The sequence below is a fragment of the Paenibacillus amylolyticus genome (assembly GCF_036894225.1).
Classification (GTDB): Bacteria; Bacillota; Bacilli; order Paenibacillales; family Paenibacillaceae; genus Paenibacillus; species Paenibacillus amylolyticus.
On record NZ_CP145892.1, the window covers coordinates 3,114,256 to 3,171,926 of the forward strand.

Consider the following 57,671-nt stretch of genomic DNA (forward strand, 5'->3'; position numbering starts at 1 on the left):
TTAACGTGGAAGACCCTGAAGTAAATGCTTATTATGTAACGGTTCAGGATGGGGCTACGATTTGGAATCGTGGATTCTCAGACTCCAACCAGCATTGTGCCATGTCCATCAAGCAGGGTGAATCATATGACTTTACCGTATGGGCAAAAGCAGAATTGGCAGGAACGATCACTGTTCAATTGCAGTATGGAAGTGACACTTCCATCAGTGATTCGGTAACACTGCATGTTGAAGGCGGGAACACATGGAAGAAATACGGTTTGTCTCTGATCGGAACGGAGACTGTACTTGGTCAACTGGCACTTACGTTTGCAGGTGACATCTCCATCGATATGGTGTCCCTAGTCCCTCAGAATGTATGGGGAGCTGATCCGACAGAAGAGGGAATATCGGCTACGGCACATGCTAACTACACAGGTAACCCGAACTATCGATTGAGAAAAGATCTAATCCAGGCACTCGCAGATCTGCATCCGAAGTTCCTGCGTTTTCCGGGAGGATGTATCTCGGAGGGATCTTTTATCTGGGATAACGTATATGACTGGAAGGATTCTGTGGGTCCGGTTGAGCTCCGCAAAGAGAATTATAATGTCTGGGGTTACATGATGACGATGGGGCTTGGTTATATGGAGTACTTCCAACTGGCGGAAGATCTGAATGCCGCTCCAGTTCCAGTCATGGCTTGCGGTGTGTTGTGTCAGGCACGCTCGGACTATGCTCACCCTGCGGGTGGCGCTTTAAGAGATTATTATATCCGCAACTTTACAGATCTGATTGACTTTGCGCTCAGTACAGACTTTGAACACAACGAATGGGCAGCGGTACGAAGCGAGATGGGACATCCTGAACCGTTTGATCTTCGTTATCTGGGCGTAGGAAATGAGAACTGGGGCACTGAATTTTTTGCCAACTTCGAAGTATTCAAACGTTCGATAGATGAGTACATGAAACAGAACTATCCTGATCATGAGCTGCACATTATCTCGACGGTTGGAGCTCAGGCGGATGATGATGCGTACCAAGAAGGATGGAAATTCCTCAGTGGGAACCTCACCGGGTCAGCTCAGGTTGCTTTTGCAGATGGTGCTGAGGTGATTGAGGAGACGGTAACCTGGTATGAGAATCAGGACAATTACATGGACACTATTGCAGATGAGCACTACTACCGATCCAATGAATATTTGCTGAATAACGTAGATCGCTACAACTACTATGACCGGGCTTATCTTGAAGACGGAAGTATCGATTGGAAAGAAACATCCAAAGTATTTGTGGGAGAATATGCTTCCACGGACAAAAACACGCTGGCAGGTGCGGTCGCAGAAGCTGCGATCATGACAGGATTTGAAAATAATGCAGACGTTGTTCGTTTGGCTGCCTATGCGCCATTGTTCAACAAAGTACTAACGGACGGTACTTACCGCTGGACGCCAGACTGCATCTGGTTTGATGATGAAACCGTGTGGTATACACCGAATTACTATGTACAGCAACTTTTTGCAAAATATGTAGGGGATCAGGTGCTTGAGACTTCATTCTCCACCTATAGCAAAGGCAAACCGTTGAATCTCATTCCTCGTGGAGGTATCGAGATTGCAACGGGTCATGCAGACATCGTGGTGAAACGAGTTACAGTGACGTCCAATGTGGATAGCAGTTTGATGTTTGATGAAGATTTCAGGGAACGTACAGAGCCTAGTGAGGCATGGAGACAGATTCCCGGATCGGAAGGATATGCGTTAACCGCAGGAAAAGGACTCATTTTGAAGGCACAATCAAGTGGATTGAATGGATTGTATCTGCTGAATGACGAATGGACCAACTACCAAGTTCACGTTGAGGCTGAAAGAATTTCAGGTGAGGATGGTTTTTACATCGGCGTGGGACTGACGGATATCTCGCCCGAGAACAAGGATGTCATTGAGTACGCAATCAGTTACGGGGGGAACGCAACAGGCGTGAAGGTGTACAAACAAGGGATTGAGGGTTATACACTGGGAGACTATTCATCCAGTTCGGCAGCAGGTAACCTGAGAGCGGCCAACTATGAACTACTCGAGAATGGAACCGATTATACAATTACGGTTAACTATGGTGGAGATACAGGAAAAAATCTGGTTTGCTCCTATACAGACGGACGTAATACCAGCAAGGTTCTGGATTACAAGCTGGAAGCATACAACCGGGAAGTATTCCACTCTGTTACGAAGGACGCAGGGCATGTGTATGTGAAACTGGTGAATGCAGATGGTGTAGATAAATCAACCCGGATTTGCCTTCAGGATCTGAAGGTGGATGCTTCAGCCAGACTGATCACACTTACTGGAGAGGATCATTTGGTGCATATTCCGAATGTGAATCAGAAGAATGATGAGAAAGTGGTTCCCCAAGAACAGGAGATTACACTGTCGGATACATCGGTGGTCGTTAACTTAACAGCTCATTCAGTGAATGTATTGGTGATGGATATTCTGAATTAAATTCATATCGTGAACAAGAGACCGCGTATATCGCGGTTTTTTGGCGTTCGAAATCTGTCCATTGATGATCAAAGAACGAAAAAATGGTGCTCTCCTAAAGGAAGGCACCATTTCTTTGGGTCTGATTATCTGCGTTTTAATAACAGAACGCCACTGATTGCTGACGTTTTATGGCGGTAGACCACTTTGAATCCAATATCATTGTCCAGCAAACAGTTCAGTGCATTGATTAGCCGTGCACCGGGAACCAGTGTGAATGTACATGGAGACGTATTGCCAATCACACGTACACTTTGGATTCTGCGCGCAGAACCAGGGACGAGGGGATTTCTTGACCAATAGATTAATACCAGATCCGGTTGCGGAACAGCATTGACACGAGCCATACTAATCATCTCTTTTCTATTAGATTCTTTATAGTAAATGACAATGTGATGTAGAAGGTGCTAGACAAAAGACGTCATGAGCAATAAATGGGGTTAACACCTTCCATTTATATCTAGTGCCTGTGGAATTCACAACAATTCATAGGTATAACAGATACTCATAAATGCATTTTCAATCCCATACATATATTCTGGAGGTGATTGGGATGAGCAAGGAACCTATGGATGAGAATAAAAAGATTGAGCAAAGAAACACCTTTCTTCGGGACAATAACGGGAAAGAGATGTCTTCCAACGAAGGGGTTAAAATATCAGATGACAGCAACTCGCTAAAAGCGGGGGATCGCGGACCCACGCTGCTTGAAGATTTTCTGATGCGTGAGAAATTGTCTCACTTTGACCGGGAACGCATTCCGGAGAGAGTTGTGCATGCTCGCGGATATGGAGCTTACGGTGAATTTGAGTTATATGAATCACTTGAAGAGTTAACGATGGCTCATTTTCTTCAGAATCCAGGAGTGAAAACACCGCTGTTTGTGCGTTTTTCCGAAGTTGCTGGTTCCAAAGGGGTTAACGAGACGAATCGGGATGTACGTGGGTTCGCCGTGAAGTTTTATACTGAGGAAGGCAATTTTGACTTGGTTGGCAACAATATACCTGTTTTTTTCATTCAGGACGGAGTTAAGTTCCCGGATTTGATTCATGCGGTAAAGCCGGAACCTAACAATGAAATTCCACAGGGCTCTACTGCACACGACACCTTCTGGGATTTCATTGCGAATAACCAGGAGTCGGCTGCTATGGTCATGTGGATTATGTCGGATCGCACGATACCACGGAGTTTTCGAATGATGCAGGGATTTGGAGTACATACCTTCCGACTGGTGAACAATGAAGGCAAATCCAGATTCGTGAAATTCCATTGGAGGCCCGTACTTGGCATGCATTCTTTTGTGTGGGATGAAGCTCAAAAGCTAGGAGGTGCTGATCCGGACTTTCATCGCAGGGATCTTTGGGAGAACATCAATGCGGGCAATTTTGCCGAGTTTGAACTCGGAATACAAGTTTTGGAGGAAGCGGATGAATTCAAGTTTGATTTTGATATTTTGGATGCAACGAAATTATGGCCTGAAGAAGACATTCCGGTGCGAATCATTGGCAAAATGACGATTAACCGCAATGTCGAAAATGTATTTGCTGAAACGGAACAAGTTGCTTTCCATCCAGGGAACATCGTACGTGGCATTGATTTTAGCAATGATCCGTTGCTTCAAGGGCGACTGTTTTCGTACACGGATACTCAATTGGCGAGGGTTGGCACAAATTATCAGGAACTGCCGATCAATCGTCCGATATGCCCTGTACATAACAACCAGAGAGATGGAGCCTCTCGCTATACCATTGATCAGGGGAGAGTCGCCTATCATGACAATTCGCTTGCCAATAACTCACCTTATACTGTGCCGGGAACAAAAGGGGGATTTGTGACATATCCTTCCCCAGTGCAAGGTCTTAAAGAACGGAAAACGGCACCCAGCTTCCTGGATCATTTCTCGCAAGCACGTCTATTCTGGAATAGCATGACAGGCTTGGAGAGAAGCCATATTATTCAAGCACTCACGTTTGAACTTGGGAAGGTAAAGGATGTTTCCATTCGTCAGCAGGTTGTCAATATGTTAGGTCATATCAGCACGGAGCTGGCGACTATTCTGGCCGTGGAACTCGGAGTCAATGTACCTAACGACCCTGAATCTCCAGTGACGAAGTCGTCACCTGCGCTCAGCATGGAAAATACGGTGTTTTCTCCCAAGACATTGCGTGTCGGAGTGATTGTTGGGGAAGGGTTCGATGGCCCGAGCACACAATACATTTTGGAAGAGCTTAAGGGAGCGGGACTTCAACCGGTCATTGTACATGAAAGACAGGGTGTGGTACGTGGAACAGGGAATGTGGAGCTCAAGGTGGACGACAGCTTTTTGACCGGCTCACCCTTGGTATATGATGGTCTGTTCATTGTTGGAGGACAGCAGGAAAACGATTATGTTCAGAAATACACCCGATCCTATGCGATCGAAACGTACAATCATTTCAAACCGATCGGTGCTACACCGACGGGTGCAGCGGTGATCCAGCCGGTCGGCATTATAGGCAAACCTGGCGTCATTGTGGAACAGCAGCCTGCGGCGTTTGCAGAGCAATTCATTCAAGCGATGACCCAGCAGCGCTTTTGGGATCGGACATAGCCACGTGGGATAAACTGGACATGGGAAGTTCATGCGTCTAAACTAGATAGACCAGACACACTAAGAAGGGATGCGCCGATCCAAACCATGTTGCAGAAATTCGGGTTTACACAATATGAAAGTCAGGTATACGAGGCTATATTTGCCCAGGATGAACCGCTTGATGCCACATCGATTGTAAATTACTCCAACGTTCCCAAAGCCAAAATCTATGAAGTGCTCAATCGCCTGATCGACAAGGGAACGGTGCTGACAACGATGGATGGGAAGAAAAAACTATATATGGCTGTGGATCTTCAGTCCATTATTCATAAGATTAAAGCTGATTTTGAGAAAGATATTGAGGAATTGAAGAGTTACAAAATCAAACGTACATTCACCGATGAACATATCTGGACGTTAAAAGATGAGTCTTCCATCGCATCGAATATCGAACAGCTTATCGAGGAAGCAGATTCATCGATTCTTTTTCTGGCCTGGAATGAGCGAATGGAGAAATATCGTGAACTGCTGGAGCAGAAGGAAAAGCAGGGCGTGTACGTTGAAGTGCTTGCCGTTGGGGGAATGGAGACATCCTTAAACCGGATATACTCGTTGATTCCATTGCTTGATGCGCCAGAACCTTCACAGCTGCTTATTGTGGATCATGCGTATTTGCTGTTTGCCGGTGTGGAGCACGATTCATGGCGAGCGATCAAGACGATGTCCAAACCGATTGTCAAAGCGATGACTGATTATTTCTACCATGATGTTGCCCTTACTCAGATTACCAAAAAATACGGTGACCAACTGTTACAGGATGCTGAAATCGAGAAACTGCTCACCAGGTTGATCTATTAAAACTATTCTCTCGGAGGATAGTTTTTTTGTTATATCTTTGTTTGAAAACAATCATGAAAATAACTATTGAAACTTTCATTCTTATGGGTTACTATCGTAGTTGTAACTTTTTGAGGAGGATTCAAAAATGAATAAGAAAGTATATGTGCTCGCTATCGCAGCATTTGTGGTCGGAACCGTTGAACTGATCTTGGGCGGAATTCTGGACCTGATTGCTACGGATCTTCATCTTTCCCTGGCCAAAGCGGGGTATTTAATCTCTATTTTCTCACTTGTCTATGCGTTGTCTGCACCGATTTTATTAAATATGACGGCCAGATTCGAGCGTAAAAAGGTATATATGTGTACGCTGTTTGTTTTTCTGATCAGTAATCTGATCTCTGCATTTAGTTCCAGTTTTTATATGCTGATGGCGGGCAGAGCGCTCGGAGCCGCCACGGGCTCACTTATTTTTGTGCTCTCCCTGACCCTTGCAGCTCGCATTGTGGAACCACAGTATAAAGGACGCGCCGTCGGCATCATTACCATGGGAGGTAGTGCATCACTTATCCTGGGTGTACCTCTTGGAATCTTTGTAGGTAACTTGGCAGGCTGGCGTGAGGTGTTTATGTTGATCGCTATTCTCACAGCAGTGGTTATGGTGGCCATCTGGATTGCGATGGATCGTGTGCAGCCTATTCCTGCTGTATCCCTGAAGAAACAGCTTACGGCTCTGTGGAATCCAAAAATGTTGGCAATCCATGCTACAACTTTGCTTGTGCTTGCGGGTCATTTGACTTTATATGCGTATTTCACGCCATTCTTGCAAGAAACGCTGGGTGCCAGTGCGACGATGGTCACCTTTATCTATATGATGTTTGGAATCGCCGCTGTTGCAGGTGGAGGCATCGGTGGCATGTTATCCGATCGTCTGCATCCTGCTAAAGCCATTATCATTGTGCTGATTCCCTTTATCGTGAGTATGGCTGTCATTCCGTTCAGTGTGGGATTGCCTTTGATCGCCTTCTTGTTATTGTTAAGCATCTGGAGTGCACTGAGCTGGACCGTTACGCCTGTGCAGAATAGTCTCATTATCAAAACTTCGCCGGAAACAGCCGAAACGCTAATCAGCACCAACTCAGGTATTGCCCATGCAGGTATTGCACTGGGTACCTATATCGGCGGCATGGTGATCGATCACTCATCGATTCTAAATACTGGATGGGTTGGTTCTGTTCTGATACTGCTTGGTTTGGTGTCTGCCATCTATGCCATTAGCGTTAAGGAAAAAACCGTTCAGGCGGTTGCTTAGAATAAAGAAATTGGACAAAAGCTTGAACCTCTGCATTCCCATAGTCTAATGGGTGTAGAGGTTTTTTTATTGTTGATACGCTAGGGTATGCGTCAGTGAAATTAACCATTTTCATATCGAGCAAAACTTGCTTTATTCATACTAATCTATATAATTAAAAGAGTTTTTAAAAGTATTACTTAATGTTTAATTACATGATGTGTATTGAGGGAGCGGTGATCATGACTACGAAGACGGAAAAACAAAAAATGCTGGATGGCGAGCTGTACATGGCTTCGGATCTTCAATTGTCTGAGGACAGAGAGTATGCAAGGAAAATGACGCGGACGTTCAATCAAACGACGGAAAAGGACGGTGAGCTTCGCACCAAGTTATTGAAAGAACTGTTGGGATCTACAGGTGAACACCTGGGCATGGAACCTAATATTCATGTGGATTATGGATATAACATTCATGTAGGCAATCATTTTTATAGCAATTTTAACTGTACGATATTAGATGTGTGTGAAGTGCGTATTGGAGACCATTGCTTAATGGGACCAGATGTACATATCTATACGGCTACTCATCCACTCCATCCGCATGAGCGCAATACGGGTGCAGAATATGGCAAGCCAGTCACGATTGGCAATAATGTATGGATTGGTGGCAGAGCCGTTATTAATCCGGGGGTTACCATTGGAGATAATGTGGTCATTGCTTCCGGGTCTGTGGTTACAAAGGATGTTCCGGATAATATGATTGTGGGCGGTAATCCTGCTAGAATTATTAGAGAGATTGAGCTTTAACTTATTTTAGATAGAAGATGGGAAGTGCTTACGAAATGATGACTGAAAAAGAGAAATCTCAATTAGGGCTCTTGTATAACGCCAATTATGATCAAGAGTTAATTGAAGAGCGTTTACATGCCAAAGGACTTTGTTACGATTATAACCAGCTTCATCCAGCCAAGATCAATGAAAGAGAAGCGTTAATCAAGAAACTGCTGGGGAAAACGACGGATCGTTTCCTGATTGAACAGCCATTTGTATGTGATTACGGCTATAATATTGAAATTGGTGAGAACTTCTATAGCAATCATAATATTGTCATGCTGGATGGAGGCAAAATCAGTTTTGGAGATAACGTTTTTGTTGCTCCCAATTGCGGATTTTATACAGCAGGTCACCCTTATGATGTTGAGCAGCGCAATGAAGGTCTGGAGATCGTTGGACCCATCACGGTGGGCAATAATGTGTGGATCGGTGGCGGTGTGACAGTTCTTGCCGGTGTGACGATTGGAGATAATACGATCATCGGCGCAGGGAGCGTAGTGACCAAAAGTATACCTTCTGGTGTGATTGCTGCGGGTAATCCTTGCAGGGTCCTTCGCAAGATAACGGAAGAAGACAAAACAAAGTACAGCAGGGACCTAGTGAATAACATCTAGTGAAGAATAAATAGTGAACAACGTGATAGTCGCTATTGAGAATGCCCGATGTGTATCATCGGGTGTTTCTTTTTTAAAAAAAATCCCAGACAGAAAACATGTCAAGGTATCGTATAACCGACACTTTTTCATGTGATATGTCTGGGGGATAGAAGAATGTATCTGTTACATTTGCTTAAAAAACCTTAACGCTGCAAACTTTTCCCGTTACTGCTGATCACTTCTTTGTACCAATGGAAGGATTTCTTGCGATAACGTTCGAGTGTTCCTGATCCATCGTCATGACGATCCACATAGATATAGCCATAACGTTTTTTCAACTGGGCAGAAGACGCACTGACAACATCAATACAACCCCATGATGTATAACCCATAACTTCAACGCCATCTTCAATAGCTTCACCAACCTGAACCAGATGATCATTCAGATACTGGATGCGGTAGTCATCTTCAACTGTTTTCTCGCCGTCCGCACCCGTGATCAATTCATCAACAGCACCAAGACCATTTTCTACAATAAACAGTGGTTTTTGATAACGGTCATAGAACATGTTAAGCACATAACGCAATCCTTGCGGGTCAATCTGCCATCCCCATTCACTTGCTGGCAGATAAGGGTTAGGTACACCCCCAAGCAGGTTACCTTCACCTGCGATTTGTTTCTCCGGGTCTGCTGTCTGACAGATACTCATGTAATAACTGAAAGAGATAAAGTCTACTGTATTCAGTAACATTTCTTCGTCGCCAGCTTCCATCTGAATCTCGATTCCATTTTCACGGAAGTAACGTTTCATATAACCAGGGTAGCGACCTCTTACGTGTACATCGCCGAAGAAATAGTTGCTATGTTCGAATTCCATGACTTTAATCATATCGTCTGGATTTGGTGTCAGCGGGTAGGTCGGCATACTGAGCATCATACAACCAATCTGTGCCGTAGGAATGATCTCATGACAGAGCTTCACAGCGGAAGCACTGGCTACAAACTCATGATGGATCGCTTGATACAGATCTTGCTTGCTAAGCTTCTCCTTAGGCGTGTAGATACCACCGCTCATGAAGGGTGCTTCAAGAATCGAATTGATTTCGTTAAAGGTAAGCCAGTATTTCACTTTATTCTTATAACGTTTAAATACGGCAGTTACATAACGCTCATAGAATCCAACCATTTTTCGGTTAACCCAGCCGTCGTATTCTTTGGACAAGTGAAGAGGTGTCTCATAGTGGGATAGCGTAACGAGTGGTTCGATCCCGTATTTGTGACACTCGTCAAACAGATCATCGTAGAATTGAAGACCTTCTTCATTTGGTTCCAGCTCGTCCCCTTTTGGGAAAATCCGGGACCAGGCGATGGAAGTACGGAATACCTTGAAGCCCATCTCGGCAAACAGTTTCACATCTTCCTTGTAGCGATGATACAGATCGATACCGATCAGTTTCATGTTATCTTCAGTGGGTTCTTCCGTGATTGGACCCATGATGCCTTTGGGAGCTACATCCTGAGTAGATAATCCTTTGCCGCCTTGATTGTATGCACCTTCAGCCTGGTTGGCTGCAATTGCGCCACCCCACAGGAAATTTTCCGGGAATTGATAAGTATGATTACTCATGTGTATCGCTCCATTCATCAAATTGATATTAAGATGATTCATGTATGACATAAAAAAAGCTTAAACGTTGTAACGGGTTACACGTCAAGTTTTACTTTTGACCCAGATTTGATGCATACTATTATTCTATAGTTCGTTAGCAAGAAGGGAGTCTCCGATGTCCAAGTTTGATGAAATTATGAAGCGGTCCGGTTACTCAAAAGCGACGGTGTCACGCGTGATTAATCATTCTCCGCATGTTAGTGATGAAGCAAGACAGATCATAACGGATATTATGAAACAGTTGAATTATATTCCCAACCGGAATGCGATATCGTTATCTACAGGGCAAACAAAGCAGATTGGAATTGTGACCTCTACCACAGGTGAGATCATTCTTACATTCATGAATCAATTCATTGATACAGCCATGGATTTTGGGTTTCAGACGATTATCTATACATCCCGTGGAGATCCGGAGATTGAATTGCAGGCTTTCGAAGATCTGCGCAGTAAACGAGTCGATGGGCTAGTTATTATTGCTTGTGTTAATGATCCTCGGAAATTAAAGGCGTATTTGGAATACGGTCCGATTGTCTCCTGGCAGCGAATGGGGAATGACGAGATTCCGTCTGTTGCTATGGATCAGGCAGAAGGGTATAAGTTAGCTCTGGAGCATCTGGTTTCGAGAGGATACACCCGAATTGCAAATGCATTTGGCAGGGCTGAAAGTTTGAATACCCAGAGCCGCCGTGAAGCCTATGAATCTTTCATGAAGAGCAGAGGGTTGCATGTGTGGACTGAAGCATATCAATATTCCGTATTTAGCTCCTCCGATGGCGAAGAAGCAATGCGAAGAATGGCTGAGGGGCCAGAACTTCCACAGGCCGTATTATGTTCAAATGATTATGCAGCCATCGGCATTCTTAGTGAAGCACGCAGACGGAATATTCAGGTACCGGAACAACTCGCCATTGTGGGGTTTGATGATATCGAGCTTTCCCGTGTTCTTGGAATCACGACCATACACAATCCGATTGCGGAGCAAGCTACCCAGGCTTTCCATCAATTGTGGGCCGTATTGGGTAAAATGGAGTTGCAGACCGAACAGCTGACATACCAGCTGATTGAGCGTGAGACGACTTGAATCCATAAGACTGATGTTGGAATCTGATTTTATGGATTCAATAATTATTCAAATTTGAAGCATCTTCAAATCGGAGTCATACGTTATACTGAATATGAGCTTCAGAACGACATATTTGTACAGAGATGTGGCGTGAGGTTTTTGTATCATGTTACAAGTTACATATTTCACAAACGATTAGCGGGAAAGGTGAGAATGGACTTTATGAAGACAGTGACAGGCCGATTCAGAATTGCGGGCATATGGGAGGGCGTATCCTTACTTCTGTTGATTTTTATTGCTATGCCTCTGAAATATTTTGCAGATATCTCTTCCGCTGTAGCCGTAATGGGCATGATTCATGGTATTTTATTTCCTTTGTATCTTATTGCACTAGTGCATTTGTCTCTGGTCAAAAAGTGGAAGATAACACGCTGGCTGATGGGTGGACTCGCCGGTCTACTGCCGTTTGGAACTTTTGTATTCGAATCTTATCTTCGGAAGAGAGATTGGAAATAAAAATCAATAAGAATAAATGAAAGCAGGCGACTAATTCAGATGTTATCCGAATTGTCGCCTATTACTTTCTGTACAAGTTCTACTTTACTGTACCTTGCTGACGATCGGACAATAAGCTGACTCCAATATCGCCTGAGGCATTCGACACAGGTGTATACGCCGAGAAGGAAGTAACAACAACCAGGGTAGTGAACAGAAATAAGAATGATTTTTTCATACCATAACCTCTTTCATATGGGGATATATTCCATTTGATTCTAACGCATATAGGCTATACTTGAAAAGAAAAAGTTTAAATGAGCAAGCTATTGAATGATCGAAAGGGTTGAGTTTCTATGAAAGATATTCATGAGTTAACATCCATAGAAATGGTTGAAGAAGTTATTCAACAACATGAATTGGTTTTTTTGTATGTATCTCGTCCAGAGTGCAGTGTATGTCACGCTTTACTCCCCAAGATTAGGGCGTTGCTTGAACCTTATCCATCGGTATACCTGGGTCACATTAATGCTAATGAAGTGGAAGAGGTTGCGTCCAAGTTTCTTATTTTTACCGTTCCAACAATGATCATGCTTGTGGAGCAGAAGGAATATATTCGAGCGGATCGTTTTGTTCGCTTGGAACGTCTGGAAGAGCAGCTGCAACAGATTTACTCCATGTATATCCAGGATGAGTAATAAGAAAGCTAAAGCTTCACGAACGGCGGCTCATACATGAGCCGTTTTTTGCGCCAGCAGTGGCGTATAGCTATGAATAAAGTGCATCATGCCTGAACTTACAAATTAAAGTGTTGCCATGAAAACGGTTTTATGATAATTTAAACATTATAAAAACGTTTTTATAGTAAAGGAACAAAACTTATGGCTAAGATAACGATTAAAGATGTAGCAAGGGAAGCGGGCGTATCCATATCTACTGTCTCCAACGCCTTGAATGGTGTGGATGTCTTGAACCCGGAGACAAAATCACATGTTCTTAAGGTGGCAGAGCGTTTAAATTATGTGCCCAATCTGAATGGCAAGCTGTTGAAGTCCGGTCAAACCAAAATGCTCGGTTTTTTCACCACAAGTGTATCAGGTCCGTATTTCTATAAGCTGGTCGAGTCGATGTCTCGCGAATGTGATCGTCTTGGGTACGGGCTGAATGTATTTGTGACCAAGGATAAACACGTTATTATGAGTAATATTCTGGGTCGGCGGGTGGATGGTGTCATTATCTACGAAGAGCTTCGGATCGATGAGCAAGATATTATCGCCATGGAGAAAGACAAGATCAAGGCGGTTTTTCTGGATCGGGTCTATCAGAGTGATACGATGGGAAGTGTCATTTTTGACTCGTATGTGGCTGCTTATGAAGCAACCAAGTATTTAATTGGGCTGGGGCACAAGAAAATTGCTTATATTTCGGGTGTGGACACGATGTTTGACAGTGTGCAGCGTAGAGACGGCTATTTGGCTGCCTTGCATGAATACCAGCTTCCAATCGATGAAGATTACATTATACAAGGGTATTTTGAGGAGGAGAGCACGTATAGTGCGATAAAATCTTTTCTTCATTTGCACCCCGGCAAGCGGCCTGATGCATTTCTTGCAGGGAATGACTTGAGTGCAATTGGCTGTATGCATGCGTTGAAGTCTGAGGGCTTTGAAGTGCCTCAAGATGTTAGTGTCGTGGGTTTTGACGATATTGATATCGCACAGTATTTTTCTCCACCGCTTACAACGGTAAGAAATCAAATTGCAAGACAGGGTATCCTGGCAATCAATCAACTGGTGGGTATGATTAAGGAGAAAGAACAAGGGGCTGCGCAAAAATTGGCGGGTGAGCTGGTGGTTAGAGGTTCAAGCCATGTGAAGATCGACCGGAAAGACTACCGTACATAAGTTGACTCAGCTTCTTCTCCGGTCTTTTTTTACATAAATATAAACAAAGGGGTTTTTTATGTCGAAAAATAAAAACGTTTTTATAAACATGTATGCATGATGGAGGGGAGTAAAAAAACGTGGATAAATTAGCCGTAGAGACTTCAACCGGTAAAAATGCGATCAGTCCCAATGGGAAGAAACCCATCGGACAACGGATTAAAGAATTCATAGTGGAATATCGAAGACAATGGGAGATTCAGTCGATGATTATCCCGGGCATTATTTTTATGATTATTTTCTGTTATATCCCAATCTACGGGTTGACGATTGCCTTCAAAAATTACACGGTCATTGATACGCTGGCTACCGCTCCTTGGGTAGGGCTGGATAATTTCAGAATCATTTTGTCAGACAAATACTTCTGGGATGCGGTCGTGAATACGCTGGGGATCAGTTTTTTGAAATTAGGTATCGGGTTTGTCATTCCCATCATTCTCGCAATCATGATCTACGAGTTAAACAGCGGACGCTTCAAGAAGTTTGTGCAAACGGTTTCATATTTACCTCACTTTTTGTCTTGGATCGTACTTGGGGGAATGCTGATCACCTGGTTTTCGACAACGGGCTTATTTAATCAGTTGTTACTTAGCCTGGGAGTGATCTCGCAACCGCAGAACATCTTGCTGGATGCAGGAAAGTATTGGTGGATTGCAACGTTATCGGATATTTGGAAAGAAGCAGGTTGGGGAACGATTCTGTATCTGGCGATCATGGCAAAGATTGATCCTACGTATTATGAAGCGGCCAAAATTGATGGTGCAAGCCGTCTTAGACAGATCTGGAATATCACATTGCCTAATATGAAATCAATCATAAGCTTAAATCTGATTTTAACTGTAAGCGGTTTATTAGGGTCGAATCTGGATCAGACCCTGGTTCTCATGAACTCCCAGAACCGCGACAAAGCGGAAGTCATCAATTCGTACGTCTATCGTATGGGGATGTCTCAGGGTGACTTTTCATATGCAACGGCCGTTGGCTTGGGTGTGTCCATCATCTCTGTCATTCTGCTCGTCACGGCAAACAAAATCACAAGCAAATTAAACGATAATCAATCTGTGTTGTAGAAGGAGGCATCCCGCGTGAATGGAAAGGTGGCAAAAGAAGATCTCGATAGTCGGATCTTTGATACCTTAAATATGATTTTGTTAATCATCTGTACGATCGTTATTCTGGTTCCGCTCTGGAATGTCATCATCTCTTCCTTTAGCTCAGGCAAAGCGTTGGCGGAAGGTGGGTTCATCTTCTGGTCACCGGAATTCTCGCTGGAGAATTACAGAGCTGTATTCAATGATCAGGGCATCTGGCAGGCCTTCTTCATATCGGTGTCCAAAACAACGATCGGCGTTGTTACACATGTGTTCTTCTGTGCCATGGTTGGTTACGGTCTGAGCAAAAAGTACATAAGAGGCCGTAAATTATACGTTGCCATGGGTGTTATTACAATGTTCTTCTCAGGCGGTATGATCCCGACGTATCTGTTAATCAAATCACTTGGCCTGCTTAACAGCTTCTGGGTGTACATTATCCCGGCGTTATTCAGCTTCTATGATGTCGTGATTCTGATGAATTTCTTCCGGAATGTCCCGGATTCTCTGGAAGAATCGGCCAAGATTGACGGCGCAGGCGATTGGCATATTTTCCTGAAAATCTTCATTCCACTCTCCATGCCTGCCATGGCTACGATTGCGCTATTTAATGGGGTGGGGCAATGGAACGACTTCATGACAACCAAGTTATACATTACCGATCAGTCACTGTATCCACTTCAGATGATGTTGTATGAGATTATAGTTCAGTCCCAGACACAATCCATGCAAAATGTCGGGGGTTCGGCTGTGATAGAAACAACGACCAAAGGCGTGCAGCTAGCCACCATTGTCATTACGACACTACCTATCGTGCTGATCTATCCCATCGTTCAGAGATACTTTATCTCGGGAATGATGCTCGGAGCAGTCAAGGAATAGGAGCAACAAATACCCCATTTTGAGGAGGAACAAAAATATGTTGAAATTGAATAAGGCATCAGGCAAAAAAGGGATTAAATTGCTCGCAACACTGCTCACAGCCGTACTTATGATTACAGGTTGCAGTGGTGGATCGGGGGGCTCCAGTGAAGGGAACTGGGTATCCATTGAAGATCGGTATACGGTTGACCCGGAAAAGCCGGCATGGCAGTTGGATAAAAAGGAAGAGCCTACAGACCTGACGTGGTACGTCAATGCTGACTGGTGGAACACTGATTTTGGCAAGGACATTGTTACCAAAAAAATCAAAGAGGATCTGAACATCAATATTAAATTCATCACGGGTGATGATACCAAGTTAAATACCTTTTTCGCAGGTGGAGATATGCCTGACTTGCTGACCGTATTTGACTCCAATTCTCCTGTGGTACAAAAAGCTGCAACCTGGGCTATGCCGCTGAATGATCTGGCCGAGAAATATGATCCTTACTTCAATAAAGTTGCTGCTGCCGATACGTTGAACTGGTTCCAATTGGCGGATGGTAAAACCTATGGATACCCGAACTATTCCAATACGCAAGAGGATTATGATAGTGGTAACATTCCAGCCAAAACCGCATTTATCATTCGTAAAGATGTGTACGAAGCTTTGGGTAGTCCGATCATTGGAACGCCAGAAGAATTCCAGAGTGTGATGAAACAGATCAAGGAGAAGTTCCCTGCGCTGATTCCATTCGGCTTTAATGCCGTAGGTGAAGGAACGGGTTCACTCGGAGATACGTTGCAAGACTTCATTGGTGTTCCGCTTGAGAACGAGAATGGAGAATTCTATGATCGTAATCTGGATGAAGATTACCTCACGTGGTTGAAAACATTGAACACCGTGTACAGAGACGGCAATATCAGTGATGACAGTTTTGCCGATGATGGAACCGCTTTTGAGGAAAAAGTGAAGTCCGGTAAATATGCGACCATGCTGCTTGACGGTACACCTCAACAAGGAGGAAATCTGCAAATCTACATGAGTGCCAATCCAGGCAAAGAATATGTTGCTATCGATGGACCGCAGAGTACCAAAGGTAATGCACCAACATTGAATCAATCCGGAATAACCGGGTGGATGATCAATTTCATTTCCAAGGACTGTAAAGATCCGGCCAAGGCCATTCAGATATTCACATATTTGCTGAGTGAAGAAGGACAGACGCTTATGAATTACGGGATCGAGGGGGAAACCTACCAAACCAAAGCCGACGGTAGTGTAGAACTGCTACCAGCAGTGAAAGACATGCAACTGAATAATGCGGATCAATTCAAAAAGGATTATCGGATGGGTGAATTTATGTTCTTTGGTCATGACCGTCACAAAGCACTCAGTGCAGATGCTTTTCCAGAAGCGATTAAACAGATGCAGGAGTGGGGCAAAGGCAAGCTAAAACCACACTTCATTCTGGAGAATATTAGCCCGGATCAAGGTACACCTGAAGCTCGTGCGTTGTCAGCAATTAATACGAAGTGGAATACAACGCTGGTCAGTATGGTACGTTCCAAGGATGATGCCTCGTATGACAATGCACTGGCTTCTTACAAGTCATTTTTAGGTGAGAACCGTTGGGAAGAGATTGTGAAGGTACGCAGTGAAAAGATGAAATTGAACAAAGAGAAATTAGGAATTCAATAATAGAAATACAAAGGAGAATCCTATGACTACATTTAAAATGTACAAATCCACGGGTGAAGAAGAGTTGTTCGTATCTCTATCCCAGGAGCAATTGAAACCACTGGATGCTGATAAGGAGACAACGACCATCCATCTGGATGATCAGTTAACGTATCAGGAGATGGACGGATTTGGTGCTTCTTTTACCGATTCTTCCGCCTATCTGATTAATCAAATCTTGAATGAGGAACAGCGTGATGAGGTCATGACCCGGCTGTTCCATTCAGAGAAAGGGATTGGGCTGTCAGTCATCCGTAATCCAATGGGGGCTTCGGACTATGCGAGAACGGTATATAGTTATAACGATATGCCCGAACAGCAGACGGACCCGGAATTAACCCAATTTAGTATTGCACATGATGAAGGGGACGTTATTCCTTTAACGCAAAAGGCGTTGGCATTGAACCCTGAACTGAAGCTATTTGCTTCACCATGGAGTGCACCGGGATGGATGAAAACGAGCGGATCCATGATCACCGGACAGCTGAAGGCTGAATGGTATCCCGTTTATGCTGAATATTTCGTGAAATACATTCAAGCGTATGGCAAGCATGGATTACCGATCCATGCCATCACACCACAGAATGAGGCGCTCTATGAACCCGGGCACTATCCCGGAATGTTGATGCCAGCCGAGGCCCAAGCAGATTTTATCAAAAACCATCTCAAACCAGCCTTTGTGCAAAACGATATTCAAACCAAGATTCTCTGTTACGATCACAACTGGGATCAACCGGACTATCCCCTGACCGTACTTGAACAAGCGGGAGAGGAAGTGGATGGTGTAGCCTGGCATTGGTACGGGGGCGATGCTTCTGCTCAAACGAAGGTTTATGAAGCTTTTGCAGGTAAAGAAGTGCATTTCACTGAAGGTTCGGGTGGAGAGTGGATTCCGCCATTTGAACAGGCCTTCTCGAATGTGATGCGAACGGGAATTCAGATTCTTCGCAATTACAGCAAGTCCTTTGTACTTTGGAATATGGCACTTGATGAGAACAACGGGCCGACCGTTCCGGGATTTGGCCGCAGTACGTGTCGTGGGATCGTACAGGTGAATCAGCAAACAAAGGAACTTACGTATACACTTGATTATTATGCCCTGGCACATTTCAGTGCTGTGATCCGCCCGAAGGCTGTTCGGATCGAATCAACATCCAGTGATGATGGAATTTGTTCTGTGGCTTTTAAAAATGCCGATGGTTCCGTAGCTGTAGTCCTCTTCAATGATGGGGAGAAAACGGGCAACATACAGGTTAAGCTGCGCGACGATGTATTGATGAAGTTCCAGCTGGAAAGCAAGAGTGTCTTGTCCGTATTGATCACAGATTAATAAATAGATGGAGTTATAAGTAGGCTTCATCAGAAAAGAAACCAAAAGAAGCGATATCCGGAATGTACTCGGATATCGCTTCTTTTGGTGAAATTCATCTGATTCAGGGTTATATTATACGGGTTGAATGGCGAGATGGGGTGTCCCGCTACTTTCATCAACGAACAGTATATATTGATTGCCAGCAGTCCCTGTTAAGACCAGACCGGGTTGACCTGCAACACCAGGATTGTAATATCTGAATTGTTGCAAAACGGGGAGGGAGACTGGAAGAGTAGGTTGATTAAGTGCCATTAATTGTGTAGCGGCCTTAACGCTATCTCCAGCTTCAATCACTCCGCCTACACCCAAATGGTTGACAATCGAGGAGCTGGCGTTGATTTGAAGGCTTCCTGTTATGGTCTGACTGCCATTGACGTTTAGATCGACACCAACGGTTTGATTACCATTAACTTGCAGATCTTGGTTAATGGTCTGATTACCGGTGACAAGGATGCTATCAAATGTTGGCAAAGATATCATCTCCTATATAGTATTCTTATATTCTATGAGGACAAGATCTGGAATGATCCGGGTGGCTACACATTATATACTTGGGATAAAGCCCCTTTTGCAGATAAAGAGTTAGCGAAACACTATTTCGTGCATATTGTAGGCAGAGAATGTTTTCGCATGGAACAGGAGGGTTTGTTATCCAAAAGAAGTCAAGAACGCAGGTTAAGTCCGCGAAAAAGAAACGTTCAGTTCATGATGCGAACCGGTTATTCCTGAGACAGATGAATGTGGTTCTGAACAGGAAACTCAAATCCATGCGTAAACATATGGAAGTACAGCAATTGGAACTGAATCAGCAATGGCTGAAAATGATGCAGGTGGGAAGCATACCTACCCGAGAAGTACCAAAAGTGATCTATAAGGAGTTAAATGTGCTTCTTATCACTCCTTGTAATGACCGAGAAATGTCATCACATTGCGTCCTGATTGAACAGAGTCTGAAACATCTCGTGAGAAATGTGAATGAGATTAAATATATCGAATCCGTGTCAGCCTGCTTGTCTTCTAATGATGTTGACCTAATTATGGTCATCGGAAGCGAAGAAAACTTGCCGGATGAGAATATTACAGCATTAAGGACATCAACCGTGAAGAAGGCCATCTGGTTGTCTGCCGATCAACATGTGAACCAAAGCGAAACTATTCTACCGATTTTTGATCACGTGTTTACACAACATTCAACCCAAATAAGCGATGATCAGCATCATATGGGAAGCACTGGTAGTCATGAACTGTTCATGCCGCCTGATCCACATATATTCTGTCCGCAAGCTGTTCCCTCGGAGTACGAATCGGATGTTTATATCATCGGGGATGCAGAATCGGATGGCATCGTCACCGCTGTTGCCAAATCGGGTCTTTTGGATAACAAAAAGGTTCGGGTAGATGGAAAGGGTTGGGCACAGATCGGGGATTTCAAGCCTGTTCATACGAATGAAGCTCGTCAGATGTTATATAACGGAAGTAAACTGGTTATTCATCGTGGCGAATCAATCAAAAACGTGATGGAAATTGCCGCATGTGGGACGTTTCAGCTCATAGGACCATCTGTGAATCAGAGCAACGGGATTGACCTTAGTAACTTTCAACAATACAACTCTTGTGAAGAACTCACTCTGAAGTTTGAACATTACTGGCAGAGTGTTGATGCAAGGAGACTGGCCGCTAGCCATGCTCTGGCATACATGAAATATAATCAATCCCATCTACAAAAAACATTGCGACTGCTGGATATCATTTTCATATAAATCATCCCAAAAATCACAGGAGCGTAGGCTGCATCAAGTTGCTGCATTGGAGGAGTTCTGATTGAAGGTAATTGCTCTGCATCTGCCCCAATTTCACCGGATTGAGGAGAACGACCGATGGTGGGGGGACGGTTTTACTGAATGGACCAATGTAAGAAAAGCCACGCCTTTATATTCGGGTCATCATCAGCCTAAGCAGCCGTTTCAGGGGAAATATTATGATCTTTCCGATCCAGATGTACGAAATTGGCAAGCGGAAACGGCTAAACAACATGGCATTTATGGATTTTGTTATTATCATTATTGGTTCAAAGGCAAGCGTTTGCTGGAAAAACCAGTGAATGAAATTTTGGAAAGTGGGGAGCCTGATTTTCCTTTTTGCTTGTCCTGGGCCAATGAGACATGGACAAGAAAATGGGATGGGCAAGAATCCGATGTTCTCATGGCCCAGAACTATGGGGATCGAGAGGATTGGGAAGAACATTTTAATTATCTGGTAAAAGTATTTAAGGACAAACGATATATTCGAGTGGAAGATAAGCCATTATTTCTGATCTATCGACCAGCCAGTATTCCGCAATGTGAGGAAATGATTCAGTTTTGGCGTGAATTGGCTTTGAAGCATGGCCTGAAAGGGATTCATTTTGTGCAGACCATTGGTGGATTCCCTACATTTAATGGTCAGATCTTTGATGCGAGTATGGAATTTGAACCGCATTATACGTTTGCACATGGACATATGAATGGAATCTGGATCGAAATGAATATCAAGGGACAGCAGCATATTGCTGTGAATTACGACAAGGTATGGTCCTCCATTCTCGAACGAACACCACACCGTAACGGAGAAATTGTTTATCCAGGTGCTTTTGTCAATTGGGATAATACACCGCGGAGAGGTGTTGACGGACAGAGTACGCTCGGGGCCACCCCAGAGAAGTTTGGGCTGTATCTGTCCAGACAGATGGAACGAGCGAGGACGCTGTACAAAAGTGAATATCTTTTTGTTAATGCCTGGAATGAGTGGGCGGAAGGGGCATATCTTGAGCCGGATCAAAACTATGGTTATGCTTATTTGAGAGAACTCAAGAAAGTAACTCAGCATGAATCGAACAGAAACAAGTCTATAGGAGGGAGTTCCGAATGAGGGAACTCTCTCTTTGCTTTGAGTTTATTTATAGACCATGTTTCGTTGTAAGTCCCGTTTGTTGTTTGCGGTACTCCGTTGGAGTTAACCCTGTATGCTTTTTGAACTGTCTGGAGAAATAATACAAATCACTGAAACCGAGATGCTCGGCGATGGTGGTTATTGTGTTCGGGGTGCAGGCCAGCAACTCCTTGGCCTTATCGATTTTTTTGCCAGTAATATAGAGGATCGGAGGAACACCGATCTGCTGCTTGAAGAATCGAATGAAATAATTCGGATGCATGTAGGCGATCTGGGCCAGATCCTGAACCGAAATATTCTCTTCGATGTTGGAATCAATATAAGCCAGAATGGTGGACAGTTTCTCCATGACAGGCACGTTAATAAAAGAGATCTGATCCAGATCCAGATTCATTATATAGTGGGACAGTAGCTCGGTTAGTTTGCTCTTGGCCATCATATGGCCATAGACTTCATCGGATTTTGCATATGTAAGGATACTGCTGAAGATTGCTTGAATCAACTCAGGTTGATCTATCGTACAGATGTGTGGGAATTTCAGAATTTGGAACAGATTGATTCCCCCAACCTTTGCGCTAAAGTGACACCAATATTTGAGAAAAGGACGGTCATTAATGGCAGAGTAGGACTGTTGGATCCCCTCTGGCATTAAAATAAGTTGATTAGGTGCAGGGTAATACTCCTCATCCCCAATTTTGAGCCAACCTTCACCTTCGCATATGAAATAAAACTTGCTGTAATCGGGCGTGTAATCCAGATCCCGCCAATCCGTATCGCACCGATTGTAATTGACCATGAATAATTCGACTTGGAGATTGGACAGGTAGTTCGTAAGCAAAGTTTGATGATTCATACTTTTCATCTCCATACAAGGTTATTATTGTCCATCTAAAAGTTAGTGTTCTGCATGTCTATCTTTCAGCCGTAGCACTACAATACAACTACAGACAATAACAGAAGGGATGAGAACATCTCATGGACAAAAACGAATATTTGCAACATATTGAAGCAACGATTGAGAGCGGTAATTTCAAGGACAACTGGAGTTCGCTTAGCACCTTCCAAGTACCCGAATGGTACCCAAAAGCGAAATTCGGCATATTCATTCACTGGGGGCTATATTCTGTACCAGCCTATGATAGCGAATGGTATTCGCGAAATATGTACATACAAGGGACCAAAGCTTATGAACATCACCTTGAGGTGTATGGACCTCATAAGGACTTTGGATATAAAGACTTCATTCCGATGTTTCGTGCAGAGAAGTTCGATGCAGACGAATGGGCAACGTTATTCAAACAGGCTGGAGCCAGATATGTTATGCCTGTGGCTGAGCACCATGATGGTTTTCAGATGTACAAAAGCTCTATCTCTCACTATAACACATATGAAATGGGCCCCAAACGGGATCTTCTCGGTGAGATGAAGGTTGCATACGAGAAGCAGGGGCTGACATTATGCGTGTCGTCTCACCGCGCCGAGCACTGGTTCTTCATGTCTCACGGGAAGGAGTTTGATTCAGATATTAAGGAACCTCTGGAGCGTGGGGATTTCTATTGGCCTGCCATGCCTGAACCCAAGGATCACTTCGACTTGTATGACTCACCTCCAACCGAGGAGTATCTGGAGGACTGGTTGATTCGCTGCTGTGAACTGGTCGATCAATATCAGCCAAAGGTCTTTTATTTTGATTGGTGGATTCAAACGGTTGCGTTCAAACCCTATCTTAAAAAATTTGCTGCCTATTATTATAACAAAGGCGAAGAATGGGGCGTGCCTGTAGCTATCAATTATAAACATGAGGCCTACATGTTTGGTAGTGCCGTTCCGGATGTGGAGCGGGGACAGTTCGCTGAGCTTAAGCCCTATTTTTGGCAAACGGATACAGCTGTTGCTAAAAACTCATGGTGTTATACGGAAAATAATAACTATAAAACGGCTGAAGAGATCATTCGGGATCTCGTCGATATTGTAAGCAAAAACGGAAATTTACTGCTGAACATTGGACCCAAAGCAGACGGCAGCATACCGGAAGAAGATCGTGAGATTTTGCTGAGCATTGGCAAGTGGCTGGAAGTGAATGGGGAAGCGATCTATGACACGTCATTCTGGCGTACGTTTGGCGAGGGTCCGACAGAGGTGAAGGAAGGGCAATTCACGGATGGGGATACGAAGATATTTACGAGTGAAGATATACGGTTTACGTTAAAAGAAAGCGATCTGTATGCCACGGTTCTTGCCTATCCAGATAACGGGGTGGTGCAGATTAAATCCCTGAAGGAAAATTCTCACCATTTTCAAGGGGGCATTCAAGATATTCAGGTACTTGGTTACGAGGAACAACCGAAATGGGAGAGAACAGCGGACGCACTGATGATCACAACGACAACTGTGAAAAGTAATGCGCCTATTGTTTTCAAAATTAAATTGGACTAATCAACAAAGATAAATTAAATACTGTAAATATAAAAAGGGCGCATCTAGGAGTATTGTACTCATCGGATAGCGCTCTTTTGGTTGGGTTATACATAAGGCTGACTTCCATGCAAAATCCTCTTCATGATAATGGAGGCTCCTCCAAGCTGAAAACTGTAATTCGGAAATTTACTTATATAATAATCACGAAATTCTTGCTTGCTAATATACTGATATCATCAAACCAGTGATGTTCGCCTGTAATGGATTGATTGAGACTCACTAAGGAGGATCTGCAAAAAAGATGAAACCAAAGAAACGCATCAGATATGGTTGGAGCGGATTTAAGAAAAAAAAAGCTGAGGACTGTGACCATCCCCAAGAGCAGCACAAAGAACACCATCACGAGCACCATCATAACCACCACAATCATCATCACAATAACCACCATCATAAGTGTTTTGACAAAGAAGCCGAATTCCTTCTCAAATTAATTGGTGAGTTGAAGGGAGCAATTGTACAGGTTTTTGCCAATCCCACGCCTCACAATGTTTCACTTCTGATTGAGGTACTGCGTAAATTACTGGCTCTGGTTCATTGCTCGGATTTGAAAAAGGGAACCAAGGCAGATCTCGAAGCGATCTTGGAGCTTACCATTGTATCTGCAGAGGCCGTTCCATTTTCTCCGATCAGTGTGGGAACCAATTTGCAGCAATTGCTGGATGTGCTCCTATCTGTCATTTTACAGGGGAATATCGATTCGGCTGAGAAAGATCAACTGGTCATTTTGATCCGGGCGACCGAATTGGCTATCACAACAGGGCTTAGAAACATAGGCAGTCAAGGTCCGGCAGGACCTGCGGGTCCTCAGGGCGTACCTGGTCCACAAGGCCCGGCTGGCGCTGCTGGTTCTCAGGGTGGTGTAGGTCCAGCTGGTACACCGGGAGCTGCTGGTGCCCAGGGACCAGCAGGTGCGACAGGTGTTACTGGAGCAACGGGTGCGGCAGGCCCAGCAGGTGGCGCAACAGGAGCGACAGGTGTAACGGGGAGTACAGGAGCTGTTGGGGCAGCGGGCGTTACAGGAGCAACAGGTGATCCTGGCGTAGCAGGAGCCACCGGAGTCACCGGGGCTACCGGGGCAGCTGGACTTGCGGGAGTCACAGGGGCTACCGGGGCAACGGGTGTGACAGGAGATACGGGTGCAGCGGGAATTGCAGGGGTAACCGGGGCTACCGGCGCAACTGGGATTGCGGGAGTAACTGGCAGCACCGGTGTTACTGGGGCTACGGGTTCTGGCGCCATCATACCGTTTGCTTCTGGCGGGCCTGCCATATTAACAACGATTCTTGGTGGACTGGTGGGAACGACAAGCCTTATCGGTTTCGGCAGCTCTGCAACAGGAGTCAGCATTCTGGGTGGCACGATTGATTTAACGGGAACGATTGTCGGACCACTCATTAACTTTGCATTCTCTGTCCCACGGGATGGCGTTATAACTTCGATTGCTGCCTATTTCAGTACCACAGCAGCCTTGGCCTTAGTTGGTTCAACGGTGACCATCACTGCGCAATTATTCAGTTCACCTACTCCTGATAATGCATTTACTGCGGTTCCGGGGGCGGTTGTTACACTGGCACCTCCACTCACCGGTATTATTGCATTGGGTAGTATCTCCAATGGCATAACAACCGGATTAACTATACCTGTGACTGCACAGACACGTCTGCTGCTGGTGTTCTCGGCAACGGCAGCCGGACTCACACTTGTGAATACGGTTGTCGGGTATGCAAGTGGCGGCGTGAACATTACATGATGAGATATAAATTTTGAGATGAACGACATGAGAGTTCTCATGTCGTTCTTTTTCTTGATTTGAAATTTTGAGTGTCAGGTCTTGGTTATATAGAACTACTACAAACTATTATTCATCAAAATAATGCATAAATACGAAAAATAAGCTGAAATACGTAAGCGACATCAGACACATAAAAGCATTAAATAGACTTATTTTCTATATTTTTCAATATAGTGCTTGTGTATATCGAATAATGACTTTATACTATACCAATAAAATCCAATTAAATTCCTAATCGACTATTATATGTAATTAAAATGTTTAAGCACTCACTCGAATCACGATCGAAAGTCATATCCACCACTCCTTAGCAAGCGTTCTGCTAACGCTCCAGATTACCCTTCCACATGAATGCTTATAGACATTCACTCTCATTGCATTATTCAAACACCCAAACTATTCACTCACATGGTTTAATCTGATTCATTCAATCTCCTAAACTTCCAAGTAAAAAATCATAGACTGATCTGTTATCTCTTCTGACTCATATTGTTCCCTAACCAGACCTGTAAAGGAGGTGAGGCTTTATGTGAAATCCAGGGTATCTATTTCGTACGCAATAAAGGTAATTTACCGTTTCATTCTGCAGAGAAGGGCATATGTACCAGACTAAATTAAAAAACCGGGTAAAAGGAGTGGAAAAGTTTGATAAAGATTAATCGGTTACGCAAGCCCATCTCCATGGGGCTCTCGCTTCTCCTTGCATTTTCGATCATTCATCCGGTTTCAGCTGAAAACTCCACATCATCCAAATTGGATATGAAATCTGGACTTGCCAAAGTTACGGAGTCCAAAGTAAACGCCAAGCTGACCAAAGAATTTGATGGTAGTGAATATGTGACCTATCTGGTGAAAATGAAGGAACAGGTGGATACAGCAGCAGTCTCCAAACAGGCCCTTGAAAAGGCGACCATCGCCAAACAAACGGCTTCAGCCACAAAGCTGTCCGTTCGTAATTCGGTTGTCAGCTCTCTGCGAGAAACGGCCTCGCGTACACAATATCCATTGGAAACTTATCTGGAAAAGGAAGTTGACCTGGGTAAGGTCAAAGAATATAAAAGCTATTTTATCGTAAATTCACTGGCAGTAACGAGTACCAAAGAAGTCATGGAACAGATTGCGCTGCTGCCTGAGGTGGAGAAGATTCTACCGAATGAGACGAGATACTTACAGAAAGCCGAAGTGAGTAAAGAACCGGCGAATGCGGCACCAGGCAAAGATGCTGTCCAAACGCCAGCTAAAGACTCTTCAGTCGGTGTCAAAGACAAAGACAAAGAGCCTGCTGCAAAGGACAAGCTTGCGACAGAGAACGTGGAATGGAACCTGGATTACATCAATGCGCCTGCCGTGTGGGATCGGGGCATCGATGGAACAGGGATTGTTGTTGCCAATCTGGACAGCGGTGTGGATTATACCCACCCGGCGCTTCGCAGCAAATGGCGGGGACTGGATGCTTCGGGCAATATCGTTGATCCCGAACTGAGCTGGTATGATCCGCACAGTAATGCTTCCCTCCCTGCGGACGGAGACGGGCATGGTACGCACACGATGGGTACGATGGTTGGCTCCGAAGCAGATGGTACCAACCAGATCGGGGTTGCTCCCGGTGCGAAGTGGATTGGTGTACGGATATTCAATCCGGAAACAACAGATGCCATTATTCTGGATGGCGGACAATGGTTGATCGCTCCGGTGGATGCGGAAGGCAATCTGCATCCTGAACTTGCACCGGATGTTGTTAACAACTCGTGGGGCGGAGGCGCAGGATTGGATGAATGGTTCCGTCCTATGGTCCAAGCTTGGCGTGATGCTCAGATTTTCCCGGAATTCTCCGCAGGAAATGTGAGACTGGGTAACCCGGGCGGACCTGGTTCTGTTGCTAACCCAGCCAACTATCCTGAAAGTTTTGCTACAGGAGCAACCGATATCAACGGAAATCTGGCTTCGTTCTCCCTGCTGGGCCCATCCCCGTATGGTGAGATCAAACCGGAAGTATCTGCACCTGGTGTGAATATCCGTTCATCAGTTCCGGGCGGAGTATATGAGGGAGGCTGGAACGGAACATCCATGGCAGGCCCACATACAACTGCACTTGCTGCACTGCTGCTTCAGGCCAATCATTCCCTTACGGTGGATCAGCTGGAGCAGATCATTACAGATACAGCCACGCCGAGAACGGATAGTCAGTATCCGACATCTCCTAATAACGGCTACGGTCACGGCATTATTAATGCCCTTGATGCTGTGGGGTCTGTACTCGAAGGAATTGGCACGGTATCCGGCAGAGTGGTTACGGCCGGAGATGATCTGGAAGAGCCAGTACTGGCACATACCCCTGTTAATTCTGCCTTTACAGGCATTGATATACCACTAACGGCTCATGTGACAGATAACGTCGCAGTAGTCTCCGTCGAGGCTTTTGCCAAAACGACAGGCACCAACCAGTACGTTTATCTACCGATGAACCGGATTGCTGGAGATAACAAAGATGGGACGTATACAGCGACAATCCCTGCTTTTCTTATTGAACCGCAAGGTGTGGAGTATTATATCCGTGTGAACGACTACGGTAACAACGGATTCGAAAGTCAGGTATACAAAGTGGCTGTGTCCAATGGTGTTCAGCCAGGATACCTTCAGGATTTTGAAGAAGATCAGCTTGGATTCACGACTGGCGGAACCGGAAGTACCTGGGTATGGGGAGCACCAAGCAGTGGTCCTGGAAGTGCCTACTCCGGTGACAAGGTGATTGCAACCAATCTGCAAGGAACTTATGTGGCGAATAGCAATGCATATCTGCTTGCGCCGCCAATTGATCTCACCGAGAGTCCGGAAGGGGCATTGTTATCCTTCAAGCACTGGTATGACTTGGAGAATAACATCGACTTCGGCAAGGTATACATCGCTTCCGAGGATAGCGATTATGTGTTCCAAGAACTGTTAACCTTCACGGGTACAGGTGGCAATTGGAAGACACAATATGTGGATCTTCGCGAATACGCGGGACAGCAGGTGTTCATCAAATTCAATCTGACGAGCGATAATTCATTGCAAAAGGCTGGCTGGTACATTGATGATTTCGCTGTAGAAGAACTGGATGAGATTGCTCCGGGTGCTCCTGCCGGATTGTCTGCGACGGCCGATATTCTTGGTAATGTAGCCTTGAGCTGGACGGGTCCGAGCGATGAGGATCTCGAATCCTATATCGTATATCGCTCCACAACCGCAGGTGCAGGTTATGAATCCATTGGAACTGCAACAGGAACAACGTTTACAGATACGGCTACGGTGACAGATTCGACGTATTATTATACCGTTGCCGCACTTGATTATAGTGGCAATGAAAGCGACAAATCGAATGAGGTCTCCATTACAGTAGAGGTGCCTCAGGATATCTACATCGATCATTTCGATGGCAGTGATGATAATGGCTGGACTCATTCAGGAACCAAAGATGAGTGGGAACGCGGTATTCCGGTAACGGGACCTGCCAGCGCGGTTTCTCCACCGAATGTCTGGGCGACTGATCTCGACAATACGTACGAGAGTGGCTCCAACTATTCACTCGTATCTCCGGTCATTGATTTGACGGATGTGTCCGAAGGAACACTTACGTTTAATCATTGGTACGAGATTGAGAGTGGATACGATTACGGGTATGTGGAAGTCACCAAGGATGGTGGAACCACATGGTCAGAACTGGACAAATTCTCACATAGTACCAACGGTAAACAATGGACACCTGTATTTTATGATCTGGATGCACTTACCGGTAATGAAGTTCAATTCCGGTTCCGCCTGACCTCAGATAACAGTGTTGTGAAGACAGGCTGGTTCATTGATGATTTCCGTGTACTGGGAGTTGCTGCAGAGACGGTAACGGAGGACAGTGCGGTTGTGCTTAACAATGACAAACCAAAACCGTCCTATGATAATCCATGGTACAAAATTTCGCGGACAGACAAAGCGGAATTTAACAAAACGAAACAGCAACAACCTGAAGTTGAAAAACCAGGAACAGGTTCGGTTAATCCACAAAGCCTGCCTGCAAGTGCAACGGTTACCGTACTGGAAACCGGACGTTCGGTGAAGACAGATCCAGCTACAGGCAAGTATAACTTCACACACGTAGCAGGTGATTACACGTTAAAAGCTGAAGCATATGGATATTATCCTCGAACTCAGCAGGTGACGATTACAGATGGCAATGGAGCCAAAGCCAACTTTAATCTGGAAGCAATTCCGCATGGGCAGATTGAAGGTGTAGTAACGGATGAGCGGACAGGACAACCACTGGCTGATGCTTCCGTTCTCGTGGTGGAAGATGCGAATGTAGGTGAAGTTCGCACAGGTTCAGATGGCAGCTTCGATATTCAGGTATTGGAAGGAAGTTATACCCTATCCATCCGGGCTGCAGATTATTACAGTAAAACCGTTACTGTGACAGTCCCTGGTAATGGTACGGCTGAGGCAAATGTTGCCTTAAAACCATTCATCGGTTTCCCTGGGGAAATTGCTTATGATGATGGAACAGCAGAGAACGCACGAGCTTTTAATGCTGCGGATAACGCTTGGGCAGTTCGAATGACACCAGAGCTGGAGACCGCTCAACTGACAGGTGCATCGTTCCGATTCTGGAACACCGAATGGCCTGTACCTGGAGGCACAGCGTTCCAATATGCCGTATATGATGCATCGGGTGCGGGCGGAGCTCCGGGACGGCAACTGGCTGGACCATTTGACGGTACTGCACTTCGTAACGATCAATGGACAACCGTTGAATTCCCAGAACCGGTCATTGTAACGGGTGATTTCTATATCGTGTATGTACAGAGTTTAGCTGGAACTAGCGCTCCGGGACTCGCTACCGATGAGGATGGTCCAAATGCAGGTCGAAGCTGGCAGCGTGTAAGCGGAGCATGGAGTACTTCACCGGTAGAAGAAGGCAATTACATGATTCGTGCAGTCGTGAGATATCCGGTAAATGCACCTGTGCTCACAGTACCTGCAAACACGTATACGAATCAATCGACCTTCACTGTGTCGGGAACGTCTCCGGCATCTGGAGCTCAGATCAAGATCTACAACGGCAAGGATCTGGCTGGCACCACAACGGTGGCAAATGGGAAGTTCTCATACGGTGTGAAGCTCCGTTCTGGCATTAATGCGATTACTGCGGAGGCAGTGGTAGACGGTAAAACAACGGACCGTTCACTCCCCGTAGTCATTATTCTGGATCAGACCAAACCACAATTGACGATTCTCACGCCAGCTCAAGGGGATCGCATCAATGCAGAAGTGGTTCACGTAACGGGTAATGTCGTGGAACAATTCCTCGATAAGGTAACCGTTAACGGACAAACCGTACAAGTGGGTAAAGACAGAAGTTTCAGTCACCGTGTATTGGTCAATGAAGGCGAGAACACAATAACCATTACAGCAACCGATATCGCTGGTAACAAAACAACCGTAACCCGCACCGTCTATGTGGAAACGGCGTTGCCAGAACTTACGAATATTACTCCGGCTGAAGATGTTCGAATCACATCAGGGGAGAGTGTTACCGTTTCATTTGATAGTAAACCTGGTCTGCAAGCATCTTTCCGTATTCAGTTACCTTTGAATCTGAATGCCCAAGGGGCAGGAGAGATTCCATTGGTGGAGACTGAACCTGGTCGTTATACGGGTACGTACACAACACCTTCATCCCTTGTTCTGGATGGTGGAGTCATTGTGATTCGCGCTCAGGATGCAGCAGGCAACAAAGTAGAGGCGGAAGCAGCTGGACGATTGTTCGTCAGCGCAGCACAAGAACAATCCGTTCCAGAACCAGATTCGAGCCCTGAAGAGAATGGAACGGAAGTGAGTCCACCGTCCGCTGAGGGTCTGCAACCTTAATTATGCAAAGTATGACTTGGATGATAACTGCGTTTTGACCATCTAAGCAAGAAGCCGATAAGCCGAGGTATCAGGGCTTGTCGGCTTTTTGTTGTCTCGATTCATAACTGACGCCTAAGATTAATGAAGCATCCATCGGGATGCTTTTTCTTTTGCTCTCATATGACAGCAGGTGAGTTGTCTCCTTTCTTCACATTAATGATATAACATGATATATTAGGATGTAGAACATGAGAAGTATGGGTATTTATGGAGGTGCTTGTATTGGGGAAAGATTCGGCATCCAAGCCGATGTATGAACAGATCTTTGAATCCTTGCGTGAACGGATACAGCTTCATCAATATCAAGTGGGTGAGCGTGTTCCTTCGGAAAAGGAATTATGTGATGAATTCGGAGTGAGCCGGATTACAACTAAAAAAGCACTTGAGATGCTGGCGAGTGAACAATTAATTGTTCGTCAGCCGGGACGGGGTTCTTTTGTAGCCGACACAGCAGAAATGTTACAAGAAAGATCTAACAGACCTGCTCCGCTTGCTTCGGTTAAAGATCCAGAGAAGAAGCTGCTCATTGGTCTGGTCATTACTAATTTCAGTGATATGTATGGTACAGAACTGTTATATGGTATGGAAGAAGCTTCGCGAGAGCATGATTGTTTTCTCGTACTTAGACGTTCCTTCGGGATTCCCGAGCAGGAGGAACAGAGCATTCAGGAACTGCTGGAACTGGGTGTGGATGGATTGATTATTTTCCCGGCACAGGGTGAATATTTCAGCGATGAGATTTTAAAACTGGTCGTTAACAAATTCCCGTTTGTCCTGATTGACCGGTACTTGAAAGGCATTCCAGCTTCATCTGTCAGTACGGATAATGTAGGCGCGGCGCGAGAAGGGATGAATTATTTGTTCGATCTCGGTCACCGACACATCGCTTTTCTGACGCAGCCTCCGGCGAACACTACACCCATTGAAGAACGAATTGAAGGCATTATTGAGGCTCACAATGATCAAGGAGTTCTGGTGAACAGGGAACTGTGGTTAGAATCTTTTCTTTCGACACTGCCAAGTGTGTTTGATCCTCAAGTCGAGGTCCGTGATGTGGAGACATTGGTGGAACATTTACAGAAATACCCCCAGATTACTGCACTCTTTGCTGCGGAGTATCATATTGCTTTACTTGCAGAACAGGCAGCGGATCGGCTTGGTCTGAGAATCCCGGAAGATATGTCCATCATTTGCTTTGACAGTCCAAACGCTGCCGAAGGAAGCCGTGTAACCCATATGAGACAAAGCCAGTTTGATATGGGAAAACAGGCATTCGAGATGGTGCTTCAAAGTATGCAGAACAACGAAATGACAGTGAACAGGGTTGTTTTGCCTGCCCGATTGGTGAAGGGGAAGTCAACGAGTATGGTGAAACAAAAGGGTTAATTATAACAACTTAATATTCATTGTGTTCAATCAGGGGCTTCGTATAAACGAGGCCTCTTTTTGGTGCGGATAAAATGGGGAGAATTGCTTTAAATGGTATATTATTTGGTGTCTTCAAATTAAAATAACATGCTAATATACAAATAAATATATTGACATAACATTATATTCGTTTTAGGATGATGAAAGCGGTTAACAAACTGGATTAAATAGGAGGACAACATGCTGACACCCAGAGATGATCAAGAAATTTCTCCCTCGATATACGACATGATTGATCAGGTTAACAAACGTATGCCGGACCATCCGGAACTCAACCAAATGTTTAAAAATTGTTTTACCAATACGATGGCAACCACAATTCAGCGCAAAGAAGATGGAACAACTTTTGTGATTACGGGAGATATCCCTGCCATGTGGTTACGTGATTCTGCCGCTCAGGTCAGACCTTATCTGCTTCTCGCTTCAGAGGATGAAGATATCGCTGACATGATCGCTGGACTGGTTGAACGTCAACTGAAATATATTCTCCTGGACCCGTATGCAAACGCTTTTAATGAGACGGAGAGTGGAAAAGGACATCAGGAAGACCTGACGCAGATGAATGATTGGATCTGGGAACGGAAGTATGAGATCGACTCACTGGCTTATCCGATTCAGCTCAGTTATCTCTTGTGGAAGAACACGGGAAGAACAACTCAATTCAATGATACGTTCCGTAAAGCATCCCAGATCATCATGCAGTTATGGCAAGTGGAACAGCATCATGAGACGAAATCACCCTACACATTCCAACGTCTGGATGCTCCCGAAACCGATACGCTCACCCGAGAGGGACGAGGTACTGAAACAGTCTATACAGGCATGACCTGGTCGGGATTCCGTCCCAGCGACGATCGCTGTGAATATGGTTATCTGATTCCATCCAATATGTTCGCCGTTGTGGCGCTTCGATATCTACAGGAAATTGCTGAAGTGGTGTTCGAGAATGAAACGCTGGCAGCGACTGCTCAGCAGTTGGAGGAACAGATCAACAAAGGTATTCAGGATTATGGCACCGTTGAACATCCGGAATATGGAACCATATATGCATACGAAACGGATGGGAAAGGCAATCACAATCTGATGGATGATGCCAATGTGCCGAGCCTGCTGTCTTTACCTTATCTCGGATATGTGGAGGAGAACGACGAGGTGTATCAGAATACACGCCGTTTCATTCTTTCCTCGCACAACCCGTATTTTTATGAGGGAACAGCAGCAGCGGGAATCGGTAGTCCGCATACACCGGAAGGGTACATCTGGCATATCGCTTTATCGATGCAGGGGCTGACTACAGAGGATCGCAATGAAAAACTACGATTGCTTCAGCTCATCCATAAGACGGATGCGGATACCGGACTGACCCATGAAGGTTTTTCGGCCAACAATCCACATGAATATACACGTCCATGGTTTTCATGGTCCAACATGCTCTTTAGTGAACTGATTATGGATTATTGCGGATTCCGCGTACAGAAATAGATAGGGAAGCAAGAGATAACCTGCGAATACATCATAACGTTCGGAGTTCGTTAAATTCCGACAAGAGGAGAGCGAATCATGAGAAAAATATCATTGAAAATGCCGGTAGCAGCAGTTATGACATCCTTGCTCATTCTTACTACAGCCTGTTCGGGCGGAAGCTCAAGCACAGGCACAACCAGTGATGGCAAGAAGGAAGTAACTGTATCGTTCCGTTCTTCAGGATCTGAAGATACACTTACGAAATTCTTCCAATCAGGCTTGGTGGATCAATTCGAGAAAGAAAACCCGGATATCAAAATCAACATTGCGCCTGTACTGGCAAGTGAAGGCGATTATACGTCCAAAATGGTTCTGCAAATGAAATCCCCGGATACGGCACCGGATGTCATTGCTGAAGATACATCCATCATCAAATCCGATGCTGCTGCGGGATATCTGGAGCCGCTGGATACACAGGTTCAGGGATGGCCCGATTGGGAAGAACACATCATCGACAACCTGAAGGCAGGGGTTACCGGAGAAGACGGCAAAGTGTACGGCGTTCCGGCTACCTCGGATACACGCGGAATCTGGTACAACAAGGAACTGTTTCAACAGGCAGGACTTGAAGTTCCGTTCAAACCTGCAAGCTGGGCAGAAGTGCTCGAAGCAGCACGTACGATCAAGCAAAAACTGCCGGGTGTGACACCACTTAATATGATCGTGGGCAAAGCAAACGGTGAAGGTGTCACCATGCAAACACTGGAAATGCTGCTCTATGGTACGGCGGACACGCTGTATAACGACACCAGCAAGAAATGGGTCGTGAACAGCCCGGGGCTGCTGGATTCCTTCAAATTCATAGATCAAGTGTTTAACACGGATAAAACAGGTCCAACCATGCAGGTTGCCCTGAATGGACAAGCTGGCAGTATTGCATTCCAGCAACAGTTCCCGCAAGACAAACTGGCGATGGCTGTAGATGGTAGCTGGGCAGGTTCGACATGGGCCGAGAACGGTACTGTTCCAATCGCCAACGTTGAAGAAAAAATAGGTTTTGCACCATTCCCAACACAAAACGGGGAAGAACCTGGAGCAACTACGATGTCTGGAGGATGGGCTTGGTCTGTTCCTGCACAGGCGAAGAACAAGGAAGCAGCTTGGAAATTTATCGAGTTTCTGATGAATAAGGAAAATGCGACTGCACGCGTAGTAGCGGAAGGTAGCCTCAGCCCACGTAATGATTCCACAGAAGTTGACGGTTATACGGATCGTCCTTATACCAAAGAAGCACAGGAACTCTTGAATGTGGCCCACTTCCGTCCAGCGAACGATCAATATGCAGCGGTATCCGCACAATTGCAAAGCATTGTTGAGAGTATTGCCTCTGGCAAGCTGACGCCGGAAGAGGGAGTTACACAATTGAAGGACAACGTATCCCGTTCCCTTGGCGCGGACAGCATCGAAGAGAAATAAGGATATCGATATATTCGGAGGGGGAGGCACAATCTCCCCTTTTTCCGGTTCGAATGGAGAGTGACTTATGAAAAGGAAAGCACCAGGTTCATTTCTGTTTCTAATGCCTTCCGTACTGTTATTACTTGTGTTTTTCATTGTTCCCATCATTCTGACGATCTGTTTTGCCTTTACGAATATGGCTCTGACTGGGGCGGCAGCCAAGAGTTTGGAGTTTGTCGGATTCCAGAATTTCATTAATATGTTCCATGATCCGGACTTCCGGATTAGTGTCTGGCGTACGCTGGTCTTTCTCATCTTCTCCGCAGTGATTGGTCAGGTATTGCTTGGATTCATTCTGGCTCTTCTAATGAAGGAGAAAAATGTGACGTTCCGTCGGGTCATCGGCATCATCGTCATTGCCGGTTGGGTGACACCCGAGATTGTTGTGGCATTCTGTATGGTTGCCTTTTTCAGTGACAATGGTTCATTGAATCAGATCCTCGGCTGGTTTGGAGCGAATCCAGTCTCCTGGTTGTTCAGTTTCCCTATGGTGAGTGTCATTATCGCGAATATCTGGCACGGCACAGCCTTTTCAATGATGGTCTATCAGTCGGCACTGGATGATATCCCGAAGGAAGTTGAAGAAGCTGCGATTATTGACAGTGCCACCGGGTTCCAGATTGTCAGACACATTACGATTCCAATGGTAAAAGGGTCCATCGTGACCAACATGATGTTGGTTACCCTACAGACACTGGGCGTGTTCACGCTGATCTATACGATGACCGGTGGTGGCCCGGGTACTTCAACACAAACCTTGCCGATCTTCATGTATAACCAGGCCTTTGTGAACTATCAATTTGGATACGGCACAGCCATATCTCTGGTTCTGTTGTTCATCGGTATTATCGCCAGCCTGTTCTACATGCGATCCATGAAAGTGAAAGTGTAACCATGAAGGAGGTTCGATCCCTATGGTCAAACATGGGCTTCAACGCAAAATCCAGTACGGGATTCTAGTTTTTCTAGGGCTCAGTTTTTTATTGCCGCTGCTCTGGATCATTTTGGCTTCATTTGACCCGAATGCGCAACAGGGCATCAAAATGCCCAGTACCTGGACCATTCAAAATTTCAAGGATGTACTCGGGGATTCGAGCAATCTTCGTTCATTCGGTGTAGGCCTGATTCTGTCGGGAGGACAAGCGATACTGGTTGTTCTGGTATCTGTCCTTGCTGCTTATCCTTTATCCCGTTATGAAATGAGATTCAAAAAAAGCTTCTTGTTATCCATTCTGTTCATGACAGCTCTACCGATTACTGCCGTGATGGTTCCGGTATTTCAGATGTTTCTGTTCTTCAAAATGCAAAATAGCATCATCGCCACGATGTTGTTCCTGACCGCATCCTCACTTCCTTACGGCATCTGGATGATGAAAAATTTCATGGATTCGGTGCCCATTGATCTGGAAGAATCGGCATGGATTGACGGAGCGTCCGTATGGAACGGATTGAGACGAATCGTGGCTCCGCTGATGTTGCCAGGTATTGCAACGATAGCGATATTTACCTTTTCGGGAAGTTGGGGCAACTTCTTCGTGCCATACATCCTGCTCCAGACACCGGAGAAACTTCCGGCATCGGTCACGATTTATCAATTTTTCGGCAGCCACGGTATGGTTGAATACGGCAGGTTGGCTGCATTTTCACTACTTTATACAATGCCTTCGGTTGTGCTATATATCTTCTCCCAGCGTTACATGTCCAAGGGCTTCAGCATGGGCGGGGCAACTAAAGGTTAATGACAGGAGGTACGCAAAATGACAACCAAAAAGACGGCACATCTCATCTCGCATACCCATTGGGACCGCGAATGGTATATGCCTTATGAACACCATCACGTACTGCTCATTGAGCTGATGGATAAACTTCTGGATACGCTTGATCAGGACCCCGAATATCGCTATTTCCATCTGGATGGGCAGACGATTATTCGTGAAGATTATTTGCAGGTTCGGCCCGAACAACAGGAGAGGCTCGACCGTTATATTCGTGAAGGACGCATTCATTTTGGCCCATGGTATGTGTTACAGGATGAGTTTCTGACCAGCAGTGAGGCCAACTTGCGTAATCTGCTCATCGGTCATCGTGATGCTCGACCTTTGGGTGTGATATCCAAGACGGGATACTTCCCAGACTCGTTCGGAAATATGGGACAGGCACCGCAGATTCTGCAACAGGCGGATATTCATAACGCGATCTTCGGGCGTGGGGTGAAGCCTACGGGATTCAATAATGCCGTGGTTGATGCAGACAGTTATGAATCTCCCTATTCTGAGATGATCTGGCGTTCGCCGGATGGTTCGGAAGTGCTCGGCATTTTGTTCGCGAACTGGTACTGCAATGGGATGGAAGTTCCGGTTGATTCGGAGAAAGCCCGAGCCTATTGGGATAAAAATCTGGCGGATGCCGAGAAGTTTGCCTCGACTCCCCATCTGTTGTTCATGAATGGTTGTGATCATCAGCCGATCCAGATGGATCTGCCAGAGGCTTTACGCACAGCAGCTGCGTTGTACCCTGACGTGGAATTTATCCACTCCAATTTTGACGATTATATTGAGGCGGTTACGAAGGAAGTCCCTGAGCATCTGGCGACCATTGAGGGTGAGCTTCGCAGTCAGCACACGGATGGTTGGGGAACACTGGTGAATACGGCATCCGCACGGGTTTATCTGAAACAGTTGAACCAGCAGGGGCAGACGTTGCTTGAAAAAGTAGCCGAACCACTGGCCGCCATGGCCCATATAGCCGGGGTAAAAGATTATCCGCATCATCTATTGACGCATGCATGGAAGATGCTGATGCAGAACCACCCACATGATAGCATCTGCGGATGCAGTGTCGATGAGGTTCATCGTGAGATGGTGACCCGCTTTGCCAAGAGCAGACAACTTGCAGAGAAATTGGTTTCCCAGAGCGCGCAGGCGATTGCTGAGTCCATTCGTGTGCAACCTGCTGAGGCTTGGGGAGAGGAAGCGGTGCTGTTCACCGTGTTCAACACGAGTGGGTGGAATCGAAATGGAATCATTGAGATGGATCTGATTGTGGACAAAGCATTTTTACCGGAAGGTCCTAACCCTCAGGCACTTGCGCAGAAGGTGGAAAAAGATGCACTACCAGTGTATCAGCTGGTCGATTCGGATGGACAAGTGTATTCGGCAGAAATTAACGATCTGGGTGCACATTTTGGCTATGAACTTCCGAAGGATCGTTTCCGACAACCTTATATGGCTCGTAAATTAAGAGTGACTTTCCAGGCGGTGGATGTACCTTCGCTGGGATATAAGACTTATGCTCTCATTCCAGTAGAGAAGCAAGCAGAGAATGTTGAGATTGTTGAAGTGCCCGATACGAGCGAACTCATCCAGGTGCAGGGAATGATGATGGAGAACGGTCATTTGCGGGTGACGGTTGAAGAGAATGGTACGGCAACGATTGAAGATAAGGTCTCCGGTGCTGTATACAGGGGATTAAATTCATATGAGAATACCGGTGATATCGGCAATGAATATGTCTACCGTCAACCGGAGGGAGAGACAACGCTGAACACGGAGCATCTGAAGGCGGACCTGCGGATTGTGGAGCAGTCTCCGTATCGGGCAGTTATGCAAAGTGTATTACGCTGGGATATTCCTGCTGGAGCAGATGAACTGTTCGAGCTGGAGAAGCGCCAAATGGTTCCTTTTACAGAACGGAAGGCACAGCGAGTCGAGAACACTGTTCCCTTGGTGATTACGACAACGTATACGTTGGAAGCGGGTAGTAATATGGTCAAGGTAAAATCTGACTTTAACAATCAGGCCAAGGATCATCGACTGCGCGCACTCTTTCCATCCGGACTGGTGACAGAGGATCATTATGCAGATTCCATCTTTGAAATTGCCAAACGTTCCAATACACCGGCCAAAGAATGGGTGAATCCGAGTAATGCGCAACATCAGCAGGCATTTGTACATGTGACCGATGGCGATCATGGCTTGATGATTGCAAACAAAGGGCTGAATGAATACGAGATTTTACAGCATGAAGAGGGCAGTACGATTGCGGTTACGCTGCTGCGTGCCTCTTCGGAGTTGGGAGATTGGGGTGTGTTTGAAACACCGGAAGCCCAATGTCTGGGACCTCAGAGTGTGGAATATGCTATTATTCCATTTGCGGGCGATGCGGCACAGTCAGGTGCATGTGCATCCGCATACGTGTATCCGATTCCGTGGACGACTGTACAGCTAGGGACACTTGCGTATACATTTGAGCAAGAAGGTCATGCTGGAGCTGATGGGCAACAGGTTGAACTACCTCTGTCGAAGCAATGGTTAGCGTGGAATTCGCAAGGTTCGACACTGGCATTCTCCGCATTAAAGATCGCAGAGGAAACTGGAGATTTGATTGCTCGCTGGTATAATTTGAACTCCGAACCGGTTGAATTGAACGTACAAACTGGATTCGAATGTGCCTCCGTCTATGAGAGCGATGTGCTGGAACGGGTTAAGGACACGTTGGAGGGGCAAAGCCAGACGGTATCCGGGTACAAGATTGTTACACAAGGTTATGCGTTACGGTGAGTTGATTTTTGAACATCATAACTATAGAAACCTCCTGTTCACGGTAGCGTGGGCAGGAGGTTTTTGTTGTGTGCTCCGTTATGTAAAATATATCAGGGATTTGGGCAAGTGTATAAATGTCTAATAACATTAATGTCGTGATTTTATACATTTATTGTCGCGAGTTTCTATTAAAAATAGATTAAGTCTGTGATAACTTATAGATAAATGTCAGAATATTATATAGTATGGAGGTAAGATAACAGTGACCATTCGAATTGGAAAAATTAGCTTGTGGCATGTTCACGCATGGGATTACATCAAGCAGGCACAGGAACATGAGGATACAGTCATCGCCGCTGTATGGGATGAAGATGCCAAGCGTGGTCAGGAAGCGGCTGAACGTTTAAACGTACCATTCTATGCTTCACTCGAAGATATGTTGGCCAAGGATGACATCGATGCCGTTATTATAGATGCGCCAACCCGCATTCATGAAGAAGTGATCACCGCTGCTGCAAAAGCAGGTAAACACATTTTCACGGAGAAAGTTATTGCTTCGACACAGGCGGAATCCAATAGAATCCTTAATGAGGTAAAGGCAAACAAGGTCAAGATGACAGTATCCTTACCTCGACTGAATGCAGGGTATACGTTAACGATTCAGGATGTCCTTAACCAGGGATTACTTGGTAAAGTGACTTATGTTAGAGCGCGTTTATCGCATGATGGAGCAATTTCCAACTGGTTGCCTGAACACTTCTATGATCTGAAGGATTGTCAGGGCGGTGCGCTGATTGATCTGGGCTGTCATCCAATGTATCTCGCCAAACTGTTTCTGGGTCAGGAAGTAACAGCGGTTAATGCGAACTTTGGATATATTACAGGTAAAGAAGTGGAAGATAATGCCGTTGCAACCTTGTTTACGGATTCTGGAGCAGTCGGCGTTGTTGAAGCCGGTTTTGTGAACAGCCATTCTCCATTTACGATTGAGGTTCATGGTACGGAAGGTACGCTTCTGTACGGAACACCTGATGAAAAACTATTGATTCGCACGAAAGCAGTACAGGGACAGTATCAAGAGTGGACTGAACTTCCTTTGGCAGACCAAAGAGAAAGCGCATTCAATCAATGGGTTGCACATATACAGAATGATACGGATGCAACTGAAAACGTGCAGATCGCTATGGAGCTGACCCGTTTGATGGAAGCAGCGAATCTCTCTGCCAAAGAAGGGCGCAGAATTACTCTGAAAGAGTTGAAGGGTTAGTTTTTATTAAGGAGGTGTGCAATCTTGAGCCTGTATCCTTATGAGAAAATGCTTGAACGGCAGGATCTCCTGGAGAGACTGGATATTCTAATGGTATGGGGACATTATGAGATTCGCGTGATGCGATTTCATTTGACTTCTTTTCCAGCGGGCCGAGTTGTGGATTTCCATAATCATGCGGAGTTTGAGTTTCATTTTATCCCGAGAGGTAAAGGTAAAGTTATTCTGGATGATCAGACACATGCGCTCTCGGAAGGTATGCTTTATTTGACTGGACCAGGTGTCGTTCATTATCAGGAGGCTGATGCTAAAGAGGACATGGATGAACTATGTCTTCATGTGGATATCGTTCACAAGCCAAGAGAACATGTCGATCCCTGGGAAGCAGCAGAATCCGAGGAAACGATGGAAAAGCTGAGAACGCTTCCGCTTACTCCGGTGAATGATTATCATCGGGCGATGCATTGTTTTTTGGAAGCCTATGAGGCATGTGATCAGAAATTGTTAGGTTATTATACGTCGATCAAGCAACTGGTTATCAGCATATTACTCAAAACCGTGCGAGCATACGACACCGGGGGGAATCGACCGGAAGCCCCTGTGCGGGATATGTCGGTGTATCGTTATGAGTATGCAGTGCAATATATGGAGGCGAATCACCCTACAGTGGTCACGCTGGAACATGTAGCAGAGAAACTTCATATTAGCAGCAGACAATTGCAGCGAATTTTCTACCAAGTACAGCCGGAGATGCCGTTCAGCCGTGTGCTGGAGGATATTCGTCTGCGCGCCGTGTGCCGCAATCTGGAAGAAAGTAACGTATCCATTGAACAGATCGCTCTTGCTTCAGGATTCAATAATGCCAACTATTTGCATGCTGTATTTCGCAAACGTCTGGGGATGACCCCGTCGGCTTTTCGTAAAATGAAACAACCAATACTTAAGTGAGGGTGAATATATATGAGTAAAGTATATCGTATCGGAATTGTTGGCTGTGGTGGAATCGCGAATGGCAAACATCTGCCGAGTCTGAGTAAATTAGATAATGTTGAACTGGTGGCTTTCTGTGATATCGTTAAGGAACGTGCGGATGAAGCCAAACAGAAATATGGCACTACTGAAGCCGAAGTCTACACGGATTATCAGGAATTGCTTAAGGATGAGTCTTTGGACATTGTGCATGTACTTACCCCGAATATTTCTCATGCCGAGATTTCTATTGCTGCCCTGGAAGCGGGGAAACATGTCATGTGTGAAAAGCCAATGGCGAAGACATCTGCTGAAGCACAGCTCATGCTGGAAGCGGCAGAACGTACCGGCAAAAAACTGACCATCGGATACAACAACCGTTTCAGAGAAGACAGTCAGTACTTGAAGAAGGTGTGCGAAGCGGGTGACCTGGGTAATATTTATTTTGCCAAAGCACATGCGATTAGACGTAGAGCAGTACCAACCTGGGGTGTTTTCCTGGATGAGGAGAAACAAGGTGGCGGCCCGTTGATTGACATTGGTACGCACGCACTTGATCTGACGCTCTGGATGATGGATAACTATCAACCAAAAGTTGTGCTGGGTACGACCTATCATGAGCTTTCACAACGTGAAAATGCGGCCAATGCCTGGGGCCCGTGGGACCCAAAACAATTCTCCGTAGAAGACTCGGCCTTTGGCATGATTGTGATGGAGAATGGGGCAACGATCATGCTGGAATCCAGTTGGGCACTGAACTCACTGGATGTGGATGAGGCGAAATGTAGCTTGAGCGGTAGCGAAGCGGGTGCGGATATGAAGAACGGACTGCGCATCAATGGTGAGAAATTCAGCCGTCTATACACCAATGAGATTGAACTGAGTGCAGGCGGGGTAGCTTTCTACGATGGTAAGAGCGAGAGCGCACCGGATGTGGAGATGAGAAAGTGGATTGAAGCGATTGAGAACGATCAGGAGCCAGTCGTTACACCGAAACAAGCGCTGGTTGTATCTCAAATCCTGGAAGCACTCTATGAATCTGCTCGCACAGGCAAGGCTGTGTACTTGAATAACGGTAGCGAAGCATAGAAAAGGCTTAAAACAATAGATTACAAAACCCTTTGTCCTGTTATTTGGGGCAGAGGGTTTTTGGTGTTTTGGATACTAGCTATTGGTCCATACCAGACTCTGTTTCGGCACATATGATGAGAGAAAAATGAGCTGAAAAGAGGGTATGTTTTGACTAAACACAAAATGGGTCATGGTGTTTCCATTGTTGTATGTACCAATCGGCCGCAATTTTTTGACAACATCCTGCAAAATTACAATCGGCAGCGTTATAAAAGCAAAGAATTGATCATTGTCCTGAATCATGACAGTATGAATCTGGCATTATACCAAAACCGGGTTCGGAATCTTGCCAATGTTCATGTATATCAAGTTCCGGAGAGCATTTCCCTAGGACAAAGCCTGAACGCTGGCATGACAAGGGCACGCTTTTCGTTGATTGCCAAATTTGATGATGATGACTACTATTCGCCGTATTATTTAACAGAGCAGGTGAGAGAACTTAGACGGACCAAAAGTGATATTGTGGGTAAACATTCGTGCCTCGTCTATTTGGGCGCATCCAAGACATTGTTGGTCAGATCTCCTGCTGAAAAAAATAAACCGGTTGAATTTGTTCAAGGGGGCACTATTTTATTCAAAAGAGAGATCTTGAAAAAAGTCCGCTTCACGGACCGTTCAATAGGGGAAGATGTGACCTTCCTGAGACAATGCAGGAAAAGAGGATTCAAAGCGTACGCGACCTCTCCTTACAATTATGTCTATCACCGCAGACAGAACAAAAAGAGTCATACCTGGAGAGCGGATGACAGCTTTTACCTGGAGGGAAGCAAAAAACTTGCGGTTACAGAGGATTTCAGACCCTATGCTAATAAAAAGTTATAGTCTGTAATCGTAGTGCCCGTATGTCGTCAAATAACGAAAGCGAAGATGCATCTGCTGCGTGTAGATGCGTCTTTTTTGTGCCAAAATGCTTCAATTTGGAGGTGATTAGAAAAAAAATATGAATTTACTTGAAAAAAAGTATTGCATATAAGTTTAGTCGGAATTATATTAATGGTATAAGGTCTAGACCATATACAGATCGGAGTGTTTAGATGTCCAGTACGTTTTCATTTCGTTTTGAGAAAGTATCCACCAAAAAGGTTAGTGAGTTCATTAGGGAACAACTGGAAGAAGCCATTATTTTGAAAGAATTAATGAGTGAAGAACAGCTTCCAGCCGAGCGAGATCTGGCAGAGATTTTTAACGTAAGCCGGATTACCGTTCGTGAGGCACTCTCTTCACTGGAAGAGAAAGGCTTGATTGAGAAAAGGGTGGGTGCCAAAGGCGGAACATTTGTACTGCCTCTGACAGCCAATTCGCATAAACGGACCAGAGAAGAAATTAAACGGGATTGGTCACAGATGCTGAAGGTGTTCGAATATCGAACCATCATCGAGCCGGAGGGAGCTTTTCTCGCTGCTGAGCGGATCACCGCAGGCGAACTGGAGCTGCTTGAGGGTTACATGGAGCAAAGTATAGAGCCAGACTGCACAAGGGAATGGTTCAGGGCGCTGGATGTGAAATTTCATCTGACCATCGCCAAGGCTTCGGGGAATCCATACTGTGAGAGAGCCGTCAGACAGATTCGGACGAAAATTAATCCGGCTCTCGACCTGATGCCTTATGATGACCGGATACGTACCGTCAACCACGGTGTACATATGGAGATTCTTGAAGCATTGAAAGCCCATGATAGCATCAAGTCTAAGGAGACGATGAAAAGGCATATCGAATTCTCAGCGGATGCAATCTATGCCCGTTTGGTTTCTGAATCGGACAAAAATGAAGGGAATGACAGCAAATGAATCGTTCAGAACTAATACAGCTGGCTCAGCCACTACAAGCCCAGTTAAGTGCTTGGCGCAGAGATTTACATCAGCATCCGGAAATCGGCTATGAGGAGCATCGCACATCCGCTATCGTAGCTGAGCATCTGGAAAGCCTGGGGTTGGAAGTTACACGCAATGTCGGACAGACCGGGGTTACAGGCCTGCTTCGCGGAGAGACAGATGGACCAACCTTTGCCTTGCGCGCAGACATGGATGCTCTGCCAATCCAGGATCAAAAAGCGGTGGAATACCGCTCGCAAGTGGAAGGCAAAGCGCATCTGTGTGGACATGACGCTCACACCTCCATCCTGATGGGAGCCGCCCAACTGCTTACTGGTCTTGGAAGACCGAAATCAGGCAACATCAAATTTATTTTCCAGCCAGCCGAAGAGGGACTTGCAGGTGCAAGAGCCATGATCCAGGACGGTGTTCTGGAGAATCCAAAGGTTGATGCCATCGCAGGATTACACATGACACCTGGACAGAACACGGGAACCTTGGGTGTAAGTCAGGGCGTTGCTTTTGCATCAGCTGATCCCTTGATTATCAAGGTGTTTGGCAAGGGTGGGCACGCAGCTCGTCCGCATGAGGGTATTGATGCGATCGCGGTATCCGCTCAGGTCATCACCGCATTGCAAAATATCGTCAGTCGGATGGTTGATCCACTTGAACCGGCAGTAGTCACGATTGGCAAAATCACGGGAGGTTATATGGGAACAGCCATCGCCCCCGAAGTGGAGATGATCGGTACGGTTCGTACACTCTCACCTGCCATTCGTGAGCGGATGCCAGCTTTGATCGAGCAGGTTGTTAAAGGGGTCTGTGATTCTTTTGGAGCTGGATGCGAAGTTGTCTACGGCGATGGATACCCTGTTGTCGTGAATGATCTCGGCATGGTTGACCTGCTAACAGAGACTTGTGATCAGGTTAATGCGGAGAAGGGATGGACTTATATCAAACCTTCTACAGGGGGCGAGGATTTCGCTTTTTATTGTGAACAGGTTCCGGGTGTGTTTTTCAGACTAGGATCTGGGAATGATGAGGAACGTACTCGTTATCCACTTCACCATCCCATGTTTGATCTCGATGAGACAGCGATGCCTTATGGTGTGGGCATGTTGTCTGCAGTAGCACTTGAATTTTTGGCACGGAATACAACTTCTGAGGGGGAGCAATCACAATGAAAAAAAGACAATGGACAGGCTTGTGGATAACGTTACTGGCAGTCGTAATGGTACTCAGCGCTTGCGGAGGAAAATCGACAAGCACGAATGATGGTTCCGCATCAGAAGGAACGGGCAGTGGAAGCGCAAGTACAACACTGACCGTTGCTGCAGCAACAGATATTGAGAGTTTCGATCCGCACAACAACAACAACACCTCCAGTGAGGCGGTTCTGGTCAACGTTTTTGATTATCTGATCAAAAATGACAGTGAACAGAAAAAAGTTGCTGGACTTGCGACATCATGGGATCAGGTTGATGATACAACGTGGAGATTCAAGCTGCGTGAAGGTGTTACCTTCCACAATGGCGATCCATTCACTTCAGCAGATGTAAAATACACGCTGGAGCGCGTAGCCAAGGACGAGACACTGAAACAAAACAGTTATTTCAAAAATATCGTAGAAGTTAAAGTGGTGGATGACTATACCGTAGATATTATCACAGATGGTCCAGATCCGTTGCTCCTGAACCGTTTGTCCAAAATGGGAGCAGGCATTCTGCCAGCAAAATATATTGCGGATAAAGGATTCGATACTTTCCTGAAACAACCGGTAGGCACAGGCCCTTACAAGTTCAGTAAATGGACCAAAGATGATCGTGTGGAACTGGTGAAAAACGAGAACTACTTCGACGGTGAACCAAAATGGAATGAAGTGGTATTCCGCGTTATTCCTGAAGCCTCCACACGTGTATCCGAATTGCTTGCTGGTGGTGTGGATGTTGCGTCTTCCATTCCGTCCACTGACATTGCCCGGATCGAAGGCGAAGCAGATAAGAAGATTGTCAAAGCGCCAATCCAACGTGTGCTCCAGTTGATCTTCCGTCAGACAGAAGGCAGCATCACAGCTGATCCGAAAGTACGTGAAGCGATTGACCTGGCTATCGACAAACAAGGGATCGTGGACAGCATTGCCGGCGGAGCAGGTATCGTAACCCGCACATCCGTAACACCAGGCAACTTCGGTGCTGATCCTTCATTGTACAAAACATCACTTTATGATCAAGAAAAAGCCAAACAGTTGCTGCAAGAAGCTGGCTATGCGGAAGGTGAAGCCGAGATGACCATCTCCGTTTCCGCACAGTACAAAGAACAGGCTGAAGTTGTTGCAGCAATGCTGGAACAAGCCGGATTCAAAATCAATCTGGATGTCCTGGAAGCAAGTGCATTCAGTGAACGTTACAGCTCCAAATCATTCAAAGAAATCTTCATGATTGGTATTGGTAACTCCTTGTTCGATGCTTCGAATAACTACAATCGTTATATGTTGGAAGAAGCAAAAGACGAGTCGGATTACAACAACCCTGAAGTAGAGAAACTGCTTCAATCGGCATTGGTGAACATGGACCCTGCGTCTCGTGAGAAAGAGTATCAGCAAGTACAACAGATCTTCTCTGAAGAACGCCCAGCCGTATATCTGTACCAAATGGAAGGTGTCTACGGAACAAATGCTAAAGTGAACTTCGCGCCACGCAGTGACGAGATGTTCTATGCTGACGAGATTACACCTGTTGCACAGTAACATCGGGTATAACAACCGGTCATTGAAAAGATAGGCCGTGAACGGCAGGGACTGGATAACCATGTTCCTGCCGTTCTTTTTTAAAAGGGAGGTGAACAAGGAATGGGCAAATACGTACTTAAGTCACTACTGCAGATCATTCCGGTGCTGTTCATTGTTTCATTAATTGTGTTCATTTTGGTTCGAGTCACCGGTGATCCGGTTGCGCTAATGTTGCCTGAAACGGCTACCGCTGAAGATCGTGCTGTCTTGACGCAGGCACTTGGTTTGGACCAGCCTTTATATACGCAATACGTGAAGTTTCTGGGCAGTGCGATACAGGGAGACTTTGGTCAATCTTTTCGCTACAATCAGCCTGCGTTAGAGCTTGTGCTGGAGAGATTGCCTGCCAGCTTTGAACTGGCTGTAGCCGCCATGTTTTTTGCTGTACTTATGGCTGTGCCACTTGGAGTCATTTCAGCTGTCAAACGCAATACGTTTACCGATCTCATTATTTCAGGAATATCCGTCATTGGTAAGGCGATGCCAAACTTCTGGATGGGGATTATGCTTATCCTCTTGTTCTCCGTCATGCTGGGCGTATTGCCGGTATCTGGTCGCGGAGGATTGTCACATCTGATCTTGCCGGCCTTTACACTTGGTGTTGGACTGGCTGCGCAGATGACCCGACTGATTCGCTCCAGCATGCTGGAGATTCTCAACCAGGACTATATTCGAACAGCTCGCAGCAAGGGGCTTGGCCGGATGGTTGTCATTGTAAAACATGCATTTCGGAACGGATTGATTCCGGTCGTGACAATTATGAGTTTGCAGTTTACAAGTCTGATCGGGGGCACTTTGATTACGGAAACGGTATTCTCCTGGCCTGGACTGGGTCAGTTGCTGGTCGTTGCAGTCAACACACATGATATGGCGATTGTACAGGCAGCGGTGTTTGTCATTGCCTTTATCGTTGTAGTAATCAACATCTTGACGGATGTAGCTTACAGGCTACTTGATCCGCGCATCAAATACGACTAGAAGGAGGTGCAATCATATGACAGGCAGCAATGAAATGCCAATTCCGGGTACAGAACAGGAACAAGACAATGGGCGTGCACCAACCGGATTTCGTTATATCTGGCAACAACTGATCATCAGCAAGACCGGAATGTTTGGTGCTGTGCTTGTATTGTTGGTTGTGTTAATTGCCATAGGTGCACCTCTATTGACGAGTCATGATCCGGCAGCGGTGAATCCGCTGGGCCGACTTAAACCACCAGCATGGCTTGAGGGCGGAACGGCCGAATACTGGCTGGGTACCGATAATCTGGGTAGAGACATGTGGAGCCGCATTGTATATGGTGCCCGGGTTTCCTTAATCGTGGGTATGGGTGCCGTAATTGTGTCAGGAATCATTGGCGCCATTCTGGGGCTGGTATCCGGATTCTATGGGAAATGGGTGGATGCCGTAATCATGCGTGTAGGTGATGCATTCATGGCGATTCCGACCATTCTGTTCATGCTTGTTGTAATGGCAATTGTTGGCCCGGGTATTACAACGTTGATCTTTGTCATCGGGGTGACGAACTGGGTTCCATTCACTCGTGTGGTAAGAAGTGAGGTTCTTAGTATCAAAGAGCGTGATTTTGTTCATGCGGCCAGATCAATTGGCGCGAAGAATGGAAGATTGATTCTGAAACACATTCTGCCGAATATCCTTTCATCCTTTATCGTCATCTGCGGTATGAATGTCGGCACGACAATTATTATGGAAGCTTCACTCAGTTTCCTGGGTCTGGGTATCAAACCACCCGATGTATCCTGGGGAGGGATGCTCAGTGATGGGAGACAATACGTTGCAACAAGCTGGTGGGTCGCTACATTCCCGGGACTAGCCATTACATTTACCGTACTCGGTGTTATTTTCCTTGGAGATTGGCTGCGTGATGTGCTTGATCCACGTACGGAGACAACCCATAAATAAACGGAGAAGGGAGCCATCATTATGAATCAAAGACCAATTATGCCGGAGGATCTGAATCACTATCGTTGGATCAGTCAGCCAGTGATCAGTCCGAAGGGACAAGTGGCTTATGTGGAACAGACCATAGATCAGGATAAAAACGAATATAACACGCAAATTCGAGGGATTTCGCTCGATGGTGATGAAGATATTGCACTTTCGGATGGAACAAAAGATTCCTCACCTGCTTGGTCGCCGGATGGCACACAGCTCACATTCATTCGCTCAGAGGATGGGGGCAAAGGATTATGGACGCTCCATTCAGATCAAAAAGAGCCTGTCATGCTGATATCTCCCGCACGTAAAATTTCAAGTTATATCTGGTCACCGAACGGGCAGTACATTGCGTTTACCAGCAAAGTACAACCGGAGGACCAACAGAAGAAAGCAGACGTCCAACAGGAGTCTGTACCTGAGCTGCGAGGTAAAGTCTTCGAGCGTACAACGCCGAAGGCGGAAGGGGCTGGCTGGTGGGATGGTCAATACAGCCAGTTGTTTGTATATGAGATCAAAAGCGGGGAAATCACGCAGGTGACTTCCGGGCTATGGAATATCAGCGCTCCGGCGTGGTCGCCAGATAGCAAGCAGCTTTCTTTCATTTCGAAGCAAGTAGAGGACGAGGAACTTGATGCGGATCTGCTTTACTTTACCGATGTATACAGCATTCGATTGGGAGAAAGTGATCTGTTCAAAGTGACGGATTCCAGTCTGGCGATAAGCCAATTCTCCTATTCGTCCGACGGGCAGCAGCTGATCCTGATCGCCAGTGATCGTGAGTATGGAAGCGGGAGCCACAACAGCTTATACGCTGTTCCCGTTCATCGAGGTATACCCAGGCCAATCGCACCTCAATTAGATATGCAGATTGGTAACGCGGCGCTTGGAGATATGAAGTCGGCAGGTGCGTCACCTTCTCCTATCTCGGATGCCCATCATCCAGAACGTGGTGTATATGTACTCGGAACAGATAACGGGAATGTGGACGTGTATCGCATTCAAGAAGATGGGGCGTGTCAATTGGTGACGGGCGCTGGTGAAAAGGATGTGTATCAGTATACCTTAACGCCAGATGGTATGTCCCTGGTTATCGCTGCGTTGACGGATGAACACCCTGGAGAGTTATATCGCGTGGATATCGACAGTGGTGAAATGTTCAGACTCACCCGGCGAAATGATGAATTCATGGCTGAATTGGCTGTAAATGTGCCAGTCCGTGTAGAGTTTAAGTCCTCTGATGGATGGCCGCTTCAAGGTTGGTTAGCCACACCGGCAATACGTGACACCAATGGGAAACTGCCACTGATTTTGCAGATTCATGGTGGACCCCACGCAATGTATACGGGAACATATAGTCATGAGATGCAGACACTTGTTGCGCAAGGTTACGCTGTGCTGTGGATCAATCCTCGCGGAAGTATGGGATACGGTCAGGAGTTTGCCAGAGCTTGCCGTGGCGACTTTGCCGGAGGGGATTACCGGGATCTGATGGAAGCTGTTGATTATGCCCTGGCTACATACGATTTCCTTGATGCTTCACGTCTGGGTGTGGCAGGTGGCAGTTATGGAGGAGTGATGACCAACTGGATTGTAGCGCATACCCACCGTTTCAAGGCGGCTGTAACCCAGCGTTGTATCTCCAACTGGTTGTCCATGTATGGGACGAGTGATATCGGAATTTCCTATGTTGAGGGAGTCATTGGTGGTAATCCGGCGGAAAACGCTGAATTCCTGTGGTCCCGTTCACCTCTTGCCCATGCACATCACATTGAGACGCCACTTCTGATCATGCACGGAGAGCAGGACTATCGGACACCGATTGCGCAAGCGGAGGAATTATATACTACGCTAAAACGATATGGCAAAAAGACCAAACTGATTCGTTATCCAGGTTCCAACCACAGTTTGCTGAAAAGCGGTAAACCTTCACTTCGGATCGATAGCTTCCAACAGGTGAATGCCTGGTTCAATCAGTACCTCGGGAATGAGGAGGGCGAGCAATGAGTCGAACTCAGCTGTCCATTCCTGTAGGGCTTCTTGTAGAGAATGTTCTGACAAGTGGGGAACCAAAAGAAGTGATTATTGAATGTTTACAACGTCGAGACTATTCCCGTTTGTTGCCTCTGGTTAAGGAATCCGCGATGGATTTTGATGAAAGACTACAGACAGCAGCTGATATCGGAGACGATTGGGAAAAGGCGATACGTCAAGGTTATGAGTTCAAGTTTTTGCATATTAACGGGTTGAAACGATTGCTCGATTTCCGGTTTGACCGTAAGGTGGATCGGGATTACGTTCAAGATGAGTTGTCTCTGAAGCATATTCGTCTGACCGCAGAAGAGATTGAATTGCTGCAAACGTTAATCGGTAGGCAGTGGATCGTACAAGCAGAAGAAACAGAGCAGGCAGAAGAAGGCAGAACAGATAGCGAGTTATCTTCCTGCATTCCTGTCCGTATTCAATTAAAATTCCCATAGTATGACTAGAAGAAGCCGCGATGATCGCGGTTTTTTTGCTATGTACAGGTAGAAATGAGGATGACTCAATTCAAAAGTTGAAATTTGAATTTATATGATTTATATTTAAATTAAATGATATTATTATCTATCAAAAATGCGGGTGTAAAGAGGGGGACCTAGGATGTCCATTCAAAATGTTTTGGGAAAAATTCAAATATCGGATGATGTGATCTCCAAAATTGTCGGCAAGATTGCGAATACTACCAGTGAGATTTCCTCCATGTCGACAGGACTTATAGAAGGCATCACCAAAAAGTGGAGCGGGAAAAGTCTACAAAATGGCATAGATATCCGCAAGGTAGAATCAAGACTGGAGATAAACGTAAAGGTTGTCGTTTGTTATGGAACAAAAGTGCATGAAGTCTGCAGGGAATTGCAAAACAATGTGAGATTACATGTGGAACAGCTGACCGGATTAACCATTGATACGGTGAATGTGATCGTTGAGGGGTTATCATTCAACCAACCTGCTACGAGGTTTTAGTCCAATTTCAGCTACCTAGAGGAGTGACAGCGATGAATAAGATTTCCATAACAAAAGCCAGTCCACAATCATTAGTCGGCGGGCAACTAAATCAGATGGCACTTGAATATATGGCCTATTCGCTTGCAGGTACCAAGGACAAAGGCATTATAGAGAAAACATTTAACAAGTTATGGCGTTCAAATCAGAACCGATTCAGTCACCAATATGCTTATGAAGCCAAAAAGGATAACCAAACGCTGGGCATGATCATGTGTTATCCGACTACTATAATGAACAAACTTGCTTTGCCAACGTTCTCCAAGCTGTTTGAACTTCGGAAATGGAGCTTGATTAAGTATAATCTCCAACACTGGAAAGAGTTCTACTCCATGGTGACATTAAAAGAAGCGGAGAACGACGAGTACCACATCGGAACATTGGCTACGTTGCCTGAAAGCAGAGGACTTGGTGTAGGGACACAGCTCATTCATTTTGCTGAGGAGCAAGCTATAACACAAGGTCTGTCCAATTCTTCACTTACGGTTAAAAAGGAAAACCTACTAGCTATTAAACTCTACGAGCGTTTGGGATACCAGAGAGTAGGGGAAATCAATAAACCTTCGTTATCCCTGTACAGGATGTCCAAAAAACTGGTGTAATGCTTTCTGATAGGAATAGAACAAGTAGCTAACTGGAGAGTTTCACATATATAAGCCCACATTGGAACAGTTAAAAGTGTGAGCTGGAGGGGCGCTTTATGCGTTCCTTTTTTAGTTTTCAGATTTTTCTCATAAAAAAAGTAACTTGACTTTTGTGGGTGTTTAAGCAGGTGCTTGACAGGGGTGTGGTATAGTATAAAAAGTTCTTTTAATGAAGAAAGACGGAGAAATATACAATGTGGGGTGTAACCAGTGTATCAATATAAGGATCAGGAATATGAAGCAGTACACTTTGAGGGACGTGATCTGCGCTATGGAGAACTCATAAGTTGTGTTTTCAAGCAGTGTACATTTATGAACGCTTCTATGGAAGAAATTGAAACGAGTAACTGTCGTTTTATCGAGTGTGACTTCAAAGGGGCTTCCATGAATGGTTCGATTCATACGGAATCGGCTTTTGAAAATTGCACCTTCGGTGGTGCAAATCTCTTTGCTTCCAAATTCAGCTCCTGCAAGATGACAGGCTCAGACTTTTCAGGTGCGCAAATGGATGGCATCACACTAAGTCACGGCGATTGGTCCTATACAAATCTGAGACATACACGTTTGGGGAAACAGGATCTGAGAGGAATTCGTTTCTTTGAGGCTGACTTTACGGACACGGATTTCACCAAAGCGGATTTGAGAGACTGTGATCTTACCCGAGTTGTATTAAGCAGAGCCAAGCTTCAAGGGGCCGATCTTAGAGGGGCTAACCTGGAAGGAATCGATCTGAAATCACTGGATATCAAAGGCGTACGTTTGGATCGCGAACAAGCCGTTATGTTTGTGCGCTCGTATGGTGCGAAAGTAGACTAAGTTGAGTTGAACATACACAGCATGAAGCCGCCATTAAGGCGGCTTTTTTGACTTTGAGGTTTTCCGATTCAAAGAGAATAGGCAGGAAAAAGAGATCTAAACAAGAAGTAGTTAACATAAGTTTCAACTAAAAGGAGGTTATCATGACCGTCACATTAATTATTATTGTCGCTATTATTGTCTTTGGGCTTATAACAGGCACAATCACTACGATTATGGCATTTAAACTGCTACGTAACAATAAAGAGAAACATCACCTTCGCAAGAGCATTCTGATGGACGGAATTCCAACAGAAGCAATAATTCATGATATTGTGCAGACATCATCCAGTAGGGATGGAAGGCCTGGCGTGCGATTGGATCTGACTGTAACCCAAGTTGACGGCCGCACCTTCCCAACAATTGTAGAGACTTATATTCCAATCACACATATTCCCCATTTTCAGAAAGGAAATGTCATTAACGTAAGATACATTGCGATGGGGAATGAACGAAAAGTTGAGGTAGAGGATGCCTACCTTCCGTAAGGTAGATAACGAAAGTAAAGGACAGAATCACTTGGTTTAGGAGGGTTTTTTCTGAAATTAATTAAAACATATGATGTGGATCTAAGTGAAGAATGGTCAACTCTACTTCAAGAATTACTTGTTGCCAGTTTTCCGGAAGTTTATCCAAAAGACAGATTGTTTTTTAAGCAAATACCACAGGGCAGAGTGTTAGCATTTACCCCTGATAACCAATTAGTTGGGCATGTAGGACTTGATTACAGGATGATGAATTTAAATGGAAAACCCATAAGAGTGTTGGGGATAATCGATTTGTGTGTTTCTCCGGCTATTCGCTCTCAGGGAATCGCTTCATTGTTAATTTCCGAAGTAGAAAGGATGGCCAAAGTGCGTGTTGATTTTGTCCTTTTATTTGCGGATCATGAGGAATTGTATAACAAAAATGGATTCAAAACGGTAAGCAACACATGCAAATGGTTGAAAATTGATCATGAAACCTTAACCACAGTTGGAGTTGGGACTCAAAAGGTGGAGGGGTTAATGATTAAAGAAGTTGGAACCCTTCCATGGGAAGAAGGAGAACTCGATTTTTTAGGATATCTATATTAATCTTTACGCGCTAACATGGGAGAAGGGCGCCTTGACCCATGTCGTATTCCATGTTAAGTTTTCTGTAATAAATTGTGAGTTTTCAAAGGGGTGATGGAGTGATGACGGAATTAGAGGTTGTGGATGTTTATGTGGACCTGTCAACGAACATGAAAAGTGGCATGGTTCACAATATGACTAATCAGAATCCGGCACTTTGTCCTCCTATGCATAGATCTACTTGGCGCTGAGTGGTTTATCGCCAGGTTTCTTTATTGTATAAGCGAATCTAAATTCTGATTATGTTCAAATATTAAAGTGAGGGAATCCATGCCATGTTCCATGGTGAAATCCCGTCAGTTTACTTTTATATTTCACATAAAAAGGATGATATGCATGTCTTTAATCAACGTTACCAACCTGACCTTTGCTTATGAAGGCAGTTACGATAATATATTTGAAAATGTTAGTTTTCAGTTGGACTCCGATTGGAAATTGGGTTTTACCGGAAGGAACGGCAGAGGCAAAACGACTTTCCTCAATCTGTTGCTTGGTAAATATGAATACAGCGGACATATCTCTGCGAATGTTAGCTTTGAATACTTTCCTTTCCAGGTAGAAAATAAGGGAGCCATGACCGTTGATGTCATCGGCGAGATTCATTCTGAATATCTACACTGGCAAGTTGTGCGCGAGTTTAACCTGTTGAAAGTGTCAGAAGATGTGTTGTATCGGCCTTTTGATACGTTATCCAACGGAGAACAAACAAAGGTGATGCTGGCTGCTTTGTTCCTGAAGGATAATCGATTTCTGCTCATTGATGAACCTACCAATCATCTTGATCTTCATGCAAGACAAATCGTCAGTAATTATCTTGGCAGCAAGAGTGGATTTATTTTGGTATCTCACGATCGGGCGTTTCTTGATCACAGCGTGGACCATATCCTTTCCATCAATAAGAGTAACATCGAGATTCAGAAAGGCAATTTCTCCGCTTGGTGGGAAAATAAAAGAAGGCAAGATCAGTTTGAACTTGCGAGTAATGAGAAATTAATAAAGGATATCAAGCGTTTATCCGATTCAGCCAAACGGACCGGTGGATGGTCGCATGAAGTTGAAAAAACCAAAAATGGTACGAGAAATTCCGGTTCCAAGGTGGATAAAGGATAT

Annotated in this window: 47 protein-coding genes (2 of these 47 only partly in view); 42 read left to right on the plus strand and 5 right to left on the minus strand. The window is 45.4% G+C overall.

From position 1 onward, the window contains the following. Positions 1–2,480 carry the 3' portion of an alpha-L-arabinofuranosidase C-terminal domain-containing protein gene (locus V6668_RS13970; RefSeq protein ID WP_338708726.1) on the plus strand. The gene continues 1,261 nt to the left of window position 1, outside the view, so 2,480 of the gene's 3,741 nt are visible here — the last part of the coding sequence; its start codon lies off the left edge, out of view; the stop codon is at positions 2,478–2,480. Positions 2,481–2,605: 125 nt separating this feature from the next. Here the strand turns inward: V6668_RS13970 and V6668_RS13975 are convergent, their stop codons facing one another. Next, positions 2,606–2,866 carry a hypothetical protein gene (locus tag V6668_RS13975; protein WP_074094912.1) on the minus strand — a complete coding sequence of 87 codons (261 nt, stop codon included), beginning with the start codon at positions 2,864–2,866 and terminating at the stop codon, positions 2,606–2,608. A 206-nt stretch (positions 2,867–3,072) separates the two neighbouring features. Here V6668_RS13975 and V6668_RS13980 point away from each other — a divergent pair, with 206 nt between their 5' ends. The 5 genes from V6668_RS13980 (at position 3,073) to V6668_RS14000 (ending at position 8,669) form a co-directional block, all read left to right on the plus strand. Continuing rightward, positions 3,073–5,109 (plus strand): catalase, encoded by a 2,037-nt coding sequence (locus V6668_RS13980; protein ID WP_422395259.1) that lies wholly within the window; start codon positions 3,073–3,075, stop codon positions 5,107–5,109. Between the two features lie 87 nt (positions 5,110–5,196). Then, positions 5,197–5,949: a TrmB family transcriptional regulator gene (locus V6668_RS13985; protein ID WP_036670754.1), complete on the plus strand. Its 753-nt coding sequence runs from the start codon at positions 5,197–5,199 to the stop codon at positions 5,947–5,949. Between the two features lie 127 nt (positions 5,950–6,076). Next, complete coding sequence (locus V6668_RS13990; protein WP_036608348.1) at positions 6,077–7,240, plus strand: MFS transporter; 1,164 nt, start codon at positions 6,077–6,079, stop codon at positions 7,238–7,240. A 221-nt stretch (positions 7,241–7,461) separates the two neighbouring features. Continuing rightward, entirely contained in the window at positions 7,462–8,028 is a 567-nt protein-coding gene (locus V6668_RS13995) for a sugar O-acetyltransferase (RefSeq protein ID WP_338708727.1), read from the plus strand. A 38-nt stretch (positions 8,029–8,066) separates the two neighbouring features. Continuing rightward, a complete protein-coding gene (locus V6668_RS14000; RefSeq protein ID WP_338708946.1) occupies positions 8,067–8,669 on the plus strand; it encodes a sugar O-acetyltransferase in 603 nt (200 codons plus the stop codon). Between the two features lie 185 nt (positions 8,670–8,854). On the opposite strand, the gene V6668_RS14005 is transcribed toward V6668_RS14000, so the two are convergent. Then, the gene (locus V6668_RS14005; RefSeq protein ID WP_338708728.1) at positions 8,855–10,279 is read right to left on the minus strand and encodes a glycoside hydrolase family 1 protein; all 1,425 of its coding nucleotides are present in this window, start codon (positions 10,277–10,279) and stop codon (positions 8,855–8,857) included. A gap of 157 nt (positions 10,280–10,436) precedes the next feature. Here V6668_RS14005 and V6668_RS14010 point away from each other — a divergent pair, with 157 nt between their 5' ends. After that, positions 10,437–11,405, plus strand: coding sequence for a LacI family DNA-binding transcriptional regulator (locus tag V6668_RS14010; RefSeq protein WP_338708729.1), 969 nt, complete (start codon positions 10,437–10,439; stop codon positions 11,403–11,405). Between the two features lie 204 nt (positions 11,406–11,609). Further along, positions 11,610–11,903, plus strand: coding sequence for a DUF3817 domain-containing protein (locus V6668_RS14015; protein WP_338708730.1), 294 nt, complete (start codon positions 11,610–11,612; stop codon positions 11,901–11,903). Between the two features lie 79 nt (positions 11,904–11,982). Here the strand turns inward: V6668_RS14015 and V6668_RS14020 are convergent, their stop codons facing one another. Further along, entirely contained in the window at positions 11,983–12,120 is a 138-nt protein-coding gene (locus V6668_RS14020) for a hypothetical protein (protein WP_179086465.1), read from the minus strand. Positions 12,121–12,238: 118 nt separating this feature from the next. Here V6668_RS14020 and V6668_RS14025 point away from each other — a divergent pair, with 118 nt between their 5' ends. From V6668_RS14025 to V6668_RS14050, 6 genes are all read left to right on the plus strand, one after another. Next, complete coding sequence (locus V6668_RS14025; RefSeq protein WP_338708731.1) at positions 12,239–12,580, plus strand: thioredoxin family protein; 342 nt, start codon at positions 12,239–12,241, stop codon at positions 12,578–12,580. Positions 12,581–12,763: 183 nt separating this feature from the next. Further along, positions 12,764–13,786, plus strand: coding sequence for a LacI family DNA-binding transcriptional regulator (locus V6668_RS14030; protein WP_017688676.1), 1,023 nt, complete (start codon positions 12,764–12,766; stop codon positions 13,784–13,786). 119 nt (positions 13,787–13,905) lie between these two features. Then, positions 13,906–14,895: an ABC transporter permease gene (locus V6668_RS14035; RefSeq protein WP_338708732.1), complete on the plus strand. Its 990-nt coding sequence runs from the start codon at positions 13,906–13,908 to the stop codon at positions 14,893–14,895. A 15-nt stretch (positions 14,896–14,910) separates the two neighbouring features. Continuing rightward, positions 14,911–15,798 (plus strand): carbohydrate ABC transporter permease, encoded by an 888-nt coding sequence (locus V6668_RS14040; protein ID WP_017688674.1) that lies wholly within the window; start codon positions 14,911–14,913, stop codon positions 15,796–15,798. A 37-nt stretch (positions 15,799–15,835) separates the two neighbouring features. Next, positions 15,836–17,479 carry a sugar ABC transporter substrate-binding protein gene (locus tag V6668_RS14045; RefSeq protein WP_338708733.1) on the plus strand — a complete coding sequence of 548 codons (1,644 nt, stop codon included), beginning with the start codon at positions 15,836–15,838 and terminating at the stop codon, positions 17,477–17,479. 22 nt (positions 17,480–17,501) lie between these two features. Further along, positions 17,502–18,848, plus strand: a complete 1,347-nt coding sequence (locus V6668_RS14050; RefSeq protein ID WP_338708734.1) for a glycoside hydrolase family 30 protein — start codon at positions 17,502–17,504, stop codon at positions 18,846–18,848. 114 nt (positions 18,849–18,962) lie between these two features. On the opposite strand, the gene V6668_RS14055 is transcribed toward V6668_RS14050, so the two are convergent. Continuing rightward, positions 18,963–19,370, minus strand: a complete 408-nt coding sequence (locus V6668_RS14055; protein ID WP_235193806.1) for a hypothetical protein — start codon at positions 19,368–19,370, stop codon at positions 18,963–18,965. A gap of 287 nt (positions 19,371–19,657) precedes the next feature. Here V6668_RS14055 and V6668_RS14060 point away from each other — a divergent pair, with 287 nt between their 5' ends. After that, the gene (locus tag V6668_RS14060) at positions 19,658–20,650 is read left to right on the plus strand and encodes a hypothetical protein (RefSeq protein WP_143781410.1); all 993 of its coding nucleotides are present in this window, start codon (positions 19,658–19,660) and stop codon (positions 20,648–20,650) included. Positions 20,651–20,711: 61 nt separating this feature from the next. Continuing rightward, positions 20,712–21,797: a glycoside hydrolase family 99-like domain-containing protein gene (locus V6668_RS14065; RefSeq protein ID WP_076249441.1), complete on the plus strand. Its 1,086-nt coding sequence runs from the start codon at positions 20,712–20,714 to the stop codon at positions 21,795–21,797. 28 nt (positions 21,798–21,825) lie between these two features. Here V6668_RS14065 and V6668_RS14070 read toward each other — a convergent pair whose 3' ends face one another. Next, entirely contained in the window at positions 21,826–22,671 is an 846-nt protein-coding gene (locus V6668_RS14070; RefSeq protein ID WP_076249440.1) for an AraC family transcriptional regulator, read from the minus strand. 122 nt (positions 22,672–22,793) lie between these two features. On the opposite strand from V6668_RS14070, the gene V6668_RS14075 reads away from it, so the two are divergent. The 26 genes from V6668_RS14075 to abc-f form a co-directional block, all read left to right on the plus strand. Then, the gene (locus V6668_RS14075) at positions 22,794–24,254 is read left to right on the plus strand and encodes an alpha-L-fucosidase (RefSeq protein ID WP_076249439.1); all 1,461 of its coding nucleotides are present in this window, start codon (positions 22,794–22,796) and stop codon (positions 24,252–24,254) included. Between the two features lie 283 nt (positions 24,255–24,537). Beyond that, positions 24,538–26,046 carry an exosporium glycoprotein BclB-related protein gene (locus V6668_RS14080; protein WP_338708735.1) on the plus strand — a complete coding sequence of 503 codons (1,509 nt, stop codon included), beginning with the start codon at positions 24,538–24,540 and terminating at the stop codon, positions 26,044–26,046. A 687-nt stretch (positions 26,047–26,733) separates the two neighbouring features. Continuing rightward, a complete protein-coding gene (locus tag V6668_RS14085; RefSeq protein WP_036670772.1) occupies positions 26,734–31,986 on the plus strand; it encodes a S8 family peptidase in 5,253 nt (1,750 codons plus the stop codon). Between the two features lie 255 nt (positions 31,987–32,241). Further along, positions 32,242–33,414 carry a GntR family transcriptional regulator gene (locus V6668_RS14090; RefSeq protein WP_305955663.1) on the plus strand — a complete coding sequence of 391 codons (1,173 nt, stop codon included), beginning with the start codon at positions 32,242–32,244 and terminating at the stop codon, positions 33,412–33,414. Positions 33,415–33,636: 222 nt separating this feature from the next. Then, positions 33,637–34,938, plus strand: coding sequence for a glycoside hydrolase family 125 protein (locus V6668_RS14095; RefSeq protein WP_076249437.1), 1,302 nt, complete (start codon positions 33,637–33,639; stop codon positions 34,936–34,938). Between the two features lie 78 nt (positions 34,939–35,016). Beyond that, the gene (locus V6668_RS14100; protein WP_338708736.1) at positions 35,017–36,396 is read left to right on the plus strand and encodes an extracellular solute-binding protein; all 1,380 of its coding nucleotides are present in this window, start codon (positions 35,017–35,019) and stop codon (positions 36,394–36,396) included. A 67-nt stretch (positions 36,397–36,463) separates the two neighbouring features. Then, positions 36,464–37,330, plus strand: coding sequence for a carbohydrate ABC transporter permease (locus V6668_RS14105; protein ID WP_036608294.1), 867 nt, complete (start codon positions 36,464–36,466; stop codon positions 37,328–37,330). A 22-nt stretch (positions 37,331–37,352) separates the two neighbouring features. Then, positions 37,353–38,177 (plus strand): carbohydrate ABC transporter permease, encoded by an 825-nt coding sequence (locus tag V6668_RS14110; RefSeq protein ID WP_076249435.1) that lies wholly within the window; start codon positions 37,353–37,355, stop codon positions 38,175–38,177. Between the two features lie 18 nt (positions 38,178–38,195). Continuing rightward, positions 38,196–40,997: an alpha-mannosidase gene (locus V6668_RS14115; RefSeq protein WP_076249434.1), complete on the plus strand. Its 2,802-nt coding sequence runs from the start codon at positions 38,196–38,198 to the stop codon at positions 40,995–40,997. A 244-nt stretch (positions 40,998–41,241) separates the two neighbouring features. Further along, positions 41,242–42,246, plus strand: coding sequence for a Gfo/Idh/MocA family protein (locus V6668_RS14120; RefSeq protein WP_076249433.1), 1,005 nt, complete (start codon positions 41,242–41,244; stop codon positions 42,244–42,246). Positions 42,247–42,270: 24 nt separating this feature from the next. Continuing rightward, the gene (locus V6668_RS14125; RefSeq protein ID WP_245838080.1) at positions 42,271–43,194 is read left to right on the plus strand and encodes a helix-turn-helix domain-containing protein; all 924 of its coding nucleotides are present in this window, start codon (positions 42,271–42,273) and stop codon (positions 43,192–43,194) included. Positions 43,195–43,206: 12 nt separating this feature from the next. After that, positions 43,207–44,304, plus strand: coding sequence for a Gfo/Idh/MocA family oxidoreductase (locus V6668_RS14130; protein WP_338708737.1), 1,098 nt, complete (start codon positions 43,207–43,209; stop codon positions 44,302–44,304). A 150-nt stretch (positions 44,305–44,454) separates the two neighbouring features. Then, positions 44,455–45,168 carry a glycosyltransferase family A protein gene (locus V6668_RS14135; RefSeq protein ID WP_338708738.1) on the plus strand — a complete coding sequence of 238 codons (714 nt, stop codon included), beginning with the start codon at positions 44,455–44,457 and terminating at the stop codon, positions 45,166–45,168. A 212-nt stretch (positions 45,169–45,380) separates the two neighbouring features. Beyond that, positions 45,381–46,133 carry a FadR/GntR family transcriptional regulator gene (locus V6668_RS14140; RefSeq protein ID WP_047842831.1) on the plus strand — a complete coding sequence of 251 codons (753 nt, stop codon included), beginning with the start codon at positions 45,381–45,383 and terminating at the stop codon, positions 46,131–46,133. Beyond that, the gene (locus tag V6668_RS14145) at positions 46,130–47,341 is read left to right on the plus strand and encodes a M20 metallopeptidase family protein (RefSeq protein ID WP_047842832.1); all 1,212 of its coding nucleotides are present in this window, start codon (positions 46,130–46,132) and stop codon (positions 47,339–47,341) included. Before V6668_RS14140 ends, V6668_RS14145 begins: the two co-directional genes overlap by 4 nt. Continuing rightward, entirely contained in the window at positions 47,338–48,903 is a 1,566-nt protein-coding gene (locus tag V6668_RS14150) for an ABC transporter substrate-binding protein (RefSeq protein ID WP_047842833.1), read from the plus strand. The genes V6668_RS14145 and V6668_RS14150 overlap by 4 nt, the downstream gene beginning before the upstream one ends. A 102-nt stretch (positions 48,904–49,005) precedes the next feature. Continuing rightward, positions 49,006–49,923 carry an ABC transporter permease gene (locus tag V6668_RS14155; RefSeq protein ID WP_017688654.1) on the plus strand — a complete coding sequence of 306 codons (918 nt, stop codon included), beginning with the start codon at positions 49,006–49,008 and terminating at the stop codon, positions 49,921–49,923. A gap of 16 nt (positions 49,924–49,939) precedes the next feature. Then, entirely contained in the window at positions 49,940–50,869 is a 930-nt protein-coding gene (locus tag V6668_RS14160; RefSeq protein WP_152683044.1) for an ABC transporter permease, read from the plus strand. Between the two features lie 21 nt (positions 50,870–50,890). Further along, entirely contained in the window at positions 50,891–52,909 is a 2,019-nt protein-coding gene (locus V6668_RS14165) for a S9 family peptidase (protein ID WP_338708739.1), read from the plus strand. Next, on the plus strand, positions 52,906–53,382 hold the full coding sequence (locus tag V6668_RS14170; RefSeq protein WP_282321537.1) for a hypothetical protein: 477 nt from the start codon (positions 52,906–52,908) through the stop codon (positions 53,380–53,382). Before V6668_RS14165 ends, V6668_RS14170 begins: the two co-directional genes overlap by 4 nt. Before the next feature lie 163 nt (positions 53,383–53,545). Continuing rightward, a complete protein-coding gene (locus tag V6668_RS14175) occupies positions 53,546–53,908 on the plus strand; it encodes an Asp23/Gls24 family envelope stress response protein (RefSeq protein ID WP_101314033.1) in 363 nt (120 codons plus the stop codon). 32 nt (positions 53,909–53,940) lie between these two features. Next, positions 53,941–54,549 carry a GNAT family N-acetyltransferase gene (locus tag V6668_RS14180; RefSeq protein WP_076249425.1) on the plus strand — a complete coding sequence of 203 codons (609 nt, stop codon included), beginning with the start codon at positions 53,941–53,943 and terminating at the stop codon, positions 54,547–54,549. Between the two features lie 252 nt (positions 54,550–54,801). After that, a complete protein-coding gene (locus V6668_RS14185; protein WP_076327705.1) occupies positions 54,802–55,407 on the plus strand; it encodes a pentapeptide repeat-containing protein in 606 nt (201 codons plus the stop codon). 143 nt (positions 55,408–55,550) lie between these two features. Beyond that, entirely contained in the window at positions 55,551–55,934 is a 384-nt protein-coding gene (locus V6668_RS14190) for a hypothetical protein (protein WP_036608246.1), read from the plus strand. Positions 55,935–56,009: 75 nt separating this feature from the next. Beyond that, positions 56,010–56,522: a GNAT family N-acetyltransferase gene (locus V6668_RS14195; RefSeq protein ID WP_338708740.1), complete on the plus strand. Its 513-nt coding sequence runs from the start codon at positions 56,010–56,012 to the stop codon at positions 56,520–56,522. 375 nt (positions 56,523–56,897) lie between these two features. Beyond that, positions 56,898–57,671: the 5' portion of a ribosomal protection-like ABC-F family protein gene (gene abc-f / locus V6668_RS14200; RefSeq protein ID WP_076249424.1), read on the plus strand. 705 nt of this gene lie beyond the right edge of the window; 774 of the gene's 1,479 nt are visible here — the first part of the coding sequence; its start codon is at positions 56,898–56,900; the stop codon falls past the right edge of the window.

Coding starts and splice junctions, on each gene's coding strand:
- V6668_RS14025 (WP_338708731.1), top strand. CDS start 12,239: ATGAAAGATATTCATGAGTTAACATCCATAGAAATGGTTGAAGAAGTT.
- V6668_RS14100 (WP_338708736.1), top strand. CDS start 35,017: ATGAGAAAAATATCATTGAAAATGCCGGTAGCAGCAGTTATGACATCC.
- V6668_RS14080 (WP_338708735.1), top strand. CDS start 24,538: ATGAAACCAAAGAAACGCATCAGATATGGTTGGAGCGGATTTAAGAAA.
- V6668_RS14130 (WP_338708737.1), top strand. CDS start 43,207: ATGAGTAAAGTATATCGTATCGGAATTGTTGGCTGTGGTGGAATCGCG.
- V6668_RS14060 (WP_143781410.1), top strand. CDS start 19,658: ATGCGTAAACATATGGAAGTACAGCAATTGGAACTGAATCAGCAATGG.
- V6668_RS14175 (WP_101314033.1), top strand. CDS start 53,546: ATGTCCATTCAAAATGTTTTGGGAAAAATTCAAATATCGGATGATGTG.
- V6668_RS14030 (WP_017688676.1), top strand. CDS start 12,764: ATGGCTAAGATAACGATTAAAGATGTAGCAAGGGAAGCGGGCGTATCC.
- V6668_RS14160 (WP_152683044.1), top strand. CDS start 49,940: ATGACAGGCAGCAATGAAATGCCAATTCCGGGTACAGAACAGGAACAA.
- V6668_RS14070 (WP_076249440.1), bottom strand. CDS start 22,671: ATGAATCATCAAACTTTGCTTACGAACTACCTGTCCAATCTCCAAGTC.
- V6668_RS14190 (WP_036608246.1), top strand. CDS start 55,551: ATGACCGTCACATTAATTATTATTGTCGCTATTATTGTCTTTGGGCTT.
- V6668_RS14180 (WP_076249425.1), top strand. CDS start 53,941: ATGAATAAGATTTCCATAACAAAAGCCAGTCCACAATCATTAGTCGGC.
- V6668_RS14150 (WP_047842833.1), top strand. CDS start 47,338: ATGAAAAAAAGACAATGGACAGGCTTGTGGATAACGTTACTGGCAGTC.
- V6668_RS14110 (WP_076249435.1), top strand. CDS start 37,353: ATGGTCAAACATGGGCTTCAACGCAAAATCCAGTACGGGATTCTAGTT.
- V6668_RS14165 (WP_338708739.1), top strand. CDS start 50,891: ATGAATCAAAGACCAATTATGCCGGAGGATCTGAATCACTATCGTTGG.
- V6668_RS14095 (WP_076249437.1), top strand. CDS start 33,637: ATGCTGACACCCAGAGATGATCAAGAAATTTCTCCCTCGATATACGAC.
- V6668_RS14155 (WP_017688654.1), top strand. CDS start 49,006: ATGGGCAAATACGTACTTAAGTCACTACTGCAGATCATTCCGGTGCTG.
- V6668_RS14115 (WP_076249434.1), top strand. CDS start 38,196: ATGACAACCAAAAAGACGGCACATCTCATCTCGCATACCCATTGGGAC.
- V6668_RS13995 (WP_338708727.1), top strand. CDS start 7,462: ATGACTACGAAGACGGAAAAACAAAAAATGCTGGATGGCGAGCTGTAC.
- V6668_RS14045 (WP_338708733.1), top strand. CDS start 15,836: ATGTTGAAATTGAATAAGGCATCAGGCAAAAAAGGGATTAAATTGCTC.
- V6668_RS14105 (WP_036608294.1), top strand. CDS start 36,464: ATGAAAAGGAAAGCACCAGGTTCATTTCTGTTTCTAATGCCTTCCGTA.
- V6668_RS14055 (WP_235193806.1), bottom strand. CDS start 19,370: ATGATATCTTTGCCAACATTTGATAGCATCCTTGTCACCGGTAATCAG.
- V6668_RS14050 (WP_338708734.1), top strand. CDS start 17,502: ATGACTACATTTAAAATGTACAAATCCACGGGTGAAGAAGAGTTGTTC.
- V6668_RS14170 (WP_282321537.1), top strand. CDS start 52,906: ATGAGTCGAACTCAGCTGTCCATTCCTGTAGGGCTTCTTGTAGAGAAT.
- V6668_RS14010 (WP_338708729.1), top strand. CDS start 10,437: ATGTCCAAGTTTGATGAAATTATGAAGCGGTCCGGTTACTCAAAAGCG.
- V6668_RS14000 (WP_338708946.1), top strand. CDS start 8,067: ATGACTGAAAAAGAGAAATCTCAATTAGGGCTCTTGTATAACGCCAAT.
- V6668_RS14145 (WP_047842832.1), top strand. CDS start 46,130: ATGAATCGTTCAGAACTAATACAGCTGGCTCAGCCACTACAAGCCCAG.
- V6668_RS13975 (WP_074094912.1), bottom strand. CDS start 2,866: ATGGCTCGTGTCAATGCTGTTCCGCAACCGGATCTGGTATTAATCTAT.
- V6668_RS14140 (WP_047842831.1), top strand. CDS start 45,381: ATGTCCAGTACGTTTTCATTTCGTTTTGAGAAAGTATCCACCAAAAAG.
- V6668_RS13990 (WP_036608348.1), top strand. CDS start 6,077: ATGAATAAGAAAGTATATGTGCTCGCTATCGCAGCATTTGTGGTCGGA.
- V6668_RS13980 (WP_422395259.1), top strand. CDS start 3,073: ATGAGCAAGGAACCTATGGATGAGAATAAAAAGATTGAGCAAAGAAAC.
- V6668_RS14075 (WP_076249439.1), top strand. CDS start 22,794: ATGGACAAAAACGAATATTTGCAACATATTGAAGCAACGATTGAGAGC.
- V6668_RS13985 (WP_036670754.1), top strand. CDS start 5,197: ATGTTGCAGAAATTCGGGTTTACACAATATGAAAGTCAGGTATACGAG.
- V6668_RS14020 (WP_179086465.1), bottom strand. CDS start 12,120: ATGAAAAAATCATTCTTATTTCTGTTCACTACCCTGGTTGTTGTTACT.
- V6668_RS14015 (WP_338708730.1), top strand. CDS start 11,610: ATGAAGACAGTGACAGGCCGATTCAGAATTGCGGGCATATGGGAGGGC.
- V6668_RS14005 (WP_338708728.1), bottom strand. CDS start 10,279: ATGAGTAATCATACTTATCAATTCCCGGAAAATTTCCTGTGGGGTGGC.